The sequence below is a fragment of the Streptomyces sp. ISL-43 genome (assembly GCF_018614195.1).
GTDB lineage: Bacteria > Actinomycetota > Actinomycetes > Streptomycetales > Streptomycetaceae > Streptomyces.
Window position 1 is genome coordinate 1 of sequence record NZ_JAGGOT010000005.1, and the last position, 52,131, is coordinate 52,131.

General features: G+C 69.9%; 48 protein-coding genes and 3 pseudogenes. 24 read left to right on the forward strand and 27 right to left on the reverse strand.

All coding sequences use genetic code 11. The features are described 5' to 3' along the window. Positions 1–127 precede the first annotated feature (127 nt). Positions 128–736 carry a TetR/AcrR family transcriptional regulator gene (locus J7F03_RS03360; RefSeq protein WP_214947122.1) on the reverse strand — a complete coding sequence of 203 codons (609 nt, stop codon included), beginning with the start codon at positions 734–736 and terminating at the stop codon, positions 128–130. 78 nt (positions 737–814) lie between these two features. Here J7F03_RS03360 and J7F03_RS03365 point away from each other — a divergent pair, with 78 nt between their 5' ends. Then, positions 815–1,219: a DUF4345 domain-containing protein gene (locus J7F03_RS03365; RefSeq protein WP_214947123.1), complete on the forward strand. Its 405-nt coding sequence runs from the start codon at positions 815–817 to the stop codon at positions 1,217–1,219. A 132-nt stretch (positions 1,220–1,351) separates the two neighbouring features. On the opposite strand, the gene J7F03_RS03370 is transcribed toward J7F03_RS03365, so the two are convergent. Further along, positions 1,352–2,632, reverse strand: coding sequence for a ParB/RepB/Spo0J family partition protein (locus tag J7F03_RS03370; RefSeq protein WP_214947124.1), 1,281 nt, complete (start codon positions 2,630–2,632; stop codon positions 1,352–1,354). Then, positions 2,629–3,789, reverse strand: a complete 1,161-nt coding sequence (locus J7F03_RS03375; RefSeq protein ID WP_214947125.1) for a ParA family protein — start codon at positions 3,787–3,789, stop codon at positions 2,629–2,631. The genes J7F03_RS03370 and J7F03_RS03375 overlap by 4 nt, the downstream gene beginning before the upstream one ends. A gap of 1,392 nt (positions 3,790–5,181) precedes the next feature. On the opposite strand from J7F03_RS03375, the gene J7F03_RS03380 reads away from it, so the two are divergent. Both J7F03_RS03380 and J7F03_RS03385 read left to right on the forward strand, forming a co-directional pair. Then, positions 5,182–5,886, forward strand: coding sequence for a hypothetical protein (locus J7F03_RS03380; protein WP_214947126.1), 705 nt, complete (start codon positions 5,182–5,184; stop codon positions 5,884–5,886). Between the two features lie 60 nt (positions 5,887–5,946). Beyond that, positions 5,947–6,363 (forward strand): hypothetical protein, encoded by a 417-nt coding sequence (locus J7F03_RS03385; RefSeq protein ID WP_214947127.1) that lies wholly within the window; start codon positions 5,947–5,949, stop codon positions 6,361–6,363. Between the two features lie 320 nt (positions 6,364–6,683). Here J7F03_RS03385 and J7F03_RS03390 read toward each other — a convergent pair whose 3' ends face one another. From J7F03_RS03390 to J7F03_RS03415, 6 genes are all read right to left on the reverse strand, one after another. Beyond that, entirely contained in the window at positions 6,684–7,487 is an 804-nt protein-coding gene (locus J7F03_RS03390; RefSeq protein ID WP_214947128.1) for a hypothetical protein, read from the reverse strand. Positions 7,488–7,552: 65 nt separating this feature from the next. After that, the gene (locus tag J7F03_RS03395) at positions 7,553–8,059 is read right to left on the reverse strand and encodes a SigE family RNA polymerase sigma factor (protein WP_214947129.1); all 507 of its coding nucleotides are present in this window, start codon (positions 8,057–8,059) and stop codon (positions 7,553–7,555) included. Between the two features lie 427 nt (positions 8,060–8,486). After that, positions 8,487–8,891 carry a DUF6009 family protein gene (locus tag J7F03_RS03400; protein ID WP_214947130.1) on the reverse strand — a complete coding sequence of 135 codons (405 nt, stop codon included), beginning with the start codon at positions 8,889–8,891 and terminating at the stop codon, positions 8,487–8,489. Beyond that, a complete protein-coding gene (locus J7F03_RS03405; protein ID WP_214947131.1) occupies positions 8,888–10,420 on the reverse strand; it encodes a phage/plasmid primase, P4 family in 1,533 nt (510 codons plus the stop codon). The genes J7F03_RS03400 and J7F03_RS03405 overlap by 4 nt, the downstream gene beginning before the upstream one ends. Continuing rightward, positions 10,417–11,550 carry a bifunctional DNA primase/polymerase gene (locus tag J7F03_RS03410; RefSeq protein WP_214947132.1) on the reverse strand — a complete coding sequence of 378 codons (1,134 nt, stop codon included), beginning with the start codon at positions 11,548–11,550 and terminating at the stop codon, positions 10,417–10,419. The genes J7F03_RS03405 and J7F03_RS03410 overlap by 4 nt, the downstream gene beginning before the upstream one ends. A gap of 235 nt (positions 11,551–11,785) precedes the next feature. After that, the gene (locus J7F03_RS03415) at positions 11,786–12,682 is read right to left on the reverse strand and encodes a ScbA/BarX family gamma-butyrolactone biosynthesis protein (protein WP_251071367.1); all 897 of its coding nucleotides are present in this window, start codon (positions 12,680–12,682) and stop codon (positions 11,786–11,788) included. Positions 12,683–12,850: 168 nt separating this feature from the next. Here J7F03_RS03415 and J7F03_RS03420 point away from each other — a divergent pair, with 168 nt between their 5' ends. Continuing rightward, a complete protein-coding gene (locus tag J7F03_RS03420) occupies positions 12,851–13,489 on the forward strand; it encodes a ScbR family autoregulator-binding transcription factor (protein ID WP_214947134.1) in 639 nt (212 codons plus the stop codon). Here the strand turns inward: J7F03_RS03420 and J7F03_RS03425 are convergent. Next, on the reverse strand, positions 13,479–14,201 hold the full coding sequence (locus tag J7F03_RS03425) for a TetR/AcrR family transcriptional regulator (RefSeq protein ID WP_214947135.1): 723 nt from the start codon (positions 14,199–14,201) through the stop codon (positions 13,479–13,481). The genes J7F03_RS03420 and J7F03_RS03425 overlap by 11 nt on opposite strands. Positions 14,202–14,440: 239 nt before the next feature. Here J7F03_RS03425 and J7F03_RS03430 point away from each other — a divergent pair, with 239 nt between their 5' ends. Both J7F03_RS03430 and J7F03_RS03435 read left to right on the forward strand, forming a co-directional pair. After that, positions 14,441–15,574, forward strand: a complete 1,134-nt coding sequence (locus J7F03_RS03430) for a transposase (protein ID WP_251071368.1) — start codon at positions 14,441–14,443, stop codon at positions 15,572–15,574. A 59-nt stretch (positions 15,575–15,633) separates the two neighbouring features. Further along, positions 15,634–15,981, forward strand: coding sequence for a helix-turn-helix domain-containing protein (locus J7F03_RS03435; RefSeq protein WP_214947136.1), 348 nt, complete (start codon positions 15,634–15,636; stop codon positions 15,979–15,981). Between the two features lie 41 nt (positions 15,982–16,022). Here the strand turns inward: J7F03_RS03435 and J7F03_RS40740 are convergent. The 4 genes and pseudogenes from J7F03_RS40740 to J7F03_RS03450 form a co-directional block, all read right to left on the reverse strand. Further along, a pseudogene (locus J7F03_RS40740) lies at positions 16,023–16,262 on the reverse strand (hypothetical protein); the annotation flags it as partial. A 97-nt stretch (positions 16,263–16,359) separates the two neighbouring features. After that, positions 16,360–17,616 carry a cation:proton antiporter gene (locus J7F03_RS03440; RefSeq protein WP_214947137.1) on the reverse strand — a complete coding sequence of 419 codons (1,257 nt, stop codon included), beginning with the start codon at positions 17,614–17,616 and terminating at the stop codon, positions 16,360–16,362. A 42-nt stretch (positions 17,617–17,658) separates the two neighbouring features. Further along, on the reverse strand, positions 17,659–18,837 hold the full coding sequence (locus tag J7F03_RS03445; RefSeq protein WP_214947138.1) for an ABC transporter permease: 1,179 nt from the start codon (positions 18,835–18,837) through the stop codon (positions 17,659–17,661). Beyond that, the gene (locus J7F03_RS03450) at positions 18,834–19,754 is read right to left on the reverse strand and encodes an ABC transporter ATP-binding protein (RefSeq protein WP_214947139.1); all 921 of its coding nucleotides are present in this window, start codon (positions 19,752–19,754) and stop codon (positions 18,834–18,836) included. Before J7F03_RS03450 ends, J7F03_RS03445 begins: the two co-directional genes overlap by 4 nt. A gap of 83 nt (positions 19,755–19,837) precedes the next feature. Here J7F03_RS03450 and J7F03_RS03455 point away from each other — a divergent pair, with 83 nt between their 5' ends. Both J7F03_RS03455 and J7F03_RS03460 read left to right on the forward strand, forming a co-directional pair. Beyond that, entirely contained in the window at positions 19,838–20,254 is a 417-nt protein-coding gene (locus J7F03_RS03455; protein WP_214947140.1) for a hypothetical protein, read from the forward strand. Further along, positions 20,251–20,556: a transcriptional regulator gene (locus tag J7F03_RS03460; RefSeq protein ID WP_214947141.1), complete on the forward strand. Its 306-nt coding sequence runs from the start codon at positions 20,251–20,253 to the stop codon at positions 20,554–20,556. Before J7F03_RS03455 ends, J7F03_RS03460 begins: the two co-directional genes overlap by 4 nt. Positions 20,557–20,632: 76 nt before the next feature. Here J7F03_RS03460 and J7F03_RS03465 read toward each other — a convergent pair whose 3' ends face one another. The 6 genes from J7F03_RS03465 to lxmK form a co-directional block, all read right to left on the reverse strand. After that, entirely contained in the window at positions 20,633–20,788 is a 156-nt protein-coding gene (locus tag J7F03_RS03465; RefSeq protein WP_214947142.1) for an LxmA leader domain family RiPP, read from the reverse strand. 99 nt (positions 20,789–20,887) lie between these two features. Continuing rightward, on the reverse strand, positions 20,888–21,043 hold the full coding sequence (locus J7F03_RS03470; protein WP_214947143.1) for an LxmA leader domain family RiPP: 156 nt from the start codon (positions 21,041–21,043) through the stop codon (positions 20,888–20,890). 313 nt (positions 21,044–21,356) lie between these two features. Next, positions 21,357–21,521 carry an LxmA leader domain family RiPP gene (locus tag J7F03_RS03475; RefSeq protein ID WP_214947144.1) on the reverse strand — a complete coding sequence of 55 codons (165 nt, stop codon included), beginning with the start codon at positions 21,519–21,521 and terminating at the stop codon, positions 21,357–21,359. A gap of 288 nt (positions 21,522–21,809) precedes the next feature. Next, the gene (locus tag J7F03_RS03480) at positions 21,810–23,117 is read right to left on the reverse strand and encodes an NAD(P)/FAD-dependent oxidoreductase (RefSeq protein WP_214947145.1); all 1,308 of its coding nucleotides are present in this window, start codon (positions 23,115–23,117) and stop codon (positions 21,810–21,812) included. Positions 23,118–23,166: 49 nt separating this feature from the next. Continuing rightward, complete coding sequence (locus J7F03_RS03485) at positions 23,167–24,150, reverse strand: T3SS effector HopA1 family protein (RefSeq protein WP_214947146.1); 984 nt, start codon at positions 24,148–24,150, stop codon at positions 23,167–23,169. Position 24,151: 1 nt separating this feature from the next. After that, entirely contained in the window at positions 24,152–25,258 is a 1,107-nt protein-coding gene (gene lxmK / locus J7F03_RS03490; RefSeq protein ID WP_214947147.1) for a class V lanthionine synthetase subunit LxmK, read from the reverse strand. Positions 25,259–25,418: 160 nt separating this feature from the next. Here lxmK and J7F03_RS03495 point away from each other — a divergent pair, with 160 nt between their 5' ends. The 8 genes from J7F03_RS03495 to J7F03_RS03530 all read left to right on the forward strand — a co-directional run bounded on the left by J7F03_RS03495 (position 25,419) and on the right by J7F03_RS03530 (position 33,457). Beyond that, positions 25,419–26,702, forward strand: a complete 1,284-nt coding sequence (locus J7F03_RS03495; protein WP_214947148.1) for a pitrilysin family protein — start codon at positions 25,419–25,421, stop codon at positions 26,700–26,702. Further along, complete coding sequence (locus tag J7F03_RS03500) at positions 26,699–28,051, forward strand: pitrilysin family protein (RefSeq protein ID WP_214947149.1); 1,353 nt, start codon at positions 26,699–26,701, stop codon at positions 28,049–28,051. The genes J7F03_RS03495 and J7F03_RS03500 overlap by 4 nt, the downstream gene beginning before the upstream one ends. Beyond that, a complete protein-coding gene (locus J7F03_RS03505) occupies positions 28,048–29,040 on the forward strand; it encodes an LLM class flavin-dependent oxidoreductase (RefSeq protein ID WP_214947150.1) in 993 nt (330 codons plus the stop codon). Before J7F03_RS03500 ends, J7F03_RS03505 begins: the two co-directional genes overlap by 4 nt. Beyond that, positions 29,037–29,660, forward strand: coding sequence for a flavoprotein (locus tag J7F03_RS03510; RefSeq protein WP_214947151.1), 624 nt, complete (start codon positions 29,037–29,039; stop codon positions 29,658–29,660). The genes J7F03_RS03505 and J7F03_RS03510 overlap by 4 nt, the downstream gene beginning before the upstream one ends. Beyond that, positions 29,657–30,715, forward strand: a complete 1,059-nt coding sequence (locus J7F03_RS03515) for a hypothetical protein (protein ID WP_214947152.1) — start codon at positions 29,657–29,659, stop codon at positions 30,713–30,715. Before J7F03_RS03510 ends, J7F03_RS03515 begins: the two co-directional genes overlap by 4 nt. Before the next feature lie 60 nt (positions 30,716–30,775). Beyond that, a complete protein-coding gene (locus J7F03_RS03520; RefSeq protein WP_308379001.1) occupies positions 30,776–31,093 on the forward strand; it encodes a helix-turn-helix domain-containing protein in 318 nt (105 codons plus the stop codon). A gap of 85 nt (positions 31,094–31,178) precedes the next feature. Further along, a complete protein-coding gene (locus J7F03_RS03525) occupies positions 31,179–33,050 on the forward strand; it encodes an ABC transporter ATP-binding protein (RefSeq protein WP_214947154.1) in 1,872 nt (623 codons plus the stop codon). Positions 33,051–33,169: 119 nt separating this feature from the next. Next, positions 33,170–33,457 (forward strand): hypothetical protein, encoded by a 288-nt coding sequence (locus tag J7F03_RS03530; protein ID WP_214947155.1) that lies wholly within the window; start codon positions 33,170–33,172, stop codon positions 33,455–33,457. Between the two features lie 465 nt (positions 33,458–33,922). Here J7F03_RS03530 and J7F03_RS03535 read toward each other — a convergent pair whose 3' ends face one another. The 3 genes from J7F03_RS03535 to J7F03_RS03540 form a co-directional block, all read right to left on the reverse strand. Beyond that, positions 33,923–34,915 (reverse strand): MFS transporter, encoded by a 993-nt coding sequence (locus J7F03_RS03535; protein ID WP_251071370.1) that lies wholly within the window; start codon positions 34,913–34,915, stop codon positions 33,923–33,925. Next, positions 34,912–35,175 (reverse strand): hypothetical protein, encoded by a 264-nt coding sequence (locus tag J7F03_RS40745; RefSeq protein WP_251071371.1) that lies wholly within the window; start codon positions 35,173–35,175, stop codon positions 34,912–34,914. The genes J7F03_RS03535 and J7F03_RS40745 overlap by 4 nt, the downstream gene beginning before the upstream one ends. Positions 35,176–35,489: 314 nt before the next feature. Continuing rightward, positions 35,490–36,563: a recombinase family protein gene (locus tag J7F03_RS03540; protein ID WP_214947156.1), complete on the reverse strand. Its 1,074-nt coding sequence runs from the start codon at positions 36,561–36,563 to the stop codon at positions 35,490–35,492. 761 nt (positions 36,564–37,324) lie between these two features. On the opposite strand from J7F03_RS03540, the gene J7F03_RS03545 reads away from it, so the two are divergent. Together J7F03_RS03545 and J7F03_RS03550 are read left to right on the forward strand one after the other, a co-directional pair. Further along, on the forward strand, positions 37,325–38,095 hold the full coding sequence (locus J7F03_RS03545) for a hypothetical protein (RefSeq protein WP_214947157.1): 771 nt from the start codon (positions 37,325–37,327) through the stop codon (positions 38,093–38,095). Positions 38,096–38,324: 229 nt separating this feature from the next. After that, the gene (locus J7F03_RS03550) at positions 38,325–38,999 is read left to right on the forward strand and encodes a hypothetical protein (protein WP_214947158.1); all 675 of its coding nucleotides are present in this window, start codon (positions 38,325–38,327) and stop codon (positions 38,997–38,999) included. A 301-nt stretch (positions 39,000–39,300) separates the two neighbouring features. Here the strand turns inward: J7F03_RS03550 and J7F03_RS03555 are convergent. After that, positions 39,301–42,448: pseudogene (locus tag J7F03_RS03555) on the reverse strand (Tn3 family transposase). Between the two features lie 189 nt (positions 42,449–42,637). Between J7F03_RS03555 and J7F03_RS03560 the strand changes: the two are divergent. The 4 genes from J7F03_RS03560 to J7F03_RS03575 all read left to right on the forward strand — a co-directional run bounded on the left by J7F03_RS03560 (position 42,638) and on the right by J7F03_RS03575 (position 48,621). Then, positions 42,638–43,639, forward strand: coding sequence for a tyrosine-type recombinase/integrase (locus tag J7F03_RS03560; protein ID WP_214947159.1), 1,002 nt, complete (start codon positions 42,638–42,640; stop codon positions 43,637–43,639). Further along, a complete protein-coding gene (locus J7F03_RS42250; RefSeq protein ID WP_308379003.1) occupies positions 43,636–45,969 on the forward strand; it encodes a tyrosine-type recombinase/integrase in 2,334 nt (777 codons plus the stop codon). The genes J7F03_RS03560 and J7F03_RS42250 overlap by 4 nt, the downstream gene beginning before the upstream one ends. Then, a complete protein-coding gene (locus J7F03_RS03570) occupies positions 45,959–46,369 on the forward strand; it encodes a DUF6262 family protein (RefSeq protein WP_214947160.1) in 411 nt (136 codons plus the stop codon). Before J7F03_RS42250 ends, J7F03_RS03570 begins: the two co-directional genes overlap by 11 nt. Before the next feature lie 89 nt (positions 46,370–46,458). Further along, the gene (locus tag J7F03_RS03575) at positions 46,459–48,621 is read left to right on the forward strand and encodes an NACHT domain-containing protein (protein ID WP_214947161.1); all 2,163 of its coding nucleotides are present in this window, start codon (positions 46,459–46,461) and stop codon (positions 48,619–48,621) included. Here the strand turns inward: J7F03_RS03575 and J7F03_RS03580 are convergent. Further along, positions 48,618–48,875 carry a hypothetical protein gene (locus J7F03_RS03580; protein ID WP_214947162.1) on the reverse strand — a complete coding sequence of 86 codons (258 nt, stop codon included), beginning with the start codon at positions 48,873–48,875 and terminating at the stop codon, positions 48,618–48,620. The genes J7F03_RS03575 and J7F03_RS03580 overlap by 4 nt on opposite strands. Before the next feature lie 270 nt (positions 48,876–49,145). On the opposite strand from J7F03_RS03580, the pseudogene J7F03_RS03585 reads away from it, so the two are divergent. Next, positions 49,146–49,574, forward strand: a pseudogene (locus J7F03_RS03585) (recombinase family protein); the annotation flags it as partial. 49 nt (positions 49,575–49,623) lie between these two features. Here the strand turns inward: J7F03_RS03585 and J7F03_RS03590 are convergent. Together J7F03_RS03590 and J7F03_RS03595 are read right to left on the reverse strand one after the other, a co-directional pair. After that, positions 49,624–50,910 carry an MFS transporter gene (locus J7F03_RS03590; protein WP_214947163.1) on the reverse strand — a complete coding sequence of 429 codons (1,287 nt, stop codon included), beginning with the start codon at positions 50,908–50,910 and terminating at the stop codon, positions 49,624–49,626. Further along, positions 50,907–51,446 carry a transcriptional regulator gene (locus J7F03_RS03595; protein ID WP_214947166.1) on the reverse strand — a complete coding sequence of 180 codons (540 nt, stop codon included), beginning with the start codon at positions 51,444–51,446 and terminating at the stop codon, positions 50,907–50,909. Before J7F03_RS03595 ends, J7F03_RS03590 begins: the two co-directional genes overlap by 4 nt. Before the next feature lie 459 nt (positions 51,447–51,905). On the opposite strand from J7F03_RS03595, the gene J7F03_RS03600 reads away from it, so the two are divergent. Then, the coding region (locus tag J7F03_RS03600; protein WP_214947164.1) for a hypothetical protein at positions 51,906–52,131 on the forward strand (226 nt) is incomplete at its 3' end.

Sequence of the window (52,131 nt, forward strand, 5' to 3'; positions counted from 1 at the left end):
ACGGAATGTGTGCCAGAACCCGGAAGTCGCCGGAAGCCGCGGCGAAATACGCGGCCGTCATCCACGCCCTGCATGCCGCGAGGCTCAAGGAGTGACCCTCGCGCCCGACGGCAGCTGGGCTACGGATTCATCGCTGCCAGCCGGGTGCGGGGTCCGTGGGGAGGAGCGGGCGGAGGGCTCCCAGCAGGGCGCCGATGCAGGTGTCGCGCAATGCGGTGCGTGTGCAGGTCTCCTTGGTGAGCCAGTCCACGCAGAGGACCTGGACGAACACCAGCCAGCTCTTCAGGACGGCCGACACAGCTGCCCGGACGTCTTCGTCGGCGAGCGGGAGGATGTCGAGGAGCCGGATCCGCAGGACGTCCAGCTCGTCGGTCATGACGGTCTGGATCACCGGGTCGCCGGCGAGCACGCGGTTCGCCGCGAGGACGGCGTTGCGGTTGGCGACGAAGTAGTCGATGTGCACGTCGAGACCGGCGGCGAGTTGTTCCAGCAGGTCGCCGGCCGGGTCGAACTGGACCTGTTCCAGCAGCCGGTCGGCCGCCTGCTGGTAGACGGAGGCGAAGAGGTCGTGCTTGCTGGGGAAGTGGCGGTACAGCAGGGCGCGGGAGACGCCGGCGCGCTCGGCGATGTCTTCCATCAGCACGTTGTCGTACGGGTGCGCGGCGAAGAACTGCGCGCCGACGGCGAGGAGCTTGGCGCGGCGCTCGGTGGGAGTGAGTCGTTGGCGGGGAGGCACGACTGAAGGCTACTTGACACGCGTCTACTAGCGGCGTCTAGTAGACGTGTGTCTACTAGTAGAGGCGGGGGTCGGATCATGGCCAGAGTTCTCAGGTACCTCGTACTGGCGATGGGGTTCGCGTGTGTGGCGATCGGGCTTCTCCATGTGGCGCTCGGGAACGACTCGGTGCCGGGCGCGAGCTCGGCCGGTGCGACGGTCGACAGTCTGCAGCGGTTCTTCGGTGCGATCTTCGCGGGGTACGGGCTCGCCTGGCTGTGGGCGGCCCGGCGGTCGCCGATCCCGGCGACCGCAGTGCGCTTGCTGGCCGCGGTGTTCCTGCTTGGCGCGGTCGGGCGGCTGCTGTCGATCGCCGCGCACGGGTGGCCGCACCGCTTCCAGGTGATCCTGACGGTCATCGAGCTCGTGATGCCGCCGCTGTACTTCTGGCTGGCGGATGCCGACGAGAAGGCGGCCCGGGCCCGGATCACGGCAGCCACCTGAGTCACACCGGGGTACTCCCCTGGACCGACCACCGGTCTGAGGAGCACCGCCGGGACATGGCACGAGGGGCCCACCGCGAGCGATCTCCGTCGCGGTGGGCCCCTCGGTACGGATCAGCGGCTGCCGACTCCGTCAGTTGTTCTCCATCAGGAGCAGCGTGAGCTCCTCCCGGTGCTTGGCCGACATGTTCGCCGAGATCGCCTCGTACACGGCGCTCGGATCCTGCCACAGGACCGAGTCCGTATCCGCTCCCCTGGCCTGGGGCGGGATGACGCCCTCCGGCTCGCGCGGCCGAACCGGCTCTGCCGCTACGGGCGCAGGCCGTTGCGGAGCCGTCGCCGGCAGGCTCTCGGGCACCCGACTTTTGTCCGCGGACAAAAGTCGGTCGGGCCTCGGGGTCTGCTCCGGGGCCTCGGCCGACGGCTCCCGACTTTTGTCCGCGGACAAAAGTTGGTCGGGCCTCGGGGTCTGCTCCGGGGCCTCGGCCGACGCCTCCGGACTTTTGTCCGCGGACAAAAGTCGGGCCGGCTCCGGATCCCGTTCCGCGAGGTCCGCGACTCCCCCGGCCGGGCTCGTCTCGGTTCGCACAGACTCCGGAACCGGCACTGCGACGGCCTCCTGCGCCTCACGCAGAATCCCCCGCTGCACCGCCTTGACCTGGGCTTCCTGCTCCTTGCTCTCCTTCAAGAAGGCGAGCAGCTCGGCCGCCCCGGCGCCCGGCCGGTCCTTCGCCGTACGGGCGAGGAGGCGGCCGTCCCGCTCCGGCAGGTCCCCCGAGCTGAGCATGTTCTGCAGCTCGTCGGGGAGTTCGAGCAGCACCAGCTGGTTGGTCACCCACGACGGCGAGCGGCCCAGCCGCTCCGCGGCGCGGGACTTGGCGCCGTGCTCCCGGCCCTCGTCCGCGCAGGTGTCGACGAGCTGCTGCACACCTCGGGCGCGCTCGATCACGTCGAAGTCCTCGCGTTCGAGGTTCTCGGCGAGGAGGTGGTCGATGAAGTCGGTGCGGGAGGCGGCCAGGTCGTCGCGTACGACGAAGTCCAGTGCCTCCAGCCCCACGTGCAGTGCGCTGCGGAAGCGGCGCTCGCCGTTGATGAGGACGTACGCGGCCGCCCCGATCCCCGACGCGTGGTCCGGCCACAGCCCCAGGTACGCGTCACGGCCGACCACGACGCACGCGGAGAGCTGGGCCTCGCGGAGCTCCTCGCCGAAGCGGGTCTTCTCCTCGTCCGTGCCGAAGTTCCGGCGGGGGTTGAGGGGGGTCGCGGAGACCTGGTCGAGGGGGACGCGGATGAGCTCGTAGGCCGGTACGTCGCCCTGGGCGATGGCCTTGGCCCGCCCGCGCTCGCTCCGGCCGCTGCTGCGGCGGGCGTTGCTGAAGGCCGCGCCGGTGCCGAGGAGGTCGCTCTTGCTCATGCCGCGATCCTCCGGGCGATCTCCCGCATGGCTTCGGCTTGCTCGCACTCGGGTGCGTAGTGCAGCAGGGGCAGCTTGACGCGCACGGCTTCGCGCTGCTCCTTCAGGTCGCCGATGACCGTGATGACCGGCGGGTCACCGAACTCCTTCCAGCTGTTGAGGGAGGAGGTGACGACGAAGCCCTTGCGGCTGTCGTAGAGGTTGACGACGAAGCCGAGCTGGGCGATCTCGATGTCGAGGTCGTCGATCAGGTCCTCGAGCTGCTCGCTGAGCATGTCGTACGCGTCGGCGGAGGTGTCCTCGGCCTGGACCGGGACGATGATGCCGGAGGTCTTCTCCGCTTCGCCTTCACGGGTCCGCGCGTAGTAGAGCGCGGTGTCCATGGTGTAGCCGAGGCTCGGCGGGCAGTCGACGACGATGTAGTCGAACTCTTCCTCCAGGTCCTCCAGGGCCTTCTCCAGAGCGGTTTCCTTCGTCCGGACGTGGCGCGTCGTGGCCAGCCGGGCATCGAGGAGGAAAGCGTCCTTGCAGGACGGCAGCAGGAAGAGGCGGCCGGCGAACACACCGTGCTCGATGGGCACGAGCAGCTCGCGGACGCGGCCCTCGATCTCCCCGAGCATGTGCTTGGCGAGGCTCGGTTCCTTGATGCCGAGCATCTCCGCGCCCAGGTGCCGGGTCAGGTGGCCCTGCGGGTCGAAGTCGATGACGCAGACGCGCGCGCCGGTCTCGGCCAGCGCCTGGGAGAGCCCGTTGCTGATGGCGCTCTTGCCCACACCGCCCTTCTGGTTGCACACCACGATCCGGCGGGCGCCCTCGCTGGACGGCCGCCGCCGGCCGGTGGGGGAGGGGTGGGTGTCGAGCCACAGCCGGATCGACTGGGCGACGCCCTGGTTGTACGGGACTTCGCGCACTCGGCAGTCCTCCTTGAACTCCCCGTAGAGGCCGGTGGGGAGGTAGGTGGAGAACGAGGCGGCACCGGAGGTGTCCACCGGAGTCGCCGCGGAGGAGTCGGCACGCCAGGCGTGGACGCCCTCGGTGACGGCGTCCTGGATGTCCACGCCCAACTGGGCTGCGCGGATCTTGAGTTCCTGCCGCAGGGACGCCGGCAGCTTGACGACTACCTTTTCCCTGACTTCCGGATCGTATGGAGCGGTCATGGGGGTACCTTACTAACCTCTTGGCCGGAAGGTGAAGCACCACACCGCAACATGTTGCCCGTGTATGGCAGACGTTGTACCGAAAAGAGGCTCGTCGGTCGGCTCATGGGGACGGATGGCTCGGCGTCTCACGCGGTGGGCGAGGGAACCCGCACGGCGCCGATCACGCGCCCGGATTGAGCCGATCAGGGGACTCCAGGGGGCTGCGCGGGCCGTTCTGGACAACAGGAACGCCCTGAGAGCCCCGCTGACGGGCTTCGAGCTGAGGGAAGGTCACATCACCCAGGCTCGATTGAGATCGGGTCTCTGAGGTGCCGTTCTGTGGGTCGGTTTTGGACCGTTGCACCGGAAATCTGAGCTTGTCCAGTCTTGGGGTCTTGGGGTCTTTGGTGAAGTCATCAGTCATCAGCTCTCGGCCTCTCGGCCTCTCGGCCCCGCCCGGAACTCGTCCGCGTTCTCCACAACGATGCGGACCGGATCCGGGTTCTTGTCCATCCTCCTCCGCGGACCGTGAATCCCAGGGGCCAGCCCCTGGACCCCGCCAGCGCCTGGCCGCGCTGGACCGGCCATGGCATGGGGGGCTACTCGCCCCCCAGACCCCCTCGCCAGGCGCTGGGGCGCCCTGGACCCGCTCCCCCTCACGCCCTGCACCACCTCCCTGACGGTCGGCGGTGCACCCCTCGGGCGCGGGGCGCCCTCACTGGGCATGAGGGCCGCAGCAAAAAGACGACCTATCCCGGATCGGGCTGAGGAGGGGGAGTTCAGCACCGTCGCAAGGGAACGGCCCGGTGGAAGTGACGGTGTGTCGGCTGGGGTCGAGGAGGGGTGGTTCGCGGGGCAGATGTCGGTTGTCGGTGTGTCAGGCGGAGCACATCGGGGGCACATCGGGGGCTCAGCTGACTGAAGGCGAGCGTTCGTTGAGGCCGTCGGGCACGTTGCTCTTTAATAAGAGGGCGCGGCCGCCGCATGGCCTCTGACCTGCAGGTTTCTCCGAGGGTATGTGTCCCCCAGGACACATTTGGTGCTTCGAAATGTGTACCTGGCGAGCACATTTCGCGGAAAACTCAAGCACCCGTGTACTTTCTGCGGACGCCCATCGGCCTTCGATCGCCGCAGGTCAGAGAGTCGGACAAAACGGCGCCGAGGCCCTTCACTCGAACGCCGGGACTCCCGAATGTGTCGCTATCACGACACACATAAATCAAGGAGCCGTGGACTTTCGGCGCTTGAGGGCAAAATAACTTCACGTGTCGTGTAGTTTCGGCGCCTGGGTCGAACAGGCCCCGCCCGGAAGCAACTGAGGGGCGACTTTCGACTCGCCGACGCGCCAAAAGACAAGCACCAGTTGATTTTTTGGATACTCTCGGACCGCCTGAGTAACAAGGAGGTCCTGTGACATCTGATCCGCCCGCCCGTCGTCGACAGCGCGGGCCCCGGCCTGTCCCCGTCCCCACGGCCGCTGGGAACGAAGCCGAGTACGGCGACATCCTGGCCGTACTCGGCCAGCAGCTCGGGGAGCAGGTGGCCCATGCCACCGACCCGAGCGGCCGACGTCGGCTCAAGGGAGTCCACTTCGAGTACGCGGCGGACCCGAAGGCCGTCCACGACATGGCCGGGGGCGCCGGATACAGCCTGGCCAGCAACTGGTTCACGCAGCTGCTGGCGCAACTGGCCGTCGCGAACAGCATCACCAAGTCCCAGCTCTGCGTCTTCCTCTTCGTGGCCGGCGGGCAGATGCCGGGCACCGGCATCACCCAGTACACGCAGCAGGAGATCACGGACGGACTGAACAAGATCGCCGCCCAGAAGGACGGCAAGATGATCACGCGCTCCACGGTGAACCGCGCGGTGCAGGCACTGTGCGGCTACAACTGGGTGGAGAAGGCCGGCAACGGCCGGATCCAGATCAACGTGCGCCTGTGGTTCCACGGCAACAGCACGGCCCAGCACGAGGTGCTCGCCGAGATCGCCGAGAAGCACGAGCACGACCCCGAAGCGTTCCCGTACGCGATGGGGCCGGAAGGGGCCCATCAGGAGGAGCTGGACCTCGACTTCGGGGCAGAGGACAGCTTTCGTGGAAGGAAACGAACCGGGTGATAGCGCTGCCAGGCCAGTACGGCCAGCACACAGGCGACCGTTCACGAGGAAGGCTGTCCCATGGCTAACGTCATGTCTCCGATCGTCGCGGAGCGCATCTGGGCCCTGCCGCTGTCAGGGTCCGCCGTCAAGTTCCTCCAGTACCTCGTCTCCCGCAGCGACTTCGGCGGAACGCTGCCGGTCCGGCAGAAGGACATGGCGGCCGAGTACGGAGTCACGCCCCAGGCCGTCAGCGGGCTCATGGCGCCGCTGTGCGACCTGAACATCGTGCTGCGGCCGCGCAGCGAGGAGCGCACGGGCAACTCGTACCGGCTCCACCCGCTCGCGGCGAAGTACGAGAGCCCGGAGGCCATGGAGGCGGCGTTCCGCGCCGCCCTCGCCCGCATCCAGGCGGGGGACCTGCCGAACCTGAAGCTGCCGACGTACCACCAGGCCCCGCCGAACCCGACGGGCCGCCCCAAGCTCCAGGTGGCCTGACCCCCTGGGCCCTCGGCCCTCGACCGGCGCCGGAAAAGACTTGAGGCCCTCCACCATGGTGGAGGGCCTCAAGTGCCTGAGTAACAGTTGGTGCCCCCACTATATCCGCCGTGCACCGGGTCCGGACAGCTGGATCGAGCCGTGGACGGCGGCCGTGTCTCGCGCCGGCGGTCGGCGGGCGCGGGGCCGGGCACGATGACGGACGGGCCAGGGGCGAGGTGAAGTCCGTCCGCAGCAAGGAGCGCGACTCCGTCACGGTGACGCCGCACGAGTGGGAGCGCGCCAGGACGGAGAAGGACTTCTTGTGAGCACGGGGCCCCTCAGCCCACGGCGCCCAGGATCGGCGCCCAAGTGGCACCGGTGAGTGCGGCCACCGCCTGCTGCTCGGAGAGCGGGGGAGCGGCACGGGTCGGCTTCGGTGTGTCGGAGCCGCTGCCGCCGCCGGTGCTGTTCCACTGCACCAGCTGAAGCTGCGCGCCGGTCGACTTCAGGGTCACCGTCACCGTCCAGCGGCGGGCGGTGTCCGCCCGGGCCGGGTGCTCGGCCGCGTTCTGCTCCGACATCACCACGGCCCCGCCGGGAATCGCGGCACTGCTCGGCAGCTCGCTCAACGTGCAGGTGTCACCTGCGGCACGCGCGGGCGTCCGCTCGCAGCTCAGCCCGTCGCCGTCCCTGAGCGGCAGCTTGAGCCGCACGGCCGAGGCGCCGACGAAGGCGGCGCCGTGCCCGTCGTCGACGACCAGTCCGCCGTTGGCGACGTACCCGCCGGACGGATCCGCGGGGTTGTTGCTCTGTCCGGTCTCCTGGCTGAACCGGCCCCCGGGGAGCGTCTGCTCCAGGGCCTGGACCATCTGGGTGTCGGTGATCGCGGAACGGGGCATCGCCAGCGCCACCGTTTCGATGTCGGATCCCGCGAAGTGGGTTCCGGCGAGCGCGCCGGGGATCACCAGCCCGGCTGCCGCGATCACGGCGCAGGCGCCGACCCCGGCCAGAACGGCGGCGCAGCGCCGACGCCTGCGGCTGCGCCCGCGCTCGACGGCTCCGCTCAGGAGCGCGGTGAGGTCGGGTTCGAGGGGGGCCGTCGTGCGGTCCAGAGCATGTGCGAGGTCTGCTTCGAACGGCATGGTGGCATCACTTCTCTTTCGCTGATGGGGGCGTTGCGGCGGCATGGACCTGCGTGCACCGGTGCTCACTGCGGAACCAGATCGGACAGGCTGTCGCCGAGCAGCGCACGCAGCCGGCCGAGTGCCCGGGTGCCCTGCGAGCGGACCGCGCTGCTGCTCAGCCTGAGCATCCGGGCGGTCTCCTCGATGCTGCGGCCCTCCCAGTAGCGCAGCAGCAGTACCGCCCGGTCGCGGGGCGGCAGTTGGCCGAGCGCGTCCAGCAGGGTGATCCGCAGTGCGGCGTCGGGGCCGGACTCCGGGCTGTCGGGCATGTTCCCGATGGGGCGCTCGCCGGTGCTTCGCCGACGCCGCAGGCTGAGGAAGGTGCGGACCAGAACCGTCTGGGCGTAGGCCGCCGGGCTGTCGGCACCGGCCACCCGCTTCCAGTGCACGTACACCCGGCTGAGGGTTTCCTGGACCAGGTCCTCGGCAAGATGCGTGTCGCCGGCCGCGAGTGCGTACGCCGAGCGGTACAGCGCCTGTGCCCTCGCGGCCACGAACTCCAGGTACTCGTCCTCCTGTGCTGATTTCACTCGGTCCCCGCCTGTTCGCTTGCTTCGTGATCCCCGTGCATACCCCTCTGACTACGTGAGACGTCAGGATGTCGCGCGGGCGGAAGCTCCTTCTCCTCGACCACTGGCGATCAGGATGTCCGGGTCACCTGTGAGTGCGCCGGTCAGCGACCGAAGCGACCGGAGGTCGCGGTCTATGACGGGTTCATGGCGTACGTGAGCACCCAAGGGGTCCTCATAGATGACTTGTCGGGTCGCTACGGTCGCTGAGCCGGGTAGTGGCCGGGTTGACCCGCGGTTTTGTGGAGAAGGGGGGAGGAGCTACCGAGCGGCCCGAGCCGCCGGCCGCTCGTTCACTCCGGCGGGTCCGGCCGGTGGCGGCGGCGGTACGGGTGGCAGAGGGCGTCGGTTGGGTCGCTCCTGGCGTGCCGTCGGGTCAGGGCGTCCGTCAGTGCTCGGGCAGGCTGATGCCCAGTTCGCGCATGGCCTCCGACGCGGGACCACCTTCGGAGCGCTGGGTCTTGTAGCCCTTGACGCACGGAGCGATCGTCCGGGGGTCGACGGCTTCCGAAGGGGCGCCACACACGTAGAGGCCGTTCGGCTTGCCGTCGCGGTCGTGGGGGAGCAGCCAGAACACGCGGCGCAGGAAGGTCCCGGAGGCGCGGGAGGAGCGGGCATCGGGAGTCAGTACCGCGTAGCCGACCATGCGGCCGCCGCGGTGGTACGGGGGCCTGCCGGTGCGGGTGGGAAGCCGGTCCAGGGTCTGGCGGACGTAGTCGAGGGCGCTGGTGTCTTCGAGCCAGACCAGTCGGCTCTCGTGCGCGATCTGCTCGGGTTGGATCAGGGCGCTCATGCGGTGGCTCCCGCTACAGGGTTGAGTCCGATGCCGGGGTAGAACTTCCGCTGGTTCGAAAGGATCATTCCCTTGGGGCTGGCGATGCCGACGGTCTCGCGGACCCGTGCGGCGAAGGCACGGGAGGACATGGGCGTTGCGCCTTCGAGTTGGCACCAGGCCTTGTAGCCGGTGTACAGCTGTGCCTGTTCGGCGCGCAGCTGGGGGTGGACGGTGCAGGCCTCGCTCAGGAAGCGGCCCGTGTGGTCCTCGGTCTCGGCGTAGGCGCTGGTGGCGATCCGGACCTGCCGTGGGCCGGTCAGGTCGCGGGGGCCGTTGAGGTAGCGGCCCGCGCCGGCGATCAGCCACTGCAGGATGCCCGGCCCCTCCTCGGTGACCAGGAGGTCGGCGAGGTTGTCGACCTTGCGGTGGTCGGCGACGACCTGCTCGAAGGGGATCAGCCTCATCCGGCGCCAGAACGCGTAGCCGCCCGTGCCGACCTCGGGCCGGTGGTTGCCCAGGAGCCACAGCTTGTGGGTGGGCTCGAAGCTGAAGAAGTCCTGCCGCATGCGCCGTGCCTTGAGGCGGTCGCCGCCGGTGAGGAGTTTGACGCGGGCTTCGTCGAAGCGGTCTCCGGGCTTGAGTTCGGAGCAGACGATGATGCGGCGGCCGTGCAGTTCGGCCAGGTCGGTGGGGTGGCCCTCGAAGGGGCGGGCCATCAGGAAGCCGGGCGGGGCGGCGTCCGCGTAGTCGCCCAGGAGCTTGACCATGACGTCGAGCAGGACGCTCTTGCCGTTCTTGCCCTGTCCGTAGAGGAACGGCATGACCTGGGCGCCGACGTCCCCCGTGATGGAGTAGCCCAGCAGCAGTTGGAGGAAGTCGACCATGTCGGCGCCCTCGGGGTCGTCGCCGAAGGTGTCGGTGAGGAAGCACTGCCACCGCGGGGTGGCCATGGGTCTGGCACTGACGCTGGTGGCACGCGAGTGGTAGTGCTTGTCGGGGTCGGGCTGTGCGACGGCCCCGGTGGCCAGGTCGACGATGCCGGCGGGCGTGCACAGGGCGTATGGATCGGCGTCCAGCAGCGCGGCGTTGAGGACCATGCCGGGTGCGGCCTTGGCCTGGGCCAGCATGGCCTTCATGCCGGAGGTGGACAGGCCGCGTCGACGGTGCCGACGCAGCGCGGTGCTGCTGTACCGGCCGTGCGGGTCGCTCTCGGCGAGGGACTCCGCCATCTCGCCGGCGGCCCAGATGACGGCGTCGTCCTCGTCGGGCTCCCACCGGTGCCCCGACCACCGGTACCAGCCGAGGCCGGGTACGTGCCTGAAATCCCTCCCGTAGAGCTGTACGAAGAGCTTGGCGTTGCCCCGGTCGCTCAGGGAGTCGGGCAGCAGGCCGCTCGCCGAGGCTGCCGGTGGCACGGGGACGGGTGCCGCACCGGGATCCGCGACGGGTTCGGCTGCGGGTTCGGCTCCGGCCGCGGTCTGCAGGATGATCTGTCGGGCGATCTCGACGGCGTCGAAGGCCGAGGAGGACGAAGCTGATTGGCTCACCGCAGGGCTCCCGCGTAGAGGGGCCGGCGAGTGCCTGCGCTCATGCCGTTGCGGACGATGCGGAGGCTGTGGTGCTCCCGTCCCGGGCGGGCGTGCTCGGCGGCCGCCATGAGTGCGGCCTCCGCTTCCGCCGGGCTCATCCTGCCGGCGCCGACGAGTCCGCCGACGGTGAAGGCGGCCCGGTTGAGCTTCTCCGTGAATCCGGTGCCCTGCGGCGCTTGCGCGCAGTCGGTGACGGAGGCCAGCACCGCGGCGAGTGCCGTGGCGGCGCCGCCACGGTATCCGCCCGCCGCGGCGACGGCCGCGCGGCCCCGCGCGGGTACCGCGGGGGCCGTTCGGGGCGAAGGCGGGGCGGGGCGGTGGCCGGTGCGCTCCAGTTCGGCGGCGAGCCAGCCGGGCAGTGGGGCGGGCGAGGAGGCGGGGTCGTACGGGGTGTAGGTGCCCGCGGCCGTCCTCGTACCGGGGGCGATGATGTAGCCGCCGTGCGCCCGTACGTCGACCTGCCATGCCAGGGCCCGGCCGGAACCGGAGCCGGTGGAGCAGCGCCAGGGGCGGGCGGAGGGTGCCGGGTCGGCCCGGTACCACAGGTGCGTGCCCCCGGAGGGGGTGCGCACCCGCAGGGTCGTCGCGTCGTGGACGGGATCGTCCTGACCGCGCAGCGCGGCCAGGAGGGCGAGGCTGTGGAAGCCGCTCCGCAGGCCGTCGAGCCGTACGGTGTCGGGGATGTGGATCCCTGGCAGCAGCCGGCCGTGTCCGGGCAGCGGCGCCGGATGGGCGTCGACATCGATGACGACGAGGCCGGCCGGGCCGCAGGCGACGCCGACGCCGAAGTGCGGTTGGCGGCGCCACCACGCCGTGATGAGGTCCGGGTCGCTGGTGGCGGCGTGGAAGCCGTGGCACCAGCGACCTTCGCGGAGGCACGCGCAGTGGTCGGGGCCGTGGGGACGGGACCGGCAGCGTTGGCAGTTGGCCGCGGGGGTCTTGCGTCCGGGAGCGAGCGGGTGGACGGGCCAGCCTTGGCGGGCACACCACAGGGCCGTATCCAGCGAACCCCGGCCGGGCCCGAACTGATCGGTCGCCGGCCGGCGGGTGGAGCGGCGGCTGGGTAATGACCCCAGGTCGGGGTGCATAAGTTGGTTCCTTTCAGCGACCGAAGCGACGCAAGGGCCGGGTACGGCAAGCCCGTCGCGCCGGCCGCTCAGGGCGGGCGCTCGGGGCGGGGCCGCGTTCCGGCTCGCGGCACTCCGGCCGTGCGGGGGGCATCGCTTTCGGCGATCCGCGTGACGAGGCAGCCGCTGCCGGCCCGGGCGCGTCGAGGGAACCTGACGAGTCGCGGCAGACAGCTGCCCGAGGCAACGATGTGCCTTAGAGAGGGGTGATGTCGCCGTTCGCGGTGAAGACGGGCACGCCGTTCTGATGGGCGGTGAGGTGGGTGCGGGATTGGGCGCCGGCGGAGATGACGGGCACGGCTTCGGCATCGATCCAGCAGGGAGAGGAGAACTCCACGTAGCGGTGGAAGTCGATGTCCAGCGCGGTGAGGACGCCGGGCGTGGAACCCTGGTCCAGGGCGGCGGCGGTCTGTCGTACGGCTTCGAGCAGAACCATGCCGGGCGCGTGGTCGACGGGGTGGTCGAAGAGGACCGGATGGTCGGTGTCGAGTCGGAGCTGCCAGCGGCCGGGTGTGTCGGTGGGGGAGAGGACGACGTCCTGGCTCCGGGTGCGTCCCACCGCGGCGCAGGAGGCGGGGGGCGGGGGCTCGGGGGCGGCGGCGAAGACGTCGGCCAGTCTCGCGAGGCCCGCGCGCATGCGCCGGTACACCTGGGGGGAGTGGCAGCCGAAGCGGGTCCTGGCCATGGCGATCGTCGTGCCGTCCCGCAGCACGTCGATGCGCATGCTCATGGCGGCCGGGATGCCCCGCTGGAGGCGGATGTCGCGACATCGGACGCGTAATTCGAGTTCGGCGGGAGTGCGCTCGACGCGCATCGCCCGGGGGTTGAGGGTGAACTGGAACTGGGACCAGCTGAGCTGGTGGCCGAAGGGCATCCCGTAGGCGGCGTGCATCAGCAGGGGGAAGGTCTGACGGATCGTTTCCGCTACGAACATGGGGTCGTACACCCCGTGCTCGACGGTGTAGAAGCCGTGGCTGCGCGGCCACTGTGCCGTCACGCTGAAGGCGTCCTTGCCCGTATTGCGCCATCCCGTCAGGAACACGTCCGCGAGCGCCGCCCGGTGTACGAACTCTCTTGCCACGGTGCTCGTCAAGATCGGTTGCTGCGATGCTGCCGGACGTTCCGCTGAAACAAGCACTCCGTGGCCCCCCTTGGCAACGTACATCGGCCCGGCGCGGGGGAATGACCCCTGGTCGAGACCTCTGACGCTCTGTAACATAAGGGGTGTTCGTTTTGTTTGTCGAGGGCATATTGGGGATCTTTGGTGAAGCAGGAACGCGCGTTGAGGACCCGCGAGACGATCCTCCGCGCAGCCGCAGAAGTCTTCGACGAGTTCGGATACACGGGCACCACCATCAGCAAGATCATGAGTCGGTCGGGGGTGACTCAGGGTGGTATGTACTTCCACTTCAAGTCCAAGGAAGCGCTTGCCCATGCGGTCATGGCGAGTCAGCAGGACTTCGTGGAACTCCCGTCCGGTCCGGACGGCCTGCAGCGCCTTATCGACATCACTTTCCACATTGCCCACGAGCTGACGAACAACGTGCTTTTCCGGGCGAGTGTCCGGCTGGCGGTGGAGCAGGGCGAACTCGGCATCGAGGACGACACCGCCTACCAGGAGTGGGTCGAGCAGTTCCATCTGCAGCTCGTGGCCGCCCGGCACAACGGAGAGCTGCGGGCCGACGTCGACGTCCGGGAGTTCGCCACCGTCCTCGTCGGCGCCTACACCGGCACGCAGATCTTCTCCAACGCCGCCACGCACCGTCGTGACCTGCCCGAACGCATCGTCGCCCTCTGGCGGTACTTCCTGCCGGCGCTCACCAGCGCGAAGAACCGCGCGGGTCTTCGCATCGGGCCGGGCGTCGCGGCCGGGGCCGCGGGCCCCGCCGCTACCCCGTGAGGGGGTTGCGCCGCAGCGGATCGCCTGTCCGCAGTGCAGGCTGAATTCGGCTGGTATGCCACAGGATTTCCAGGTCTTCGCCCCTCTCGTACATGTTCTTCCACAGCAACTCGGCATTCGATCCCGGATCGGCGCCGTCGGCTCCGACCGAAAGTCCGCCGCAGACCGCTCGCCACAGCCGGGCCAGGTTTTGCGCACCCGAGCGGTTCGTGCCATTGCGCGAAGCCGCGCCCCGTACGAGGTACTCCGCGAGCGATCGGACGGTCTCCCTGCTCACCCCGGCGGAGATGTGGCCTTGGTCGAACGCGACGTCGATCAATTCTCCAATAAGGGGAACCCATACCTCCGAAAGCAGGTCCGGGTGCTTTCGGTCGCGGGCCAGGGTGAGCGCGGCCCGCACCGTGCAATCCGTGTCCAGTAGTTCCGCGCACGCGACGGACAGCCGGGCGACCCCCGCGAGAGGGGGCAGGGAGCCGACTCGCTCCCCGGCCGCCATGAGCGCGGCGGCCAGACGCGTCCGCCCTGCCTCTTCCACGGCGTCGGCGAGTTCGCTCTTGGTGTGGAAGTGGAACGTGAGGGCGCCCATGGAGTGGTCCACGGTCAGGCAGACCTGGGCCAGGGACGTGTTGTGATAGCCGTTCTCGGCGAACAGCTCGGCGGCGGCCCGCACGAACTGGAAGCGCGTCCGTACGGCCCGTTCCTGCATGGTCATCTCGACTCCGATCTCACTCCGTTCACAGTGTGTGAAGGGAGGCGGCGGTTCCGCAACGGAGAGTTGGCAAACATGGTGTCCGATATCCGGTACACAGGCACCGAATATCGTGCACACGCCTCCGACATGGCGAAATCGAGCGAGGATCGGGCAAGACCCCTCCAATAAAAAGGGGTGTTCGTTATTCTTTCTCTCGTCTTCGCCAGCTGCCTGCTGGCCGGAGGGGGAGGAGACGCCTCATGACGACGTACGCGTACGCCCCGGCATCCACCACATCGGTCGGGCTGGTCGAGTCGGTCGAGTCGGTCGACGCGTTCGCGGAGGAGCTGTTCGCCGCTCTTCCCCGTGCCGACCAGCGCCGTTGGGCCCGTATCTACCTGCGCGGACTGCTGGTCACACCCGGCAAGAAGTCCCTGCGCCGCATAGCCTCGGCCGTCGCGGCCTCACCGACCGCGTCGCAGTGCATGCACCAGTTCATCAACGTGAGCCCGTGGGAATGGGAACCGGTGCGGGAGCAGCTCGCCCGCTGGATCACCGCCCGCCTGGCGCCGGAGGCGTACGTCCTCGACGTCGCGTACATCCCCAAGCGGGGCGACCACACCTGCGGCGTCCACACCCGCTTCGTCCCGCAGTTGGGCCGGGCCGCGAGCTGCCAGGTCGGGCTCGGCGTCTTCCTCGCATCGGGGCAGGAGGCCCTGCCCACGGACTGGCGACTGCACCTGCCCGAGCGGTGGCTGACCGAGGCGGAGCGGCAGCGCGCGCGGATCCAGGGGGAGGACTGGGACCGGACACTGGAGCAGCAGGCGACGGACCTCGTCACGGCCTGGGACGACCGGGCGGGCGCCTATCCGCTGCCGGTCGTCGCCGACCTCGCGTCGACCCACGCCGACAACCTGCACCTGGTGCGCGCGCTGTCCCGGCGCGGCCGGCACTTCGCGGTGCGGGTGGCGCCCCACGCCCGGGTCGTGACCGCGAGCGGAGCGGAGCGCGAGGTGCGCTTCCTGACGGACCACGCGGACGGCTCGGCGACCTTCACCACCCGCACCGCGCACGCCACCTCCACCGCCCCCGTGTGGGTGCCCGGCGCCGCCCCGGTCCGCTGCCGGTTACTGGCGACGGGGCGCGGCGGCGAGCGGACCCGCCGCTGGTGGTTGACCAGCCTGGTCGACGAGCGCATGGACAATCTGCTGGCCCTGACCGGCTTGGTGGACCGTTCCGGCCGGTCCGTCGCCGAGATGCACGCGGGGCTGGGGCTGGCCGACTTCGAGGGGCGCTCCTTCCCGGGCTGGCACCACCACATGACCATCATCTCCGCCGCCTACGCCTGGCGGCGGCTCCAGGCCGGCCCGCCGGTCGACACGCCCCGGCTGTGACCCGGACCAGCCCGTTTCCTCGCCACCGCCCGCACGCAGCACGCCTCAAGGAGAGCCACATGCCCCGTCCGCCCGCCCTCCCGCCCGAGGAAAAGGTAGCCATCGTCCTGGCCGTGCTGGCCGGGGAGACGACCGCGGCCGACGCCGCCCGGGCCGCCGGAGTGACGGACCAGGCCATATACAACTGGAAGAGACGCTTCGTCACCGCGGGCCGCACCGGCCTGGAGACCGGGCTCGACCAGGCCACCCAGCGCGAGCAGCAGTTGATCGGCCAGGTCGCCGAGCTCAAGCAGGCACTGGGCGACTCCTACCTCCAGCTCCAGACCATCCGCGCCTCGCTGCGCACCCGTTCCTCGCTGGTCGGCACCCCCCGCCAGCCGGCCCTGGCCCGACCCCGAGGCGCCTGACCCGGACCGTGTCCTCTGCCCCGCCCTGTAGGCCCTCGGCCCGGCCGGCCTTCGACCGGGTCGCAGGCGCGTCGCTCCCGCGGACCTGCGGGCAGTAGGGCGTCGAGGGCGGTTGGAACACGTCCGAGATCAGGCCGTCAGGGAGGGTCACCGGCCGGCCTTCCGAGGCCGCCAGTAGCGTCCGGGGCGAGCCATACCGCCTGCCAGAGCGAGCAGTCGTCGATCCTGGTCGCCACGGGCAGTCCGCACACCTCGCAGGCCATGTCGGGGCCGTCGGCCCCGCTGGAGGACGCGCTTGCGGAGGAGCAGGAGTGTCCGGGCGGTGGGCGTTGCCCGCGGGGGTCGGGCCCTACCCACCGCCCGGGGCTCCCGCCGCGCCTAGGAAAGGACCCCGGGCGTCAGCGGGAGCGGTTTGGGGGCGGGTTCCGCGCGGTCCAGCCGGTGCAGGAGGGGGCCGGTCATCGCGGTCGTCGCCAGGGCCATGCAGACCAGGACCAGGGCCAGCGGTGCGGTGAAGACACCGGTCGCCAGGGCCGCCTGGAGGACGATCAGTTCGGTGAGGCCGCGGGTGTTCATCAGTACGGCCACCTGCCGGGACTCGTGGGGCGTGATGCCGCCGGCCCGGGCTCCCAGGTAGCCGCCCGCGGTCTTGCCCGCGACCCCGAGGAACAGGGCCAGGGCGAAGAGCTGCCAGGAGGCCGAGGTGAGGCCCTCGCCGAAGACGGTGACGCCCGTGACGACGAAGAACACGGGAACCACTGCCTTCCCGACCCGGGTGACGGAGGCCACGGCGCCCGCCCAGGGGGAGCGTTCGTCCGTCGGTATCGCCAAGCCGACGACGGCGGCGCCCACGATCGCCGTCATCCCGAGGTGTTCCACACCGAGTGCGACGGCGATGGCCGTGACGCCCAGGGCAGCCGCCGCCGGGCGCGGAGCGCGCGCGCACCAGTCGCGGGCAGGAGCCGAGGACAGGACGCGTCGGATCGCCAGTGCGCACACGGCGGCGAAGGCGAGCGCGGTCAGGGACCGTACGAACCCGTCCATGCTGCCCGTGGAGAGGCACAGGGCCAGGGTCAGCAGCAGCCAGCCCAGCGTGTCGATGACGACGGCGGAGGTCATGGTGAGGGCCCCGGCCGGAGAGTCGTGCATGTTCCGCGCGCTGATGATCCGTGCCATCACCGGCACGGCGCTGATGCTCAGGGAGACCGCGGTCATGAGGACGAACGCGGCCGTGGGAGCCTGCCCGCGCACCTCGGCGCCTTCCTGCGTGATCACCCAGACGGCCAGCAGCGTGCCGCACAGCAGGGGCAGGAGCAGGGAGCCGGCCGTCACCCAGGCGACCGCCCGGCGCCCGGGGTTGACGGCTCCGCCGCGCAGGTGGTGGGCGAGGCCGACGAGGAAGAGGATCAGGCCGGCCTGGCCGACGGTCTTCAGGTCGGCGAGCACGGCGTGCGGCAGGGCCGCGTCGAAACCCGGGCGGCCCAGCAGGGCGAGGACGGCCGGGCCCGCGAGGAGGCCCGCGGTCATCTCCCCGATGACCTCGGGCTGGCGTAACCACCGGGCTGCGGCCCTCCCGGCCCGGGCGGCGACGAGCACGGCGGCGAGGACGCCCAGCAGGTGGACCGTGTGCGGCATGTCGGGAACCTTTCTCGGGGAAGGGTGGGGCGCGGGTCGGGGTCAGGCGGCCAGGGCCTGGCGCCAGCGCACGGTCGCGCCGATCTTGAGGACGGAGGCCTGGTAGATCCGCGAGGCGAGCCACATGCAGGCGGCCGCGGCCAGGAGCATCACCGTGGCGGCGAGGAGCTGTTCGAGGGGCGAGACGGCGCCGACGCTCGCCTTCAGGGGCATCAGGACCCCGGAGAAGGGGGGCAGGTACTGGACGACTTCGACCCACGGCGCACTCAGGTCGTTGGCGGCGACGGCGGCGACGCCCACGGGGAGCAGGGCCAGGATCATGACCGGCATCAGGACGGACTGGAGGTCCTCCGGTCGGGAGACCAGGGATCCGGCGGCGGCGAACAGGCCGGCGAAGAGCGCGAAGGAGAGCAGGAACCACACCAGCAGGGAGAGCACGGCGCCGGCCCCCGGCACCACCCCGCTGCCGCCGCCCGCGGCGGCCCTCGCGCCGACCAGCGCGCCGACCAGGACGAGGATCTGGAGCACGGCCGCCGTACCGATGCCGGCGACCTTGCCGGCCATCAGACGCAGGGGGGTCAGGGTGGCGAGGAGGACCTCGACGATGCGGGTGGACTTCTCCTCCACCACGCCTTGGGCGATGAGCGAGCCCTGGCCGACGATCTGCATGAACAGGATGATCACCAGGCTGACGGCGGCGCCGAGTTGTTTCCCGTCCACGCCGTCCCCGATGGTCTCGACCCGCGGCGCGGCCGTGGAGAGCTGCCGGGTGAGGCGGTCCCGGTCGACGCCCTGGTCCTGGTAGGCCTGGTTCAGCGCCCAGGTCCGGCCGAGGGCCGCGGCCGCGTCACGGGCCTGCTGGTCGCCGTCGCCGCGGACCAGGAGCGTGACGCGCCCGTCCTCGATGACGACGGCCGCGTCGGTGTCCTCGTCGGCCGTGGCGGTGCGGGCCTGCGCGATGCCGGAGCAGGCGCGCATGCGGACCCCCTCGGGCGGCGTGCCGAACTCGGCGGTGTCCGCGCCGCACACGGCGACCTGGAGGGTCTTGGGAGATCCCATGGAGGAGAGGCCCATGATGATGGCGACCACGGCCACCGTCATGATCAGCATCCCGGCGAAGTAGCCCTTGGAGGAGAGGCGGGCGGTGACCTCGCGCTGGTAGACGAGGCCGATGTCGCGCAGCGCGGAGGAGCGGGGGCGGGGGGCGGGCGTGGTCGTCATCGGACGGCACCTTCGGCAGGCTCGGCGGGCTCGATCAGATCGCGGAACATCTCGGTGAGGGTGGGGCGCTGCCAGGCCATGCGGCGTACGCGGCCCTGGTCGACGGCGGCCCTCAGCAGGTCGTTCTCGTCGTGTCCGGCGGCGAGTTCGACGAGGATCCCGTCCTCGTGCGCTTCGTACGCGGCCACGGCGGCGCAGCGGTCCGGCCAGTCGGCGCGGGCTCCGTCGACCTGGAGGAAGAGGCGGGCGGGGCCGGCCGAGTGCAGGACGTCGAGGCTGCCGCAGGCGGCGAGCCTGCCCTCCCGGACGACGCCGACGCGGTCGCACAACCGCTCGACCAGGTCGAGCTGGTGGCTGGAGAAGAGGACGGGCGCGCCGTCGGCGGCCTTTTCCTTGATGACCTGGGCCATGTCCTGGACGGCGAGGGGGTCGAGCCCGGAGAAGGGCTCGTCGAGGATGAGGACGTCGGGGTCGTGCACGAGGGCCGCGGCCAGTTGGACGCGCTGGCGGTTGCCGAGGCTGAGCGCGTCGATCGCCGAGTCGCGGCGCTCGGAGAGGTGCAGGCGCTCGGTCCAGCGCAGCATCGCCGCGCGGGCGTCCTTCGTGCTCAGGCCGTGCAGTCGGCCCAGGTAGACCAGGTGCTTGGCGACGGTCATCTTCGGGTAGAGGCCGCGTTCTTCCGGCATGTAGCCGAAGCGGGCGCTGGTGTGGACGTCCACGGGCGCGCCTCCGTAGCGGACGTCTCCCTCGTCGGCCCGCAGGACGCCGACGGCGATGCGCATGGTGGTGGTCTTGCCGGCTCCGTTGCTGCCGACGAAGCCGAAGATCTCGCCGGGCGGCACGGTGAAGGAGAGCGAGTCGAGGGCCAAGCGCTCGCCGTAGCGCTTGGAGAGCGCGTTGATCTCCAGGGTTTTCACGTCCGGATCTCTCTTCCTGGCTGGGGTGTTGCCCAGGAAGCTACTACTTGAAAATCAGGAAAGTACATGCCAACATGGCAAACATGGATGCAGAACATGCCCGCAACGCCCTCGAAGAGGCCCGCCAGTCCTACGACGCCTCCGTGCAGCTGAGGTTGCCCGGCTGGGCCCCGCCCGTCTGCGCCGTCCTCGTGGGCGGCGCCATCGCTCTCGCCGGCTCCAGCCCCGAGCCCGGCTGGTTAAAGCTCCTCAGCGTCGCGGGGGGAGTCCTCTGCGCGCTGGCGGCGGCCGGACTGGTCCTGCGGATCCGGGCCCGTCAAGGCGTCGTCGGCCTGCGTGGACCGGCCCGCGAGCGGTGGCGGACCGTGGGTCTCAGCTGCGTGACCATCGTCGTCTGCGCGCTGGCCTCTTCCCCGAACACCCGCTGGATCTACGCCGGGCTGGGCGTCGTCGTCGGCGCCTACACCTGGGTGGCACTACAGAGAAAGGTCCGCGCATGACGGACGAGGACGAATTGGACGACGCCTTCCGCACGGCCAACCGCCTGCGGATGTCGGCCTTCCTGTCCGGCTGTGACGAGGCGGAGTTCCGCGCGGTACAGGAGTACTGCGCCCTCTCCCCGTCGAACCTGTCGAAGAACGTCGCAGCCCTGGAGGAACTCGGCTACCTCGCGGTGCGCAAGGGCCACGTGGGCAAGACCCCCCGCACCTGGCTCTCCCTCACCGACCGCGGCCGCAGCGCCCTGGCGGGGCACCTGACCGCCCTGCGCAACATCGCGGAGACAGCCGCGCGCCACGCCTGAGGCAGAGCCGCGCGACCGGGGCGCCCGGCCCACCGCGAGCGGTGGGTGACGGCGCCCCGTGCGCATCGGACACCGTTCAGCAGGCGATGTCGTACGTCTTCGCCGAGGCGACGAACGACGCGACCGTCAAGGAGACGATCTCGATCGTGGCCGGCGCGCCGTCCAGCGCGTCGGCGGCGAACTCCTCCGCGTCGGTGTACGCGGCGTAACCGGCGATCAGCTTCTCGTTCATGAGGTTCCTTCCTTGGGCGGGGAAGAGCCGCGACCTCCGAGGTGGCTGCCGGCTCTTCCGTACGGTCGTCTCAGGCGAGCGGCCCCGCGGCCGCCGCACTCAGCACTTGATGTCGTAGGTCTCCGCGGAGGCGACGAACGACGCGACGGTGAGGGAGATGATCTCGATCGTGGCCGGCGCGCTGTCGAGCACGTTGGCGGCGAACTCGTCGGCGTTGGTGTAGGCGGCGTAACCGGCGATCAGCTTCTCGTTCATGGGAACTGCCTCTCTCGAAACGTGGACCGAAGGGCCGGGATTTCGTCGGCCGCTCCGTCTGACGAGGTGAAATCTGGCACGCGCCGCGCGGGCTGTCGACGACCCTTCGGCAGCGACGTTTAGCCGGGAACCGGCCCTATCTGCGGGAACCGGCGGACATCGGCAAGCTGGGGCATTGCTTGGAAAGGACCTCAAAACGCCGCGGTGCGGTTCCCCTGGACCGGGGAACCGCACCGTGTGGTGACACCAGCGGACACGGGAGGGAGGTCTCCCGCCGGGCCGCCGCGTCGAAGAAGCCGGACGAGTGCCGGATTCAGCAGCCGACGTCGAAGGTGGCCGCGACGCTGGCACCCACGGAAGCGGCGGAGACGACCCAGCTCACGGTCTCGATGGTGGCCGGCGCGTCGCCCAGGGTGGTCGAGCCGAACTCGTCGGCGTCGGTGTAGGCGGCGTAACCGGCGATGAGCTTCTCGTTCATGAGAATGACCTCTCTAGCGATCTGAAACCGTGGCCCGAAGGCTTTCCGGCTTTCTTCTGACAAAGAGAAATCTGCCACATCCTCGGAGGGCTGTCGACGCTTTGAAATTTGACCCGTTTAACCAGAATCACGGCTGACCTGCGAGAATGCGGCAGGAACTCAATATTGCGGATCCGCAGGCCTGTCCGGACCTCCATGACTTCCCTGACTTCCCTGAACGCAAAATGGTGCGGCTCTCCGGCAATTACCGGAAAACCGCACCATCGGCAGCGAAATACAGTGCCGGCCTCAGACCGTGGCGGCAGCCGCCTCCGCCTCCATACGGGCCTTCGCCTGCTCCGTCCGCTCCGTCATGACCTCCACGAGGCCCTCCATGCCCATGGGGTCGAAGTCCACCAGGTCGGCCACGGCCCCGATGCCGGAGATCAGCGCGATGAAGCCGACCCGCGAGGACGTGGTGTACATCTGCGTGACCTCCTGGGCCCGCTCCATGTACTCCTCCCTCAACCGGTTGGGGTCCATGAAGAAGCGCACGTACGTGAGGATGTCCTTGAACAACTGCCGGTAGACGCCGTCGAAGCGCTGGAGGGCGTGCGCGGCGTGCGCGGGGTCGGCCAGCGCCACGTTCAGCGCGCGCGCCGCGAGCCACGCACCCGAACTGCCGAGCCAGACCCCGGAGGAGAACAGCGGGTCGACGAAGGCGGCCGCGTCACCGACCGCGACCCAGCCCGGCCCGTGGAAGGTGTCGCTGAGGTGCGACCAGTCGCGCGCGGTGCTCAGCTCCGCCTGCGTGTCGGCGGCGTTCACCATGGTCTTGGCGATGTTGCTGGCGGCCAGGCCCCGCAGGTAGATGTCCCGCTGGCTCAGCCCCTCGCGGAGCAGCTCCGTCAGCTGCTCCGCCGGCAGCACGAGCCCCATGCTCAGCTTGTCCTTGGACAGCGGGATGGCCCACATCCACCCCCCGCCCTCGATCGCCTCGCACAGGATGTCGTCGCCGTGCTCGATGGGTGTGAACGTGTCGTAGTAGCCCCAGATCGCCACGTTGCGCAGGTCGTCCTGCCACTGGGTCTCCGTGGTCCGGCGGGCGACGACGCGCGACTGCCCCGAGGCGTCGACCACGTAGCGGCTGTCGACCTGGTACCGCTCCCCGGCGTGCGTGTACACCAGGCCGGTCACCGCACCCGAGTCGGCGACGAGCACCTCGGTGACGTGCGCCTCCTCCAGGACGGTCGCGCCCAGCGTGCGGGCGTTGTCCAGCATCAGCTCGTCGAGCTCGCTGCGGGTGACGTGCCAGGCGTGGCTGTAGACGCTGCCGGTGGAGGAGAAGTCGCTGCGCCACGGCTGCGGGTCCTTGCCCCAGCGCAGGGAGATCCCGGACTTGTGCTGGAAGCGCCGGTCCAGCTCCTCCACCAGGCCGAGTTCCTCCATCAGCGGGGTCATGCCGGTGACCAGCGACTCCCCGATGTGGTAGCGGGGGAACTTCTCCCGCTCCAGGATGAGCACCCGGTGTCCGGACCGGGCGAGGAGCCCGCCGACCGTCGAACCGGCCGGTCCGCCGCCCACCACGACCACGTCGTAGCTCTGGATGTCAGTCATGTGCGAAGTCCCTTCCAGGGATCTGTCTCGGTGGTCGATCCGGTCCGGTTCAGGACGGCCGGAGGACATCGGTGATGGGGGAGGAGAGGTTGCGGGCCGGCTCGGCGGGGTCGATCCCCGCGTCGAGGAAGGCCGTGGCGACGGTGTCGGCCAAGGGCTCGCTGCCGTCGCCCGCGTCCGTCGCGTGCCGTACGAGCGCTTCGGCGAACACCTGGGCGCGGTGCTGGCCGAAGCTCAGCTCCTGCCGTGCCCGCCGCGGGTCGTCCGGCTCGAAGGCGCATCCGACCGACGGGGTGAGGGCCCGGGTGAAGGGCGAGGTTCCCTCGGCGAGCAGTCCGGTGGCCTGGAGCGCGGACGCGCAGTCGCGGGCGACCCTCCAGGAAGGGCGCGGGAGGTAGACGACGAGGGCGTCGTTGCGGGGGTACACGACGGGGGAGGAGGCGATCTTCGCCTGCCAGGGCACGCCCGAGTCCTCCAGGAAGTCCACCAGGCGCCGCCAGACCTCCGGCGCGGCGCTCGGCGTGTCCAGGTGCCCGTACAGGCGCAGCAGCGGTCCCCTGCGCTCGGGCGCGGGGAGGCTGGAGTTGGCGAGGAAGAAGCCCGACGACAGACCCGGCCGGGCACAGGGCATGACGACGGTGACCCGGTCGCTGCCGCTGCCGTCGTCGACGCGCGCGATCACCCGGTCGTGCGGGACGCGGACCCGCAGCCCTTCCAACTGCACGACGAGGTGGTCCTCGGCCTCGGCGGCCAGCCGCCCCACGGAGGTGGTGGTCCGTTCCCCGGTGGCCTCGTCGAGAGCCGCGTCCAGGGCGGCGTTGCGCAGGGACCGCGGTTTGGCGTCCAGCGGCTTGGCGCGGCCGGAGTGCAGGGTGTCGTAGAGGACGGAGCCCAGGCGGCGGGCGAGCGCCTGCGGATTGTCCGCCTCGTAGAGCTCGCCGGCGGTCTCCGCCTTGAGCCCGCCGGCGGTCACGGTGACCCGCTCGGCCAGTACGGCGATGCGGTCGGCCAGGCCGAGGTTTCCGTACGGCATGTCAGGCCTCCAGACCCAGGGACGAGGTGAATTCGGCCGGGGACAGGAGCACCGTGCGCCCGATGCCCGCCGCGGCCTTGGAGACGGGGGACAGGCGGGTCGAGGAGCTCGCGGTGGCGAGCATGCGGTCCATCATGTGCCAGCCGGCGTAGGCGGCGGCCCGGGCCGAAAGCTCCCCGTCGTCCCGGACGGAGCGGGGGGCGTGCTCCAGGTAGGCGGCGTAGAAACGGCGGACGATCGGGCTGCGCTGCTCGATCTCGCCGACACCGGTGGCGATGATCTCCTCGTGCGTCGGGGTGTGCCCGATCGGCGAGGACTCGGCCAAGGTCACCGGGATCCGCAGGGCGGCCTGGAAGAGCCACTCGCCGGCGAACGCGCCGAGGTCCCTGGCGGGATCACCGATCCGGGCCTCCTCGAAGTCCGTCAGGTACAGCCGCCCGCCGGCGAGCAGGAACTGGTCCAGCCGCATGTCGCCGTGGATCGGGCACCGGGACGGGACGGACTCGTCGTCCGCGCGGCGCAGTCGGCGCAGGGCCTCGGCCAACTGCGGGTCGCCGTGCATCAGCCGCCACGTGGCCAGTTCGGCGGCGGTCGCCCCGGTGAAGAAGGCGTACGGCACCGCGTCGAGGTTCCCGGTCGGCGGCAGCGGGTGCGGCGCGGTGTCGAAGCCCGCCGGGTCCAGCCCGTGCACGGCGGCGACGGCGACGGCCGCCTGCTCGGCGAGCACCTCGTCGAAGGCGTCGTCCGCGGCCAGTTCGGCACCGCTGCGGCTCTCGAGCAGCCGGGCGAAGACCAGCAGCCCGTTCTCCGGGTCCGAGCCGAGGAGGCGCGGCGTCGCCACGCGGTCTCCGGCCGCGGCGCAGAACGCCGTGGTGCGCTCCAGCCGGGCTTCCCTGTCGGGCCCGTTGATGCGTTTGACGAAAACATCCGTTCCGTCGGCGGTTTTTCCGCTCCAATTGTCATTGCGTCCGGGATTCGCCTGCACAGTGGCCCGGTCGAGAATTCCCACCCCGAGCCGTGCGAGCAGTGAATCGACCTCCGGAACACCGTCAAGATCGACCGGCGTGAGCTGGACGGCCCCGCCTCGTACACGGCTTCCTGTCTCCATACGGCGGACAGTAAGGACGGATCAGCGCAGGCGGCAACCTCCAATTTTCCCGGTAAGTTGAAGTTCGGGGAGACCCCGTGCCCGCCCTGCTGGGCCGTTTCTCCCACGGCATTCAAGTAATGGTTGGTGGCCCCGCGCCGACGCGGCTGTAATCCTCCGTATGCCGGACGCAGCGGACGCCATCCATCACACGACACTCGACAACGGCCTGCGCCTCGTGGCCCAGCGCGTCGAAGGAGCCAGCGGGGTCGGAGTATCGGTGAACTACCGGGTCGGCTTCCGGACCGAGACACCCGGACGGTCGGGCTTCGCCCACCTCTTCGAGCACATGATGTTCCAGGGGTCCCGCAACACCGTTCCGGGTGAGCACTTCGCCGCCGTGCAGGCGTGCGGTGGGATCGTCAACGGCAACACGTTCCCCGACTCGACCGACTACTTCCAGGTCGTTCCCGCCGGCGCGCTGCGCAAGGTGCTGGACCTGGAGGCCGACCGCATGGGCTTCCTGACGATCTCCCCGGAACAGTTCGCCACGCAGCGCAGCGTGGTGAAGGAGGAGATACGCCTCCAGGTCACCGGAAAGCCCTACGGCGGATTCCCGTGGACCGCGCTGCCCGGCGTGATGTTCGAGCGGTGGGCGAACACCCACAACGGCTTCGGTGAACTGGCCGACCTCGACGCCGCGACCACCGAGGACTGCGGCGCCTTCTTCCGTACCTACTACGCCCCGGGCAATGCCGTCCTGGCCATGTGCGGCGACCTCGACCCCGAGCAAGCCCTCGCCGAGGCCCGCACGGCCTTCCGCGCCGTACCCGGCCGGACCGTCCCCGGACCTCCGCCCGACCTGGCCGAGCCGCTGCCCGAACAGGAGCGGCGCGGCGTCCGCTTCGACCCGCTGGCCCCCCAGCCGGCGCTGGCGCTGGGCGCCCGCCTCCCCGACGCCGGCCACGACCTGCGCGCGTACGCCGCCCACGTCGCGCTCACCCACCTGCTGACCACCGGCGGCCACGCCCGGCTGCGCGCCGCCCTGACCCCGCTCGGCGCGAAGGTGGACTCGGCCGCGGGCTACTTCGGGCCGCTCGCCGTCACCCACCCCGACACCTTCGTCATCGTCGCCCACCACGCCCCCGGGCTGGCCGGAGAGGTCGAGGAGACCGTCAAGGGCCACCTCGCGGAGGTCGCGAGCGGAGCGGCCCACGGAGCGGAGACGGCGCGTGCGGTGGCCTGTGCCCGAACCGCCCTCTACCGGGACTTCGACTCGATCGCCTACCGCGTACGGTTCCTCGCCCGCGGAGCGCTCCTCTTCGACCGGGCCGCGATCGGCGAGGACCTCGCCCGGAACATCGACGACCTCACCGACGGCGACCTCGCCGCCGCGGCGGCCAACGTGTCCTCGCCCGCGGGACGCGCGCTGCTCACCCTGCTGCCCGAGGAGCCCGCCCGATGAGCGCACACACCGTGCCTGCCGTGTCCGCCGTGTCGGCGATCCCCGCCGCCGCCGCCGTGCCCGCCCCGGAAGTCCTCACGAGCCGGACCCCGGGCGGGCTGCGCCTGGCCGCCACCCCCCTGCGCACCGTCCCGCTCCTCCAAGCCCGCCTCGCGCTGCGGCTGCCCCTGCACACCCCGGCCGACCTGGCGGCCTCGGACGTCGTGGCCGCCTGCTGGTCCCTCCACCCGGCCACGGCCCGGCTCGAACAGGCCGGCGGCATCGCCGCCGCGAGCCGCCGCCGCGACTGGCTCCTGCTCGGCCTGCACGCCACCGCCGACCTCCAGTCCCTCATGGCGGACACCCTGGCCGACCTCGTCCACGCCACCTTCGACGCCCGTACCGTCGAACGCGCCGTCGCCCTGGTCACCCAACAGGCCGCCGCGGCCGCCTCCCAGCCCTCCGTGCACGCCACCCGCCTCATGTGGTCGCAGTACTACGGGCATCTGCCGCCGGCCGTGGACCCGGCGCCGGATCCCGCTCTGACGGCCGCCATCACCCCGGGCGACGTCACCGAGGCGTTCGCCCGGTTCGTCTCCCCCCACCGCGGCCACCTCGCCCTCGTCGGCGCCGCCGAGCCGGAGCAGGCCATGGCCCGGTTCGCGGCCGCCGTGTCCGGCTGGACGGTCCGCGGCCAGGATCCCGCCCCGGGCACCGCTCCGGGCCCCACCGGCCCGCCGACGCCCAGGATCACGACCGGCCACCGCCCCGGCCAAGCGCAGGCACGCATCCGCCTGGTCGCGCCCGCCCCGCCCCGGCGCGGCATCGAGGACTACGCCGCCCACCAGATCGCCGCCACCGTCCTCGGCGGCAGCTTCTCCTCCCGCATCAACACGGTGCTGCGGGAACGGGACGGCCTGGCCTACCGGTGCCGGGCCGCCACCGACTACGTAGACCGGGACGTCGTGGTCATCGAGGCCGACGTGCACGCCCGCCACGCCCCGCGGGCCATGCTGCTGCTGCGGGACCTGACCGAGGAGTTCGCCGCCACCGGCCCCACCGAGGAGGAGTTCCTCGCGGCCCGCGGCTACGTCACCGGCGCCTACGCGATCAACGCGGGCTCCCAGAGCGGCCGCGCCTCCCTGCTCACCGCGGCCGTCACCCAGGACCTCCCGCCGGCACTCACCGAGGTACCGCGGGCCGTCGCCCGCCTGACCCCCGCCGATGTCCGCGCCGCCGCCGCGCACTTCGCCCCGGACCGCTTCAGCGGCGCGGTCTGCGCCGACGCGGCCGGCCTGCCCGGCTCGTGGCCCTGGGAGTCCGCCGGATCCGGCCGCACCACCCCGCCCGCCTCCAGCAGCGAAGGATGACCACGTTGCCCACGATCAGCGTCATGTACCCGGCCATGCCCGCGGACATAGGGGACGTGCTGCCCTACGCCCGGGTCGCCGAGAACACGTCCGGCCGCCGCCTGTGGCTCGGACAGTCGTTCACCATCGAGACCCACACCGTCTTCGCCGCCCTGACCGGCATGGGCCTCGACATCGGCTTCGGCACCGCCGTCACCCTCATGCCCCTGCGCCACCCCATGACCGCGGCCGTCAACGCCCGGTCGATCGCGGCCCTGTCCGGGCACTCGTACATCAGCGGCATCGGCCCCGGTGGCCAGGAACTCCAGCGCCGCGTCAACGGGGCCCCGTACGAGAAGCCCGTGACGGCGGCCCGCCACTACGTCCGCATGATGCGCACCCTGCTCGACGGCAAACTCGCCACCGGCGATGACGGGCCCTGGGAGACCGAGGGGGTCGAACTCTCCGCGATGGACACGCCGCCGGTCGAAATCGGCCTCGGGGTGCTGCGCCCGGCCATGGCACGGCTGGCCGGGCAAGCCGCCGACTGGGCCATCACCTGGCTGACCCCCTTGTCCTACCTCGGCGAACGCCTCCTGCCCGTCATGGCGCAGGCCGCCCGGGACGCCGGCCGGCCCGGCCCCCCGCGCGTCGCCAGCGTCGTCCACTGCGCCCTCACCCGGCCCGGCCGTGACCTGCGACAGATCGCCCTCAAGGCCGTCGGACCGCACCTGTCCTCCCCCCACTACACCGACATGCTGCGCCAGGCCGGCATCCCCGTCGACCGCACCGACCCCGCCACCGGAGCGCGACTGGTCATCGAGCACGGCCTGTTCGCGACCGGCGACGCCGACCAGATCGCCGCCACCCTGGCCGCGTACCACGACGCCGGCGTCGACGACGTGATCGTCAACGTCTGCGGCCTGCACATGCACGAGGGGCCCGGCGCCGCGATCCGCGACCTCGCCGCCATCACCACGGCCTTCGCCCGGCGAGGTGAGCGGCGATGACCGTCCTGCCGACCCCTTCCCCGGCGGCCGCACCCGAGTTCCGCGCCCGCCGACTCCTCTACATCACCACCGGCGGGATGCAGGCGATGCTCCTGCCGGCCTGGATGAGCTGGCTGCGCACCCACTACCCGCACACCGAAGTCCACAGCGTGATCACCCGGTCCGCCCGGCGCTTCGTGGGGACCACCGCCGTCGCCGCCACGGGCGGCCGGGGGCTCCCGACCGTCGACACCTGGCCGGACGAACCGGACGGCGCCCTGCACACGCACCTCGCGGCATGGCCCGATGCCGTACTGGTCCACCCGGCGACCATGCACTTCATCGCCCGTCTCTCGACGGGCCTCGCGGACACGCCGGTGCTCCTCGCGCTCCAGTGCACCCGGGCCCCCATCGTGATCTGCCCGTCGCTCCCGCCGGGCGGCCACCTCAACCCGGCCTACCAGCGGCACGTGGTCGAACTGTCCACGAGGGAGAACATCACCGTCCTGCCGCCCGTGAACGGGGTCAGCGCGTCCACCGGCGAGGAGGGCATCGGCAGCGCCGCCTACCTCCCCGACGCCCTCACCGCCCTGGAGGACATGCGCGCATGGGCCGCGCCGAGCAGCGGTGATGCCGCGTGAGCGCGTACGGCGCCGGGCAGCAGACGTCCGCGTACGGCGCCGGGCAGACCTCCGCGTACGGCGCCGGGCAGACGTCCGCGTACGACGCCGGGCAGCAGACCTCCACGTACGGCACCGGGCTCCAGACCACCCGCGTCACCCGGCTCCCCGACGGAACCGTCCGCTGGAGCCACAGCCGCGGCAGCAACCACCCGGCCCCCTACCCGCCCGTCCCGCACGACTTCACGACGCGGGCGCACGCCGCCTCCGACGACGCGCTGCGCTTCGCGACGCCCGTGGAGGCCGACGCGCAGCACGGCACCTGGGACACCGCCGGGAGCCGCAGCGCCGCACGGCTCCTGCTCACGGGGGACGGCGCGTCCGAGCAGGACGGCAGGGACGGCCCGGACGAACCGGACGGCCCGGTCGGCTCCATGCTCGGCCGTCTCGGCGCCCGCCTGCGCGTCCTGCACACCGCGCGGCCCGTGACCGCGTACCTCGGCGAGTACCCGCCGCCGCCCGGCCTGACCCGGTTCCAGCCCTGGCTCGACGGCGGCCGCGGCACCCGGGCGGGCGCCGGCTTCCACTACCGGCTGCGCAGCAGCCTCGGTCCCGACCGGCTCGCCAAGCTGCGCGAGTTCACCGAGACCCTGCTGCGGGCGACGGACGCGGACACCGTGCTGCACGGCTGGCTGACGCTCGGCAACATCGTGATGCCCGACGACCCCGGCCCCGGCCGGCCGGCCGTCGTGCTGTCCGGCCTGGAAGCCGCCCGGGGCCGTCCCGAGACGGACATCGGCTGGATCGTGGGGGAGATCGAGGAGTTCCGCCGTACCGCCGAACTGGCCTCCACACCCCGGCCCCTCCTCCCCGGCCTGACAACGGCCTTCCTGGAGGGGTACGGCCCGGGCGGCTGGGACCGGGACGTCGTCGCCGCCGGGGCGGTGGTCCGCATCGCCACGCACGCCCACGACTTCGCCAACTACGTCGGCTGGCACGCCAGCCTCCACACGTACGTCCCGATGCTCGCGGACCTCCTGGACAGCGACGGGAACACCGCCCTGCCCGACCCGTGAGGCCCGGCACCGTTGCCGGGCTCCTGCCCGACCGAAGACGCAGCACACAGGGGGAATGCCGTGTCGCCGCAACCCGTCCTACCGCCCCAAGAGAAGGCGCGCCTCGTGTTGGACCTGCTGGGCAAGCGCATCACCCTCTCCCAGGCCGCGCAGCGTGCGGGCGTCTCGCCGCAGGCCGTCGCCAACTGGCGCCGACAGTTCATCAGCGCCGGCCACGAAGGCCTGCGCCCTCCCGTCCGCCGCTCCGAGGAGGCCGAGCGCGAACGCCGGCTCCTGGACCAGATCACGCTGTTGAAGGCGGCGCTCGGCGAGGCCCACCTCGCACTGCGCCAGCACCGCCGCGAACCCGGCCGCAGACCCGGCGGGACCCGCATCTGACCCCGGACGACCGGAACAACCGGCACGACCGGCACGACCGGAAGCACCCGAACGCCGTCCCGTCTCCTGCGAAAGGCACCCCGCCATGAGGCAACCCACACCGCACCAAACGCAGCCGCAGTCGCCGAATCCGAAGCCGAAGCCGATACCGAAACCGGTCGAGGACGGAGGCGTAGGCGGAAGCAGAGGCGGGGGCGGAGGCGGGGGCGGAGGCAACCCCATCCGGCTCCTGCGGGAACTCGCCACCACGCCCTGGCCACTCGCCGCCGCCCTCGTACTGGCCCTGACCGCGACCGCCGCCTCCCTCGCCCTGCCCCTCCTCGCCCGGGACGTCATCACCAGCTTCTCCCGGCACGAGTCGCTGCTCACCCCCGCCCTGTGGATGTGTGCCGCGGCCGTGGGCGGGGCGGCGGCCATGGCCGGCGGGGCCTTCCTCATCGCCCGTGCCGGCGAGCAGATGGTGTACCGGGTCCGCAACCGCCTCATGGGCCACACCCTGCGGCTGCCGCTCCAGACCGTCCGCGCACAGGGCACCGGCAACCTCACCGCACGGATCACCTCGGACGCCCTGCAACTGCGTCAGGTCGTCGACGTCGGCGCCCAGTTCCCGCTCGCCGTCCTCACGGTGCTCGCCACGCTCGGCGTCATGGCCTGGATCGACTGGGTCCTGACGCTGGTGACCCTGGCCTCCCTGCTCCTGGTCACCGGTGTCCTCTCCGCGACCTTCCGGCGCCTCAGGGCGAGCATCACCGGCCAGCAGATCGCCAACGGCCGGATCGCCCAGCGCTTCACCTCCCACCTCGAGGCGCTCACCGCCATCAAGGCGAACCGGGCCGAACCGCTCGCCGCCCGGGTCCTGGCCGACGACGCCGACGTACTGCGGCGCGAATCCCTGACCAGCGCCCGGCTCCAGTCGATCGTTCCGGCGGCCACCCAGCTCGGCAACCAGTTCGCGATGATCGCCGTCATCCTGACCGGCGGCACGCGCGTCGCCTCCGGGGACCTCGCGACCGCCGACTTCGCCGCGTTCCTCCTCTACCTCCTCCAGACGATCCCCTCGGCGACCACCCTCACCAACGCCCTGGGCCGCCTCCAGGCCGGGCTCGCCGCCCGGGACCGCTGCAACGAACTCCTCGCCCTCCCCGACGAGTCCACCGGATCGACCGCCGGCCCCGCCCCCGTCGCGGACCCGGCCGCCCCGGCCGTCGCCTTCCGCGAAGTCTCCTTCACCCACCCCGGCGCGGGCACGGCCTCCCTGCGGAAGATCTCCTTCGAGGCGCCGGCCAGGGGCCTCACCGCCTTCGTCGGCCCCTCGGGCGCGGGCAAGACCACCGCGCTCACCCTCATGGACCGCTTCGTACGGCCCGCCGGCGGCACCATCAGCGTCCTCGGCCACGATCAGGACACCTGGCCCCTGGCCGACCTGCGCGGACAGATCGCCTACGTCGACCAGAAGTTCACCCTGATCGAGGCCAGCGCGCGCGACAACCTCCAGCTGGGCAGGCGCACCCCCGCCACGGACGCCGAACTCGCCCGCGTCCTCGACGCCCTGGACCTCACCGACGCCATCAGCGCGCTCCCCGACGGCCTGGACACCGTGCTCGGCCGGGAGACCGACCTCTCCGGCGGCCAGCGCCAACGCATGGCCCTCGCCCGGGCCCTGCTCTCCGACGCCAAGATCGTGCTCCTCGACGAACCGACCAGCCAGCTCGACGGCATCAACGAGCAGCGCTTCCGCAACGACCTGGACACGCTCGCCGAGGACCGCGCGGTCATCGTCGTGGCCCACAGGCTCTCCACGATCCACCACGCACGGCACGTCGTCCTGATGGACTCCGGCACCGTCGTCGACTCCGGGGACCACCGCTCCCTGATGCGCCGCTGCCCCCAGTACCGCGACCTGGTCGCGACCCAGACCCTCCGCGAGACGGCCGCCACCCCGGTGGCCGCCGGCTGACCCTCGCCTCGTGCGAGACGAGGGACGCGAAGGCCGTGGCCCGGGACGAGTGGACGGCGTACGTCTCCACCCACCAGGCCCCGACACCCCGAACGACCGACGGACCCCGAGAGGAAAACATGCACCCCCGAACCAAGCGGACGCTCCACGCCACGCTCCTGGCCGCAGCCCTCGCCCTGAGCTTCGCCCCCTACGCCGGCGCCGCCCCCGCACCGCAGCCCCCCGCCTCCTCGGCGGACTTCGGCACACCCCCTGCGGGCTACGTCCACGAGACCTCCTTCTACGGAACGGCCGCCGCCTGCCAGACAGCGGGCAAGGCGGGCATCGCGGAAGGCAGGTGGACCGCGTACTTCTGCTACCAGGCGCTCCCCTTCACGCCCTTCCAGGAGCTCTACGTCAAGCTGTGACCCCTCACGGGCCGGGCGCGCACCGAGCTGCGCGCGCCCGGCCCGAGCGCGCGCGGGGACTCCGGGGCCTACGCGATGGAGGAGTTGGCGAGACACCTGACTACTGGACCATTCGGGCGGTCGTCGCACCGGCCGTCACCCCGAGCGGGTGACGGGGTCCGCGCCCGTCTCCCATGTCCCATAACAGGCCCTCGCGCCCTCTTTTTGGCATGGCGCCTCGCTGCGCTACTCGCTCTTCCGCGGCTTGAACGTGGTCACGGCTCAGGCCTGGCTTCTTCCAGCCCGAGGCGTACGACCCGCACCTGGACGTCGACTTCAGTCCGCTGCGCGGCGATGGCCCCGGCGCGGGCGGCTACGGCCAGGCGGCCTGACCACCCATGCCATGTCACTACTCCAGCGGCAGCGCGATGCACACGCGCGCACTTTTCCACGCAAGGCGGAAGACTCCTGACACCTACTCCCTGGTCATCCCGTCACTTCCGCAGCAATGCCCGGCTGCGGCCGGGTCCGCATGCCCCAGCGGGCAAGAGATGGGCCGGCAGCACCCAGCGCCGCGAAGAACACCGCCAGCAGCAGCCAGCCCGCCGTGCCGAGGCCGAGCACCACCGTGGTGAGGATCGCGGGGGCAAGAGCCTGGCCCGCGCTGAAGCCGAGGCCGAGGAGACCTTGGTACTGGCCCTGGGCATGGTCGGGGGCAAGACCGAAGCCCAGGGCGAAGCCCGCCGAGGACTCCCAGACCTCTGCCAGGCTATGGACGAAGATCGCTGCCAGGACCAATCCCGCTGCCGCCCAGACCGGGGTGTACGCCGCCAGCGCCATCATCGGGCAGCTGACGAGGAAGAGCAGCCCCGCGGTGCGAAAGGCCCTGCCACCGTCGTGCGGGGTTTCGATACGGGAGCCGATCCTGGTCTGCATCAGTACGCAGAAGGCGGCATTGACGGCGAACAATGCGGCCACCGTCCAGCGCGGCGCTTCGGTGTGTTCGGAGATCCAGATCGGCAGGAGCAGGGAGACCACCGGGTATTGCAGTCCCATGGCCCCGTAGAGGGCGGTGAACGTCAGGAACGGGCGGTCCGTGAAAGCGAGCCAGCGACGCTGCTGCGGCGGTGCTGCCAGCACCGGATAGCGGGGCAGCAGGAGCAGAAGCACAGCGCACAGGGCGAAGCTCGCCGCGTTGCCGAGGATCAGCGTGACATAGGCGCCACGGGTGTCCGCGGCCAGCGCCAGCCCGGCACCCACCGTTCCGAGAATGACGCCCAGGTTGACGAAGGTGCGCAACTTCGCCCGGAACAGGGCCGGGCGATCACCCCCGACCCGGACCACCAGAGCGCCCCAGGCCGCACCACCGGCCGCCGCGGCGATCTGGTCGACCGTCGCGATGATCGTGAGCGCGGCCCAGCTCTCGACGAGGACGAGGGCCGCCATCGACATCGCCTGGACCGCGAGGGCCAGCATCATGATCGTGCGCGCCCCGCGCCGGTCGGCGAGATTCCCCCCCCGGGTATCCCGGCGCACAAGCCGATCACTCCGGCGATGGTGAGCGCGGCGCCGACCTGCACCGCGGGCAGGCCCACGACCAAGGTGAAATAGAGCGCCGACGCCGCGTTGAACAGACCGTTGCCGACCCGGTTGGCGAAACTGGCGGCAATCAGCACGCGCTCCGGCCTGCTGTCCCCCGCCATGCGGCCTATTCGGCCTGCCAGGCTGCTCTTGATCACGGACGGCAGGCTAGCAGCGGGCGCAGAACCCGCCACAGTTGCACCAAGATCGCGTGCCCCGATTGCGACGAGTGCTCCATCCCCGAAGGCCGTGTCGGCAAACGAACGAATGACGACAGGCGCGGCAGGCGTCCAATGAACCCCGACTTCCTGGGGGCAGACGGCGGCGCAGATCCAATCAGATCCGATGAAAGCTGATGACAGGGTTTGCGGACAGCTAGGGTCGGATGCGACCACCACAACGGGGAGCGGCACGGTCACGGCCTTGGGGACCAACGGAACAGCCATTAGCGCTAAGCACTTGATCTTGCTGGCTACTCCGTCTCCGTGCTCTGGAGGACCTGGGCCTGGAGCCGTCGACGAAGGTCGGCTTCTTCGGCCGTGACCCGGTCGTCCGGGCGTCGGATACGGGCTCGGCGGGGGCGGGGGATGTCGTTGGCGTCCTGGAGGTTGGCGAAGTCGGCATGCGCCGCCTCGACGGCTTCGGGGTACGCCTCCTTCTTCTCGTGTTCGGCGAGCGCGCGGTAGATGCTCGCGACGCTGGGGGCCTGGCCCTTGCGTTTGCCGGTGGGGATGATCAGGTCGGGCTGGATCTCCTCGACCGATTCGCCGTTCGCGCGGCGCCGCAGCACGGTGTGCAGCATGTCGTCGGTGATGACGGGTGGCCGGCCGCCGTGCTTGCCCTTGCGGGCCGCGGCGTCGAGCCCTTCGAGGGTCGATTCCCGGATGTTCTCCCGCTCGGTCTCCGCCATCGCCGCGAAGAACGCGAACAGAAGCCGTCCGGGACCGCTGGGGTCATACATCCCGGGCAGGGGTCCGGCGAGCATCTCTAGGACCAGGCCGTGGGCGGTGAGGTGGTCGGCGAGTGCGGTGAGTTCGGCGGCGTCGCGTCCGAGGCGTTTCATCTCGTACACGGTGAAGATGACCCGGCAGTGCGGGGCGTGGGCCTTGATCTGCCGGGCGAGCGCGAGCGCCGCCTCGAACTGCGGGCGGACTCGGACCCGGGTGCTGATCTTCTCGGAGAACACCTTGTCGCGTGGGATTCCGTGCTTCGCCAAGGCATCGAGTTGCGACTGGAGTTCCTGGGTGAGCGTCGAGCACCGGGCGTACCCGATGCGGATGTCGGCGCTCGGGGTGTCGGGGGCGAGGGCGGGCGGGACGGGGGTGCCGGGGCGCCAGGGCTGGCCGGGGCCGCGGTCGGCGGGGGTGGGCACGCGCAGGAGCTTGGCGAGCCGGGGCACCTTGGTGAAGCGGCCGGTGTGGTAGGTACCGGCTACCGCACCGGAGCGCGAGCGGCACGGCGAGCCGGGCTCGGCCGTGCAGCGCGGGCAGGGGTGGCGCTCGACGTTGTCCGCGTCGCTCGGGGAGGCTTCTTGAGGGGCTGTCACGCCTCCGAGGCTGTCACAAACGATTCTCAGAAGTACCCCGAACCCACCTTTGGGTGAGAACGGGTTCTGCGAACCGAACCGGCGCTTCGCGATCTCCGTGCGGCCCTAATTGATCTTGCTCGGGCAAAGGACCATTTATGAGAATGATCGTGCGTGACACCCGTGGCCGGAGGTAGCCCCCGGCGGCTGGCCGTAGCGCCGGTTTTCGTTCCGATGTCCCCGCCCACCGCGAGGAGGGTGACGTCCTCTGTGGCGGGGCCGGGCCCGGTGGGACACTGCGGCGGTGTCGGGATTCGCAACGAACTTGGCTCCGGGCACCCGTTTGGCGGCAGCTCCCGCAGCCACCGGTTGACGGCCATCAGCAACCCCGGCGCCCCAGGACCATCCTCGAACCGCAGATCGTCGTCGACCAGGATCGGCATCCTCTCGGGGATCACCGGCTCATGTTTGGAGCCCCCGACTCCCAGCCTCCCGAATTGAAGAACACCAACTCTACGAGCGTAGGAACCAGCACGCTGCCCTATCGCCTGTTCGCACCCGGAGGAGACACGTGCCGGGCAGTCGGAAAAGCGGATCCTACTTGTCAGGACGAGGTGATTACCTGCCGGGACTGACTGATCCTGTGGTGTGTCCCTGCGACGTTCCATGACAGTGCGTGAGCATGATGAGACCGTTCTGGTGGTTTGGTGGGCCTCTGGCGATGGTTCTCGGCCTACAACCCCAGGCGAGCTCCAAGACTGCGAGTTGAGAAGGGAACCCTGGTGACAGACGACGAGTTCGATGCCTTTCTGCGGTATCTCGCCGACACATACGTTGAACCACGCCTCCCACTCACACGGCGCATACTCCGACATCACTTTGAGGATGAGGTCGGCCGGACGCTCGACCAGTTGCGTGAGGCTCACCAGGCATTGAACTATATCCACGACGCCATGCGACGGGACGAGGACATCTACGAGACGTTCACGTTGGACGCGCTGGCAAACATCATCGGAAACGCGAGTCGCGGCGTCCACTTCCAGAACAGATTGGCGGAAGACGCTGGACTCATGGAGGTCATGGACGAATACTTCGCCGACCTGGCCTCTGGACTACGTGCCGACCACCTCCCGAGTGTCGAAGCGGAGATACTGTCCGCACTCGGCTTTCCGCGCGTTGCCGCCCATCTGCCCGCCTTGATCTGTGCCGTCAAGATCTTCAGTCAGAAACGAACCGGTTACCTCACCGAAGTCCCTGTCAGCCAACAGCTCCGAGATCTAGCCGAACGTCTCGATGGGGCGCGCCAAGAACACCAGGCGGCGGCTCGATCTGAACAGGAGGAGCCGCCGATCCAACAGCGGAAACGCAAATGGTGGACAGGACTCGGCAAGGTAGTCGCTGGCAGTGCTATCTCGATTGCCGACATTGCGCTGGGCGCGGGGTTGATTCCCTTTGAGGTCTCGGCGGAGACGCGATCATGGGGCGCACTCTCATCGACGACTCTCGGTATCGGGCAAGTCATGGAGGGTGTGGGAGCCATCCGTGGAGAGTAAGCAGAGAAAGTCGGTAGCCAGCGGACGTCGCACAACGCCGCAGCCTTTTTGCTAACTGCTTATACGCAGCCCTGCAAGACCAAGGATCTGAGACATGTTGCCAGCAACATCCTGGGAGGAAAATTCTCGGGCCTGGACAGTGATGGGTCAGCTCCGTGCACGTCAGCGAACACTGCGCGACGAGGCCGAGGCTACTCGGCGGCGCCTAGCCAAGAAACATCGGCGGCGTATGGCAAGCAGCCAAGAAATCTTGTCCGCGACCCGTGCCAAAATGCAGCAGGAGTACGAGGAGTCCGTAGGAGCTACATGGCGTGGCGGCCCGTTCGTTCTCGCCTTCCTTTTCGCGCACCCGGACTGCGACGCGATGCGCATGCTCGACGGACGCGGAGAGTACTTCGACCATCGGACCGGAGATACGTGGGATCTTTTCTTCCCCGGCTACTACAGGTCGACAGAAGGGGGTCGGTTCGAGGCTGAGGCCGGCGCTCGACCTGCTGGGTGGGCCTTCGCACGCGACTGGTACTTCCACCCCAGGGAATTCAACGAACTACGTCATCATATTGAACGATCATCAATGGGGCATTGGGAATATTCTGGCGGTACTGACCTCGTGCTGGTCAACGGCTACCTCCCCGAGCGCGGCGAGCCCGCGATCGACTGGGAATCGACGATCTCAGGGCAGGTCACCGACCAGGCCACAGGTACAAGAACCCTGACGCTGGCTGAGGTAGTCGAGCGTATGACCCGCGATCTAGAGGCGGCCCTGGAAGATCCGACATATGGAGTCGGCGCCGTGACGCAGGTGCCGCCACCGTTACAGGACCACGCCACGGTACGTGACTTTATGGTCAACGCTCTTGGGGGGATTGCCGCAGCGCTCGGGGCGAGGGTCATCGGAATCTGAAACGGTCAACCGTAGCTAAGCGCTGTCGGATGGATGTGCTGATGCGGTCTCGCCCCGGCGCAGTAGAGCGGCCGCCCCGGACTGCAGATTCCTCATCCCACAACGAGACTCTGCAAGAGAGCAGGAGAAACTGCCTGCCGCCAGGCCGCCTACCGGGCCCGCCGCGCAGAGCGGTACGCGAAGGCGTCACCACCTCTTCCGCTGTTACGGCCCCGATACCGGCTCCGTGGCCATGGCCAGCGGCGACGCTCTGTTGATCACGTCCCCAGCCACGACGACTCGGGGACGTCCCTGACCGCGGTCAGTCCTCCGCTCCGTCCTCGTCGTCGAGGTCGGGGACGTCCGGGTCTCGCAGCGGCCGCAGCCCGTTGCCCGGCTGGGAGGCGGTGAAGCTGTAGCGGCCCAGGACGTTCAAATTCTTGTGCTTGAGCGGGGACAGCCGCGCCACGTCCTCGTCCCGGATCTCATGCCCCTCCGCACGGAGCTGGGCGACGGCCGCGTCGATGTACCTGGTCGTCCACAGCACCACGGCGTTCAAAACGAGACCCAACGAGCCCAACTGATCTTCCATCCCGTCCCGGTACGCCTGATGGATGGTGCCCTTCTTCCCGTGGCAGATGTTCCGGGCGAGGTTGTGGCGGGACTCCTGGACGGTGAGCTGCTTGTGCATCTGGCGCCGGTAGGTGTCGTCCATGGGGTCGACGACAGCGAGCAGGTGCAGGGTCTTGGCGATCCGCCCGTACTCGGCGAACGCCTGCCCGAGCGGGGTCGGATGGCCCTCGCGGCCGAACATCCGCAGCAGGTCGTAGGCGCGCACCTGGTTGGTGACCAGGGAGCCGGCCACCCGCAGCATGTCCGGCCAGTGCGTGATCACCTTCTTCACGTTCACCTTGTTCCGGGCGATGGCCTCCAGTGGCCCGTACCCGCCCGCCGCCTCGGCGCCGGGCATCGCCGCCTTCCAGAACCGCTGGTCTTCCAGGTCCTTGAAACGCGGGGAGAAGCGGTAGCCGAGCATCTTGAAGATGCCGAACACCATGTCGCTGTACGAGGCGTTGTCGGTGGCGACCATCTCCGGTTTCACCCCGCCGTCCAGGTTCAGCAGCGCATCCAGGATGAACAGGGAGTCGCGCGGGGTGCCGGGCACCACCATCTGCCCGATGCCGATCACCTGGTCATTGATCGCGTTCAGCCAGGTGATGCCCTTCTTCTTCGCGAAGTACTTGGGGCTGGGGGCGGCGTTAATGGTGCGGACGGGGACGACGAAGCGCAGGCCGTCGACGGAGGCGAGCAGGCCCTTGCCCCAGTACTGCACGATCGGCACCTGGGCCTGGGCTTCGATCAGCGCGGCGTTCGCCGCAGCGATGGTGTCGGCGCGCAGGTAGTACTGGTCGACGTGTACGAGGCGGGAGCGGGTGAGTGCCTCGTAGCCCGGGTTGATGACCGGGGTCATGCCGATGTTGCACGCCTCGCTCACCAAAAGTGCGACCATCGAGGTGGTGAGGTCCTTCATGCGGGTCTTGCCGTCGCCCAGGTGCACGAAGGCGTCCAGGAACCCGGTCCAGGCGTGCACCTCGAAGAGCAGGTCCGGCAGGTCGATCTTCGGGAGCATCTTCTCGACCCGCTTGCGCAGCCAGTTCAGGGACTTCGGCTCGCCGAGCGCGTGGAGTTTCTCCACGTTCAGCTTCGCGCGCCCGTTGGGCTGTACCTCGATGCTGATCTTCGCGTCGTCGCCGGCCTCCGCCAACCGCTCGGCCATCTGCTTCCACGTAGCATCCAGCACCTCGATGAGTTCCCCCAGGTGCTCCTCGGCGTCCTCGGTCAGGCTCAGGCCCACCAGGACGTCCTCACGCACGGCCTCCCACGCCTTGCCCTTCAGCAGGCGGGCACGCGGGTCGGACCAGCGGTGCGAGGGCGAGGCGAAGATGTCCCGGCGCCTCAGCGCGCGGAACAGCTGCTCCAGCACCCACACCACGTACGTCGTCCCGGTCGACCGCGCCCTCCGGCAGCTCGCTGTTCGCGTACACCGCCTTGCGCCAGTGCGGCGGCACCAGCTTGTCGTCGATCTCCCGGGGCAGCAACGGCTTCTCGCTCACCTTCCGCCGCGACAGTGCCGGGAGCCGCTTTACCCCGATCAGGACGCGCATCCCGCCCGTCGCGGCATCCAGCGCCTTCGACTCGCCCAGCAGCGACAGGAACGGCTTGACCGTGTTGTAGCGCAGCGCCAGCGCACTGCGCAGCGCGGTCTCGGCCGTGTCGTCGTCCTCCGGCACCAGGCTCACCACCGTGGCCGCGGCGCTGGACAGTGCCGCCCTCGGCGCGACCTCCTCCAACGCCTTCCACAGCGCCTTCACGTCCACATCGCAGCCGGTCTCCTCAATGAGCTCCAGCTCCTCGATGATCACCTTCGCCGCTTTCGCCACCAGTCGCGAGGACTTCTCCAGCTGTGGCAGTGTCGACAGCCGCTGCTTGTCCGTGGACCGCTTCGCCGTACTGATCAGCCGCGTGGCCATCAGGATCTCGAACAGGTCCAGCGCGTCATCGATTGCCTTCGCCTCCAGATGCCGCATCACCGCGGTGAGCATCGCGGTGCGCTTGGGCTCCGGGGTCCGCTCCAGCTTCGGCGCCTTGGTGCCCAGCCCGTACCGGGCCAGCGCGGACAGCCGGTTCGGCGGGATCTTGTCCAGCTTCACCCGCCCGAGCTGGAACGCGCTGATGTCCTCGACCCGCTGCAACGCGCCCTTCAGCGCGGTGCCCGTGGTCCGTGTCGGAGGCCGGCGCATCCGCTCCAGCTCCGAGAACCGCTTGCCCTCCGGGGTCTTGAGCGTGGCCACCAGGTCCACGGGCAGCGCCGCGTCCGCCCGCCGGACCTCCTTGGCGACCGTGGTGTGCAGCCGGTGCTCCGCGATCTGGCGGACCTCGGCGACCTGCCGGGCCAGCACGCTCACCCCAGGCAGCAGCACCCGGTTCCGGCGCAGCCAGCCCACCGAGTGGTCAAACAGCGCCTTCGGCCCCTCCGAGTGCGCCGTCCACGCCCGCCCGTGCAGGAACGCCCGGAACTTCCGGCCCCACTCGTGGTCCTCATACAGGTGATAGCCGTAGGTCTCACGTATCTCCCACGCGTGCTCGTACGGTGTCATCTGCCGCTCCGTATACCGCTTGATGCTGGAGACATCCCCGATCCCCAGCTGCTCGGCCAGGTGCTCAACGACCGGCCACGGCACGGCTAACGGATCCTCCAGGAACAGCCCGACGTAGCGAACTGTGCACATCTGGAGAGCAAACCCGAGGCGGTTGTGGTCACCGCGCCGCTTCGCGATCAGCTTCCGGTCCTCGTCATCGAGGAAGAAGAAGCGTTCCAGCTCGGGTCTCGTCGGCTCCTCAGCGAACTTCCCGTACGCCTCAGCTTTTATCTGTACCCAGTCCGACAGCGTCAGGGACGTACGCCACATGGTGCCCAACCTGGTGTCCGCCCTTGTCGCTGACACTCGCCTGTGACCGTTGTCCGCGACGGTCGTTGCTCCATCCAGGGATCCACTGGGCGCGGAGGGGCTGATATGCACGTGCGACGGGTCGTGGGGACGGGGATGCGCCACGAGACGTACACCGTCGTGGACGGCGAGGGACGGGTGGTCGAGATGGTGGACGACTACCTCGCCCTGTGCACCGACCGGGAGCATTCACCGAACACCCTGCGGGCCCGTGCCTTCGACCTGAAGGCGTGGCTGGTCTTCCTTCAGCTCCTGGACGTCGACCTGCTGGCGGCGTCCCCCGAGCAGGTGGACCAGTTCGCCGGGTGGTTGCGGCGTCCGGTCCATCCGGGGCAGCTACGATCGGCGGACGCCGATGGTCCGGCCCGGGAGCCGTCAACGGTGAACCGCGCGCTGGACAGCGTCTACATGTTCTACGGGTTTCTTGGTCGCCGCGGCATCGGTATGGGAGCCCAGCTGACGCATCGCCGGGCGACTTCGATCGGCGACCACGGCGGATTCCTCGCCGGCATCGCCGAGCGACAGGTCACCGCACGGCCGACGCGGCTGAAGCAGGCCAAGCGGCCGCCAACGACGCTTACGGACGCTGAGGTGCAGCGGATCCTCGATGCGTGCGAGCGGTTGAGGGATCGGCTACTGATGGCGTTGATGTTCGAGACAGGCTGCCGGGTCGGGCAGGCCTTGGGGCTTCGGCATGAGGACATCAACACGGACCGGCGGACGCTCACGCTGCGGCCCCGTGAGGACAACGCCAACCGCGCACGCGGCAAGAGCCGCGACCCGAAGGAGATCCCCGTCCGTCAGACGCTGCTCGACCTCTACACGGACTACCTGTTCGCCGAGTACGGCGAGTTGGACTGCGACTACGTGTTCGTGAACCTGTGGAACGGCACCATCGGCACGCCGATGGGGTACTGGGCGGCGATGAGCCTGGTCAAGCGGCTGCGACGACGCACAGGAGTCGACTTTCACCCCCATCTGTTCCGGCACACTCACGCGACCGCGCTTCTGCGGGCGGGCGTGCGGCTGGAAGTGGCGAGTGAGTTGCTCACGCACCGCTCGGTCCACACCACGGCGGACACCTACGGCCACCTGGACGCGGACGACCTGGCCGACGAGCTGGACCGGGTCGGCTTCAGGGGCTCGTGGTGAGCGCCGACGGCCGCCTGGCCGCCGTCGTCCCGTTCCCCGGAGATCCGCGGACCGCGGCCCTCCTCCGCGTGGTGCGGCCGGAGTTCCGAGTCGAGCGCTTCGTGCCGCCCGCCGGGCACTGCCTGGCCCCGACGCCGTGCGTGATCACTACGTGCGTGAGGAAGAACGCCTCGCACGGGTTGTGCGCCGCACACGACGCAGCCTGGAGGAAGGCCGGCCGGCCCGAGCGCGAGGCTTGGATCGCGGACCCGGCGAACTGGCCGGCCGGGCTCAGCCTGGACGTGGCCTCGTGCCTGGTCAGCGGATGCCGGTACTCCGGCGGACTCTCAGGCCTGTGTGACCTGCACCTGGCCGACCTCAACGGACTGCACTCGCGGGGCCGGCGCATCAGCGTCCGCGAGTACGCCGCCGCGGCTCCGGAACTCTCTCGTCCGGTGTCTGGCAGGTGCGGCTTCCCTGACTGTGGTTACGAGATCAGCCGCAACGGCTTATGCGACGGGCACCACCACCGCTGGACGAAGGTCGGGCGGCCTCCGCTGGACGCGCTGCCCGCCGAGCTGACGCTCCGCAACGTCCCTAGCTTCTCCGTCGCGGGCCTACCGCCGTTGGCAGCGCTGGAGTTCCAGTACCTGCTCCAGCTCCGCACCGACCAGCGACGCTCCAAGGTGGTCCCCAGCTCCTGGATCCGCGCCGTCAACACCGTCATTGCCGAGGACGTCTCCTCGGTGCGGGACCGTCCGGCCCACCACTGGCGCCACCTGTCGCTGAACTACACCACCGTCCCGCAGCTCTTCACCGACCTGCTAGAGGCCCTCGGCGACCTCGAAAGACCCGCCGAGGAGTGGGACAGGGACGTGTGGCGCCCGGACCGGCTCGGCTACAGCATCGAGGAGCGGCAGCGCGTCGCCCCGCTGGACTTCACCGGCATCACCCAGCCCTGGCTAAGGCAGACGGTCAAGCGCTACCTGCGGCTGCGGCTCGCGCGCACGGAACTGCGGACGGCCGCGCGCAACCTCCACGACTTCGTCCTCTTCTCCCAGCTTATCGCGGAAGCCCGCCCCGACCGGCAGAACGATCCGGCGGTGCTGGACCGGCCGCTGCTGGAGTCCTACATCGGCTGGGTCGGCCGCAGGACGGTGGAGAAGAAGGGGCCGTACTTCGGCCAGCCCTTGGCTCCGGGCAGCCGCAGCCGCTTGCTGTCGGCGGTCTCCACGATGCTCGAAACATGGCGCCGCTACGACTGGCAGCCCACGCTGCCGGCCGACGCCCGGATCCACCCGGACGAATACCCGCGGCCGCGCGGGCTGAAGGCCAACTTCATCGACGAGCACCTGATGGAGCAGATCGAGTCTGAGGAGAACCTGGCCCTGCTCGACCCCGAGACCCGCACACTGGTGATGATCTGCCGCGACGAGGGCCTGCGCATCAGCGAAGCACTCACGTTGAAGACCGACTGTTTGAAGAAGACCCCGTCCGGTCGCTGGGCGCTGGTCCATTACAAGAGCAAGGACAAGAGCTTCCGGGCCATCCCCGCCTCCCGCGTGGTGGTGGACGCGATCCGGGAACAGCACGGCCGGGTCCGGGAACGGTTCGGCGGTGCCTGCCAGTGGCTGTTCCCCAAGGTCAGCGGGAACCCGGACGGAAAGTACCCGATGCCCTACGGCACCGTCGACACCCGATTCGACGCCTGGCTGAAGCGCATTCGCCTCATCGACTCCAACGGCGACGCCGCTGCCGTCAGCTGGCATCAGTTCCGGCACACGCTCGGCACCAGAATGGCGAACGCGGGCGTGTCCGGACGCACCATCCGCGAGGTCCTCGGGCACACCTCCTGGGCGATGCAGGAGCACTACTCACGCATCGCGGACGACACGCTTCGCCGCGAGTACGAGGAGAAGTACGAAGTCCGCTTCAACCTCAAGGGCGAGGCCGTCAAGATCCACCGCGACAGCGACCTGTCCGGCGTCGAGTGGCTCGCCGAGAAGATCGGGCGTCGCCTCCACGCGGTCGCTGGCGGCTGGTGCGGACGGCACATCTCCCGCCCCTGCCCCAAGACCGCAGCCGACGGCTGCTACTTCTGCGACGACTTCCAAAGCGACCGGCAGTTCCTGCCCATCCACCATGACACCCTCGCCCGCACCCGCGAGCTGCAAGCCGGGGCCGCTGCCGCCGGCCGTTCCCGCACTGCCGACGTCAACGCCGGCCTGGCCACCGCGGTCGAACACGTCATCGCACGCATCACCGACCAGGAGAACAACGGACTCGCTCCGGCGCCGAACGACCTCTCCGGCGGCCGGGGCAAGACGAAGGAGGCAGCAGATGCGGGCTGACAACTCATCCCACCTGGCTAAGGCCGCACAACGCCGCCGCTTGGATTGCATCGAACGCGTCCAAGCTGTCCTGGAGGCCCTGGACCGCGACGGCGGAGCCGTGACCATCACCGGGGTCGCCGCGCGGGCCGGGGTCTCCAGGACCTTTCTCTATGACGACGCCCAAGCCCCGCTGCTGGCCAGGTTGCGAGACCTCGTGAACGAGCAGCCCGCCACGGGGCGGCCGGCCCTGCCCGACCAGCAGCGGATCACGACCAAGTCACACGAGACGGTGGTGCGAGCCCTGAGGGACGCCAACCGCAAACTGAACGAGGAGAACGAACGACTCCGCAACGAACTCGCCGTCGCCCTCGGACAGCTCCGCGACCTTCGCCGAGGCATCCCCACCCCACGCCGCTAGGACCTGTCCGGGCGATCACGAGTAAGAAGACCTAGTCATGCCCTCGCGAAATCCCGGGAGAGCCACCCTGGATCCCGGATGATCGGCGCGTGAAGCGACGTGTGCTGATGGGGCTGGGGACGGCGTGGGCAGTACTCGTGATGGCGGGACTGGTGTGGCACTACCGCCACGGGGTAAAGACCGACGAAGATCTGCTGACGGGCCTTAGTCTGCTCGTCGCCTTGGTGACCCTGCCGGCGGTGCTGTGGGCCAGTCTTCGTCCAGGAAAGGTCACCCAGAGTTCTACACCGCTGGTGCAGTTGGCCGACAGGCTTACGGAGGCCGTAAGGAGGCAATGGGAGCAGGAGGCACGGGTGCGCGGCCTGAACGATCCTCAGCCGTTGTCGCTCTCCTGGACCTCTGCAGGTGCGGAGCTGGTTCAGCCGTGGTCGAGCCTGCTTGATCTTGCCGAGAACTGGCCCGGAGGACCTCCTGGCGACCCCGCCCGCTGGGCAGCAGGCCCCGAGGGATTGGCCGGTCGCGGCGGTGAGATCTACCAGGTGTTCCGCGAACGCATTCCCACCCGCCGTATGGTCGTCCTCGGCGAGCCCGGTGCGGGCAAGACCGTGCTCCTGGTCCTTCTCTTGCTCGCCTTGATCGAAGATCGCCAACCCGGCGCCCCAGTGCCAGTCCTGTTCTCCTTGGCTTCCTGGGACCCGGGCCAGCAGGACCTTTATGCCTGGATGGCTGACCAGCTCACTCGGGACCACCGTGCACTCCGTGCCCCTGCTCACGACGACCTGGAACGGCCCAGCAATAGCAACCTGGCTGACGCCCTGCTAAGGGACCGGCTCATCCTGCCGGTCCTCGATGGCCTGGACGAGCTTCCTGAGGCACTTCGCCCTCAAGCGCTGGCAGCGATCAACAGCGCCCTACCGCTCAGGCAGTCTCTGGTGCTCTCCAGCCGCACCACCGAGTACTGCGACGCGCTCCATCGCTCCGATGGGTTCGGTGTGACTCTGAACGGGGCCGCCGGTATTCGTCTTCTTCCTCTCGATGATGCGCAGGTCACCGCCTGCTTGCAGGAAGATGCCGGCATGCCTGGCGCCGCAGCCACGGCGCGCTGGCACCAGGTCGTCGCCCTCCTGGGAACCGAGGCCCCCGCCGCACTGGCGCTGAGCACCCCACTCGGGCTTTTCCTGGCCCGCACCATCTACAACCCCCGCCCCGGCGAGCGCCTCGCCGACGTTGCTCACCCCGATGAACTCCTCGACCCACAGCGTTTCCCCACGAGGGTGGCCATCGAATCCCACCTGTTCGCCGCATTCATCCCTGCTGCCTACCGCCCTCCAACCCGCTGGAAGGCTGAGCAAGCTGAACGCACTCTCAAGTTCCTTGCCAGCCATCTGGAGTACACCCGAGGTGGTACCCCGGACCTGGCCTGGTGGCAGCTGCACAATGCCCTCCCGAGCAAGCTGCTGGCGAGGGTGTGGGGGTGTACGGCGGCGCTCATGACGGGGCTCGCGGCCGGATTTACAGGTGCCGTGGCCATCGGGCTCGAGACCGGAATCGCGGCGGCCGTCCTGGTCGGGCCAGCGTTCGGAGTAGGGGTCGGGATCGGCATCCGCTCTCGCGCGTATACAGAAGATCGACCCCCTACCGCGGGAGTCTTCTTCCTGCCAGACCGAACAGCGGCCGCCATGGCCGTGACAGCCGCGTTGGTCGTCGGGCTCTTGGTAACCATCAGAGTCGGGCTTCGGCTCGGATTCGCAGCAGCACTCGTGGGAGGCCTCGGCGCCTGGCTCTGGGAAAGCATCATTACGGTGCCGCCCGACCCGACCACCGCTGTCGGGCCGCGGCAAGTACTGGCCCAGGACCGCCGGGCCTTCTGGATCACCGCCCTGCTGAGCGGATCCCTTGGCGCAGTTGCCCTCGCATTGCTGATCGTTCTCAAGGCCTTTCACGACGTAGGCCTCAGGGACGGACTCTGGTGGGGGCTGATGGTTACGCCTGTGATCGGCCTCTGGGTCGGGTGTGTCTACGCGGTGTGGTGGAGATTCCTGGTGGTACGCCTCCCACTGGCGGTGCTGGGGCAAGCGCCCTGGCGCCTGATGGGATTTCTTGCCGATGCACACGAGCACCGCAGGGTCCTGCGACAGGCGGGAGCCGTGTACCAGTTCCGCCACCTCAATCTCCAACGCCACCTGGCGGCACCGCCACCGCAGCAGCCTTGGTCCTCTGGCCCCGTACGTGATCGCCCAGACAGGTCCTAATCGCTCGTCTCGGGGTACGGCCCGACATCCGTGAACCGGCGGATCCGGTCCTGTTCGGCGGTCTCGTCGGGGGCGTCGAAGTGCCGCACCTGGTTCCACCAGCGGTGATGGTCATAGCCCTCGCAGTAGTTGAACTCGTGAGCCGTACTGCGTAACCGCTGCCACTCGCGCACGATCGTGGCCCGCTGCCACGTCTCGGGCCGCTCCACCACAAGCAGCGTGTACAGGAGCCCGGCCGACGGTGGGTTGGTCATGCGGGTGGATCCTCCCTTTCGTGCCGTGCCAGCTGCATCAGCGTCGGTGACATCTGAGCAACTCTAGGGAGACGTGGCTGACACTGTCATCCACACAAAAGACCAGTTCAACATGGATATCGAGCGCAAAGCGTCCAGATAACAGCCTGCTCATCAGTCAAAAATTCCACCGGCATGCGGCGGACGGTAGCCACGCCCCACAAGTGATCGAGGATCTTCCGCCGAACCCCCGCACAGGACCGATCACCCGTGCTAAACAATCAAGATCAAGTGCTTAGCGCTAATGGCTGTTCCGTTGGTCCCCAAGGCCGGGTCAGCCTGGTCTACAAGCGGGTGTCGACCGACCAGCAGTCGACCGACCGTCAGGACCTGGTCCTCGCCGAGGCCGGGATCGAGGACCCGGTCGTCTTCGAGGAGCAAGCCGGCACCTCCAGCCGCCTCCACCCGCTGCAACGCCCGAAGTTCAGCGAGCTGCTCACCTACGCACGGCCGGGCGACATGGTGCACATTTCCGAGATGTTCCGCCTCGTCCGCGGCACCGGACACATCCTCGACGTGCTCGATGTCCTCCACCGCGACCGCCTCGCCCTGCGCATCCACGACGGCGCGTTCTCCGCGATGGACCTCACCGCCCGCCACCCACGCACCGGCGAGCTGCTGTCCACGGTGAAGTTCATGGTGTGCGATCTGGGTCATGCCCCAGGAACGCCGAGCTGGGCTTGGCACTGCCTCAACGACCTCGCGGAGCCTAAATGGCACCCTCCTGAACGGGATCCCGGGATTCCGGGTGATCTGGATCATCGGCCGGGGCGGCGGCACGCAGCGCCGCCTCGACCCGGCGGTTGCTGGTCATGGTCGACGTGACGGCGGTCATGGTGAGGAGGAGGCCGGCGGCAGTGTAGAGCGGGGTGCGTACGTCGTAGGTGGTGGCCAGCCAGCCGCCGAGGAAGGCGCCGAACGGGGCGGCGCACATGGCGAGCATGCGGGAGGTGGAGGCGACCCGGCCCATCAGGTGGGCGGGGACGATCGCCTGTCGGAGGGAGGGGCCGAGCACCATCGTGGCGCCCATGCCCGCTCCGCAGACGGCGAGCGCGAGGCCGGCGACGTACGGGTTCGGGGCGGCGGCAAGGCCCAGGATGGCGAGTCCCTCGACTGCGGCCGTGCAGGTCAGTGCGGTGCCGGTGCCGAGTCGTCGGCCGAGGAAGGAGGCGATGCCCGCGCCGAGCAGACCGCCGGTGGCCTCCGCCGTGAGGAGCAGGCCGAAGCCGAAGGTGTCGATGCCGAGACGGTCGTGCGCGAAGAGGGCGAGTACGGTCTCCACGGCGAGGAAGGCGATGTTCCCGACCGCCGGGCGGAGCGCGAGCCCGAGCAGCAACCGATTCCGGAAGACGTACGAGGCCCCGGCCCGCGCCTGCCGAAGCAGCGACTCGCGGGCGCCTCCGGTAGGCCGGGGCGCGGCGGGCAGCGACCGTACGAGCAGTGCGGAGAGCGCGAACGACACCGCGTCGGCGAGCAGCGGAACCGCCCGCCCGAGCGCGAGCAGCGCACTGCCCGCGGGCGGCCCCGCGAAGCCGGACGCGGCGGTCTGGGTGCCGCGCAGGCGGGAGTTGGCGCGCTCCAGGAGTGCGGGGTCACGGCCGAGCAGATCCGGCAGATAGGCCGTGGCGGCCGTGTCGAAGAAGAGTCCGCCGAGGCCGAGCAGGAAGGCGACGGCCGCGAGCAGTGGAATGCTCAGCACGTCGAGCGCGGCCGCTGCCGCCGGTATCGCGAGCAGTACCGCACGCGCCGCGTCCGTGACCCACATCGTGCGCCGACGGTCCCAGCGGTCCACCAGCGCACCGCCGAGCACCCCGAAGAGCAGCCACGGCAGCGTTCCGGCGGCCGTGACGACGGCGAGCGCCATCGGATCCCGCGTCAACGTCAACGCGAGCAGCGGCAGCGCGGCATGCGACACCCCGTCACCGAGCGAGGACACCGTCTGCGCAGTCCACAGCCGTCCGAACCCGGTCGGCAACTTCCGGACGTCTGAGGTCATTCGGCATCCCCTTCGGCCTGCTCGCGCGATGCCGGGTGGAACAGTGCGAAGACGAGTGACGCGTCCGGCAGCGACGGATCGGACAGCTCCCGGTACTCGTCCGCCAGTGCCTGCAGCCGCGCCCCCAGCTCCGCGAACTGCTCCTCGGTGAGCCGCAGATGCGCCATCCGTACGTGCCGCTCGCCATCCACCGGCGCTGCCTCCAGGTCCGCCACCGCATGCCGCATCAGCACATCCGGCCCTCCCTCGCCCGGATCCGGCAGCACGATCGCCCGCGCGGCCATTGCGTAGTACCGCTCGGTGACCCCCCGGACCTTCCGCGTTCGTACCACCTTCACCAGGCCGGCCCGTTCGAGCAGCCGTACGTGGTAGCTGGAACTCCCCTTCGCAAGGCCCACTCGTTCGGCGATCTGCGTGATCGTCGCGGGCTCGAAGCGGAGGACGGCCATGATCCGGTGACGCGTGAGATTGGAAACGGCGCGTAGCTGGTCGTCAGTGGTGACGTGGAACGTCTCGGGAAGATCATCGGTAGGCATGCACCCAATGGTCAACACTTCTTGACCATTGGGCAAGGGGTTTTCGGCTGTCCGGTACGTGAGGCCTTCGTTCCTGCACTCTCCTTCTCGACCTCGCTCAACCCGCACCCGGGCGCCTTCGCTCCGCCTGTCGCGGAAGCTCATCCGCACCGCCCGAGTCCTTGAGTCGTCAAGAAACCTTCGTTTTCTGAAGATCCGTTCCTACGGGCCACCCGGCCCCCTCAGGACCGACGCGGGCGACACCCTCGTGGTCCCCTCGCTCGACCGCTTACAACCACATCCCGGACCTGTGCGAGCTGCGCGTCGGCGCCGTACCGCGTCACCTCGAAGCGCCGGCGAAGTAGGTCCAGTCCACTCCAGCAAGATCAATCTCAGCGGCACTTTCTGTACCGCGACTACTCACACCCGGAGTGGCAGCGGATCCAGACCGTCCGCGGCGCCCTGAGGCACGTCTGGGACGTGATGAAGGAGAAGGCCGGGCCGTATCGGGAGAAGCTGCAGGCCGACGTACGGTTCCAGGGGTTCTGGAGGACCGCGTCTAGTCGGGCCTGCGAGGCGATCTCATCCTCCGCGTCGGCACTGGCCCGCCGCCTCCAGGGCGACCTCCCCGCCGCCGACGCCCTGCTCAAACTCTCCGAGATGGCTTTGTTCACGAGAACCGGGCTCTGGCACACATTCCGTTTGC

What these genes read in the sequence shown, in the direction of transcription:
- J7F03_RS03500 (WP_214947149.1), top strand. Translation starts at nt 26,699, where the DNA reads ATGAGCGCACACACCGTGCCTGCCGTGTCCGCCGTGTCGGCGATCCCC.
- J7F03_RS03595 (WP_214947166.1), bottom strand. Translation starts at nt 51,446, where the DNA reads ATGCCTACCGATGATCTTCCCGAGACGTTCCACGTCACCACTGACGAC.
- J7F03_RS03460 (WP_214947141.1), top strand. Translation starts at nt 20,251, where the DNA reads ATGACGGACGAGGACGAATTGGACGACGCCTTCCGCACGGCCAACCGC.
- J7F03_RS03510 (WP_214947151.1), top strand. Translation starts at nt 29,037, where the DNA reads ATGACCGTCCTGCCGACCCCTTCCCCGGCGGCCGCACCCGAGTTCCGC.
- J7F03_RS03375 (WP_214947125.1), bottom strand. Translation starts at nt 3,789, where the DNA reads ATGACCGCTCCATACGATCCGGAAGTCAGGGAAAAGGTAGTCGTCAAG.
- J7F03_RS03590 (WP_214947163.1), bottom strand. Translation starts at nt 50,910, where the DNA reads ATGACCTCAGACGTCCGGAAGTTGCCGACCGGGTTCGGACGGCTGTGG.
- J7F03_RS03570 (WP_214947160.1), top strand. Translation starts at nt 45,959, where the DNA reads ATGCGGGCTGACAACTCATCCCACCTGGCTAAGGCCGCACAACGCCGC.
- J7F03_RS03435 (WP_214947136.1), top strand. Translation starts at nt 15,634, where the DNA reads ATGCCCCGTCCGCCCGCCCTCCCGCCCGAGGAAAAGGTAGCCATCGTC.
- J7F03_RS03525 (WP_214947154.1), top strand. Translation starts at nt 31,179, where the DNA reads ATGAGGCAACCCACACCGCACCAAACGCAGCCGCAGTCGCCGAATCCG.
- J7F03_RS03580 (WP_214947162.1), bottom strand. Translation starts at nt 48,875, where the DNA reads ATGACCAACCCACCGTCGGCCGGGCTCCTGTACACGCTGCTTGTGGTG.
- J7F03_RS03475 (WP_214947144.1), bottom strand. Translation starts at nt 21,521, where the DNA reads ATGAACGAGAAGCTCATCGCCGGTTACGCCGCCTACACCGACGCCGAC.
- J7F03_RS03430 (WP_251071368.1), top strand. Translation starts at nt 14,441, where the DNA reads ATGACGACGTACGCGTACGCCCCGGCATCCACCACATCGGTCGGGCTG.
- J7F03_RS03410 (WP_214947132.1), bottom strand. Translation starts at nt 11,550, where the DNA reads ATGCACCCCGACCTGGGGTCATTACCCAGCCGCCGCTCCACCCGCCGG.
- J7F03_RS03365 (WP_214947123.1), top strand. Translation starts at nt 815, where the DNA reads ATGGCCAGAGTTCTCAGGTACCTCGTACTGGCGATGGGGTTCGCGTGT.
- J7F03_RS03385 (WP_214947127.1), top strand. Translation starts at nt 5,947, where the DNA reads ATGGCTAACGTCATGTCTCCGATCGTCGCGGAGCGCATCTGGGCCCTG.
- J7F03_RS03485 (WP_214947146.1), bottom strand. Translation starts at nt 24,150, where the DNA reads ATGCCGTACGGAAACCTCGGCCTGGCCGACCGCATCGCCGTACTGGCC.
- J7F03_RS03425 (WP_214947135.1), bottom strand. Translation starts at nt 14,201, where the DNA reads ATGACCATGCAGGAACGGGCCGTACGGACGCGCTTCCAGTTCGTGCGG.
- J7F03_RS03470 (WP_214947143.1), bottom strand. Translation starts at nt 21,043, where the DNA reads ATGAACGAGAAGCTGATCGCCGGTTACGCCGCCTACACCAACGCCGAC.
- J7F03_RS03530 (WP_214947155.1), top strand. Translation starts at nt 33,170, where the DNA reads ATGCACCCCCGAACCAAGCGGACGCTCCACGCCACGCTCCTGGCCGCA.
- J7F03_RS03390 (WP_214947128.1), bottom strand. Translation starts at nt 7,487, where the DNA reads ATGCCGTTCGAAGCAGACCTCGCACATGCTCTGGACCGCACGACGGCC.
- J7F03_RS03505 (WP_214947150.1), top strand. Translation starts at nt 28,048, where the DNA reads ATGACCACGTTGCCCACGATCAGCGTCATGTACCCGGCCATGCCCGCG.
- J7F03_RS03370 (WP_214947124.1), bottom strand. Translation starts at nt 2,632, where the DNA reads ATGAGCAAGAGCGACCTCCTCGGCACCGGCGCGGCCTTCAGCAACGCC.
- J7F03_RS03455 (WP_214947140.1), top strand. Translation starts at nt 19,838, where the DNA reads ATGGATGCAGAACATGCCCGCAACGCCCTCGAAGAGGCCCGCCAGTCC.
- J7F03_RS03440 (WP_214947137.1), bottom strand. Translation starts at nt 17,616, where the DNA reads ATGCCGCACACGGTCCACCTGCTGGGCGTCCTCGCCGCCGTGCTCGTC.
- J7F03_RS03445 (WP_214947138.1), bottom strand. Translation starts at nt 18,837, where the DNA reads ATGACGACCACGCCCGCCCCCCGCCCCCGCTCCTCCGCGCTGCGCGAC.
- J7F03_RS03480 (WP_214947145.1), bottom strand. Translation starts at nt 23,117, where the DNA reads ATGACTGACATCCAGAGCTACGACGTGGTCGTGGTGGGCGGCGGACCG.
- J7F03_RS03465 (WP_214947142.1), bottom strand. Translation starts at nt 20,788, where the DNA reads ATGAACGAGAAGCTGATCGCCGGTTACGCCGCGTACACCGACGCGGAG.
- J7F03_RS03495 (WP_214947148.1), top strand. Translation starts at nt 25,419, where the DNA reads ATGCCGGACGCAGCGGACGCCATCCATCACACGACACTCGACAACGGC.
- J7F03_RS03550 (WP_214947158.1), top strand. Translation starts at nt 38,325, where the DNA reads ATGGCAAGCAGCCAAGAAATCTTGTCCGCGACCCGTGCCAAAATGCAG.
- J7F03_RS03400 (WP_214947130.1), bottom strand. Translation starts at nt 8,891, where the DNA reads ATGAGCGCCCTGATCCAACCCGAGCAGATCGCGCACGAGAGCCGACTG.
- J7F03_RS03535 (WP_251071370.1), bottom strand. Translation starts at nt 34,915, where the DNA reads ATGATGCTGGCCCTCGCGGTCCAGGCGATGTCGATGGCGGCCCTCGTC.
- lxmK (WP_214947147.1), bottom strand. Translation starts at nt 25,258, where the DNA reads ATGGAGACAGGAAGCCGTGTACGAGGCGGGGCCGTCCAGCTCACGCCG.